The 57,671-nt window shown below is 46.3% G+C and carries 53 protein-coding genes (2 of these 53 cut by a window edge); 16 read left to right on the forward strand and 37 right to left on the reverse strand.

What is annotated here, in order from left to right:
* The 5 genes in view from AC3D28_RS09790 to pilM are tightly spaced (at most 25 nt apart) and all read right to left on the reverse strand, a layout consistent with a single transcriptional unit that may run on beyond the window.
* Positions 1-407: the beginning of a type IV pilus secretin PilQ gene (locus tag AC3D28_RS09790; RefSeq protein ID WP_488534644.1), read on the reverse strand. The gene continues 1,330 nt to the left of window position 1, outside the view; the window shows 407 of its 1,737 coding nt (coding positions 1-407); it begins with the start codon at positions 405-407; its stop codon lies beyond the left edge, outside the window.
* Between the two features lie 25 nt (positions 408-432).
* Positions 433-948 (reverse strand): pilus assembly protein PilP, encoded by a 516-nt coding sequence (locus tag AC3D28_RS09795; RefSeq protein WP_488534645.1) that lies wholly within the window; start codon positions 946-948, stop codon positions 433-435.
* The gene (locus tag AC3D28_RS09800; protein ID WP_098414650.1) at positions 938-1,531 is read right to left on the reverse strand and encodes a type IV pilus inner membrane component PilO; all 594 of its coding nucleotides are present in this window, start codon (positions 1,529-1,531) and stop codon (positions 938-940) included. Before AC3D28_RS09800 ends, AC3D28_RS09795 begins: the two co-directional genes overlap by 11 nt.
* The gene (locus tag AC3D28_RS09805) at positions 1,524-2,099 is read right to left on the reverse strand and encodes a PilN domain-containing protein (protein ID WP_488534646.1); all 576 of its coding nucleotides are present in this window, start codon (positions 2,097-2,099) and stop codon (positions 1,524-1,526) included. The genes AC3D28_RS09800 and AC3D28_RS09805 overlap by 8 nt, the downstream gene beginning before the upstream one ends.
* Complete coding sequence (pilM, locus tag AC3D28_RS09810) at positions 2,083-3,099, reverse strand: type IV pilus biogenesis protein PilM (RefSeq protein WP_488534647.1); 1,017 nt, start codon at positions 3,097-3,099, stop codon at positions 2,083-2,085. Before pilM ends, AC3D28_RS09805 begins: the two co-directional genes overlap by 17 nt.
* A gap of 140 nt (positions 3,100-3,239) precedes the next feature.
* Here pilM and AC3D28_RS09815 point away from each other — a divergent pair, with 140 nt between their 5' ends.
* The gene (locus AC3D28_RS09815; RefSeq protein ID WP_488534648.1) at positions 3,240-5,804 is read left to right on the forward strand and encodes a penicillin-binding protein 1A; all 2,565 of its coding nucleotides are present in this window, start codon (positions 3,240-3,242) and stop codon (positions 5,802-5,804) included.
* 58 nt (positions 5,805-5,862) lie between these two features.
* Here the strand turns inward: AC3D28_RS09815 and oxyR are convergent, their stop codons facing one another.
* Entirely contained in the window at positions 5,863-6,771 is a 909-nt protein-coding gene (gene oxyR / locus AC3D28_RS09820) for a DNA-binding transcriptional regulator OxyR (RefSeq protein ID WP_488534649.1), read from the reverse strand.
* A 170-nt stretch (positions 6,772-6,941) separates the two neighbouring features.
* Here oxyR and AC3D28_RS09825 point away from each other — a divergent pair, with 170 nt between their 5' ends.
* The 3 genes from AC3D28_RS09825 (at position 6,942) to AC3D28_RS09835 (ending at position 9,965) form a co-directional block, all read left to right on the forward strand.
* Complete coding sequence (locus AC3D28_RS09825; protein WP_488534650.1) at positions 6,942-7,670, forward strand: redoxin family protein; 729 nt, start codon at positions 6,942-6,944, stop codon at positions 7,668-7,670.
* Positions 7,671-7,863: 193 nt separating this feature from the next.
* Positions 7,864-9,336: a dihydrolipoyl dehydrogenase gene (locus AC3D28_RS09830; RefSeq protein WP_488534651.1), complete on the forward strand. Its 1,473-nt coding sequence runs from the start codon at positions 7,864-7,866 to the stop codon at positions 9,334-9,336.
* 344 nt (positions 9,337-9,680) lie between these two features.
* Positions 9,681-9,965, forward strand: a complete 285-nt coding sequence (locus tag AC3D28_RS09835; RefSeq protein WP_488534652.1) for a DUF3624 domain-containing protein — start codon at positions 9,681-9,683, stop codon at positions 9,963-9,965.
* Between the two features lie 206 nt (positions 9,966-10,171).
* Here AC3D28_RS09835 and argH read toward each other — a convergent pair whose 3' ends face one another.
* The 4 genes from argH to argC all read right to left on the reverse strand — a co-directional run bounded on the left by argH (position 10,172) and on the right by argC (position 15,415).
* The gene (gene argH, locus AC3D28_RS09840; RefSeq protein WP_488534653.1) at positions 10,172-12,046 is read right to left on the reverse strand and encodes an argininosuccinate lyase; all 1,875 of its coding nucleotides are present in this window, start codon (positions 12,044-12,046) and stop codon (positions 10,172-10,174) included.
* Between the two features lie 252 nt (positions 12,047-12,298).
* Entirely contained in the window at positions 12,299-13,513 is a 1,215-nt protein-coding gene (locus tag AC3D28_RS09845; protein WP_488534654.1) for an argininosuccinate synthase, read from the reverse strand.
* An 84-nt stretch (positions 13,514-13,597) separates the two neighbouring features.
* Positions 13,598-14,389: an acetylglutamate kinase gene (gene argB, locus AC3D28_RS09850; protein ID WP_488534655.1), complete on the reverse strand. Its 792-nt coding sequence runs from the start codon at positions 14,387-14,389 to the stop codon at positions 13,598-13,600.
* Between the two features lie 21 nt (positions 14,390-14,410).
* Positions 14,411-15,415 carry an N-acetyl-gamma-glutamyl-phosphate reductase gene (gene argC, locus AC3D28_RS09855; RefSeq protein ID WP_488534656.1) on the reverse strand — a complete coding sequence of 335 codons (1,005 nt, stop codon included), beginning with the start codon at positions 15,413-15,415 and terminating at the stop codon, positions 14,411-14,413.
* A gap of 144 nt (positions 15,416-15,559) precedes the next feature.
* Between argC and argE the strand changes: the two genes are divergently transcribed.
* From argE to AC3D28_RS09870, 3 genes are all read left to right on the forward strand, one after another.
* Positions 15,560-16,696, forward strand: a complete 1,137-nt coding sequence (gene argE, locus AC3D28_RS09860; RefSeq protein WP_098414640.1) for an acetylornithine deacetylase — start codon at positions 15,560-15,562, stop codon at positions 16,694-16,696.
* Between the two features lie 273 nt (positions 16,697-16,969).
* On the forward strand, positions 16,970-19,603 hold the full coding sequence (gene ppc / locus AC3D28_RS09865) for a phosphoenolpyruvate carboxylase (protein WP_488534657.1): 2,634 nt from the start codon (positions 16,970-16,972) through the stop codon (positions 19,601-19,603).
* A gap of 424 nt (positions 19,604-20,027) precedes the next feature.
* Positions 20,028-20,567, forward strand: coding sequence for a PadR family transcriptional regulator (locus tag AC3D28_RS09870; protein ID WP_098414638.1), 540 nt, complete (start codon positions 20,028-20,030; stop codon positions 20,565-20,567).
* 85 nt (positions 20,568-20,652) lie between these two features.
* On the opposite strand, the gene metF is transcribed toward AC3D28_RS09870, so the two are convergent.
* From metF to AC3D28_RS09885, 3 genes are all read right to left on the reverse strand, one after another.
* A complete protein-coding gene (metF, locus tag AC3D28_RS09875) occupies positions 20,653-21,537 on the reverse strand; it encodes a methylenetetrahydrofolate reductase (RefSeq protein ID WP_098414637.1) in 885 nt (294 codons plus the stop codon).
* 333 nt (positions 21,538-21,870) lie between these two features.
* On the reverse strand, positions 21,871-24,279 hold the full coding sequence (locus tag AC3D28_RS09880; RefSeq protein ID WP_488534658.1) for a bifunctional aspartate kinase/homoserine dehydrogenase II: 2,409 nt from the start codon (positions 24,277-24,279) through the stop codon (positions 21,871-21,873).
* 15 nt (positions 24,280-24,294) lie between these two features.
* Positions 24,295-25,455: an O-succinylhomoserine (thiol)-lyase gene (locus AC3D28_RS09885; RefSeq protein ID WP_488534659.1), complete on the reverse strand. Its 1,161-nt coding sequence runs from the start codon at positions 25,453-25,455 to the stop codon at positions 24,295-24,297.
* Positions 25,456-25,680: 225 nt separating this feature from the next.
* Between AC3D28_RS09885 and metJ the strand changes: the two genes are divergently transcribed.
* Positions 25,681-26,001 (forward strand): met regulon transcriptional regulator MetJ, encoded by a 321-nt coding sequence (metJ, locus tag AC3D28_RS09890; RefSeq protein WP_098414634.1) that lies wholly within the window; start codon positions 25,681-25,683, stop codon positions 25,999-26,001.
* A gap of 99 nt (positions 26,002-26,100) precedes the next feature.
* Here the strand turns inward: metJ and AC3D28_RS09895 are convergent, their stop codons facing one another.
* The 12 genes from AC3D28_RS09895 to fkpA form a co-directional block, all read right to left on the reverse strand.
* Entirely contained in the window at positions 26,101-27,378 is a 1,278-nt protein-coding gene (locus AC3D28_RS09895) for a malic enzyme-like NAD(P)-binding protein (protein ID WP_488534660.1), read from the reverse strand.
* Between the two features lie 193 nt (positions 27,379-27,571).
* Positions 27,572-28,048 carry a bacterioferritin gene (gene bfr, locus AC3D28_RS09900; protein WP_098414632.1) on the reverse strand — a complete coding sequence of 159 codons (477 nt, stop codon included), beginning with the start codon at positions 28,046-28,048 and terminating at the stop codon, positions 27,572-27,574.
* Positions 28,049-28,148: 100 nt separating this feature from the next.
* Positions 28,149-28,349, reverse strand: coding sequence for a (2Fe-2S)-binding protein (locus AC3D28_RS09905; RefSeq protein WP_098414631.1), 201 nt, complete (start codon positions 28,347-28,349; stop codon positions 28,149-28,151).
* 331 nt (positions 28,350-28,680) lie between these two features.
* Positions 28,681-29,865 (reverse strand): elongation factor Tu, encoded by a 1,185-nt coding sequence (gene tuf, locus AC3D28_RS09910; RefSeq protein WP_098413512.1) that lies wholly within the window; start codon positions 29,863-29,865, stop codon positions 28,681-28,683.
* A 153-nt stretch (positions 29,866-30,018) separates the two neighbouring features.
* Complete coding sequence (fusA, locus tag AC3D28_RS09915; protein WP_098414630.1) at positions 30,019-32,118, reverse strand: elongation factor G; 2,100 nt, start codon at positions 32,116-32,118, stop codon at positions 30,019-30,021.
* Between the two features lie 75 nt (positions 32,119-32,193).
* Positions 32,194-32,664, reverse strand: coding sequence for a 30S ribosomal protein S7 (gene rpsG, locus AC3D28_RS09920; protein WP_045957025.1), 471 nt, complete (start codon positions 32,662-32,664; stop codon positions 32,194-32,196).
* Positions 32,665-32,764: 100 nt separating this feature from the next.
* Positions 32,765-33,139: a 30S ribosomal protein S12 gene (gene rpsL, locus AC3D28_RS09925; protein WP_004399892.1), complete on the reverse strand. Its 375-nt coding sequence runs from the start codon at positions 33,137-33,139 to the stop codon at positions 32,765-32,767.
* 178 nt (positions 33,140-33,317) lie between these two features.
* Positions 33,318-33,593, reverse strand: coding sequence for a sulfurtransferase complex subunit TusB (gene tusB / locus AC3D28_RS09930; RefSeq protein ID WP_098414629.1), 276 nt, complete (start codon positions 33,591-33,593; stop codon positions 33,318-33,320).
* Between the two features lie 7 nt (positions 33,594-33,600).
* Positions 33,601-33,957, reverse strand: a complete 357-nt coding sequence (gene tusC / locus AC3D28_RS09935) for a sulfurtransferase complex subunit TusC (RefSeq protein ID WP_488534661.1) — start codon at positions 33,955-33,957, stop codon at positions 33,601-33,603.
* Positions 33,954-34,349: a sulfurtransferase complex subunit TusD gene (gene tusD, locus AC3D28_RS09940; RefSeq protein WP_098414627.1), complete on the reverse strand. Its 396-nt coding sequence runs from the start codon at positions 34,347-34,349 to the stop codon at positions 33,954-33,956. The genes tusC and tusD overlap by 4 nt, the downstream gene beginning before the upstream one ends.
* Positions 34,346-35,068: a helix-turn-helix transcriptional regulator gene (locus AC3D28_RS09945; protein ID WP_098414626.1), complete on the reverse strand. Its 723-nt coding sequence runs from the start codon at positions 35,066-35,068 to the stop codon at positions 34,346-34,348. Before AC3D28_RS09945 ends, tusD begins: the two co-directional genes overlap by 4 nt.
* Positions 35,069-35,208: 140 nt before the next feature.
* A complete protein-coding gene (gene fkpA, locus AC3D28_RS09950; protein ID WP_098414625.1) occupies positions 35,209-35,985 on the reverse strand; it encodes an FKBP-type peptidyl-prolyl cis-trans isomerase in 777 nt (258 codons plus the stop codon).
* A gap of 128 nt (positions 35,986-36,113) precedes the next feature.
* Between fkpA and AC3D28_RS09955 the strand changes: the two genes are divergently transcribed.
* Together AC3D28_RS09955 and AC3D28_RS09960 are read left to right on the forward strand one after the other, a co-directional pair.
* Complete coding sequence (locus AC3D28_RS09955; RefSeq protein ID WP_488536079.1) at positions 36,114-37,100, forward strand: WD40 repeat domain-containing protein; 987 nt, start codon at positions 36,114-36,116, stop codon at positions 37,098-37,100.
* Complete coding sequence (locus AC3D28_RS09960; protein ID WP_098414624.1) at positions 37,097-37,324, forward strand: SlyX family protein; 228 nt, start codon at positions 37,097-37,099, stop codon at positions 37,322-37,324. Before AC3D28_RS09955 ends, AC3D28_RS09960 begins: the two co-directional genes overlap by 4 nt.
* A 75-nt stretch (positions 37,325-37,399) precedes the next feature.
* On the opposite strand, the gene AC3D28_RS09965 is transcribed toward AC3D28_RS09960, so the two are convergent.
* The 5 genes from AC3D28_RS09965 to kefG form a co-directional block, all read right to left on the reverse strand.
* Positions 37,400-38,341 carry an isoaspartyl peptidase/L-asparaginase family protein gene (locus tag AC3D28_RS09965; RefSeq protein ID WP_488534662.1) on the reverse strand — a complete coding sequence of 314 codons (942 nt, stop codon included), beginning with the start codon at positions 38,339-38,341 and terminating at the stop codon, positions 37,400-37,402.
* Positions 38,342-38,472: 131 nt separating this feature from the next.
* Positions 38,473-39,018 (reverse strand): peptidylprolyl isomerase, encoded by a 546-nt coding sequence (gene slyD / locus AC3D28_RS09970; RefSeq protein ID WP_488534663.1) that lies wholly within the window; start codon positions 39,016-39,018, stop codon positions 38,473-38,475.
* Positions 39,019-39,110: 92 nt separating this feature from the next.
* The gene (locus tag AC3D28_RS09975) at positions 39,111-39,311 is read right to left on the reverse strand and encodes a YheV family putative zinc ribbon protein (RefSeq protein WP_098414621.1); all 201 of its coding nucleotides are present in this window, start codon (positions 39,309-39,311) and stop codon (positions 39,111-39,113) included.
* 33 nt (positions 39,312-39,344) lie between these two features.
* Entirely contained in the window at positions 39,345-41,141 is a 1,797-nt protein-coding gene (gene kefB / locus AC3D28_RS09980; RefSeq protein WP_488534664.1) for a glutathione-regulated potassium-efflux system protein KefB, read from the reverse strand.
* Positions 41,125-41,718 carry a glutathione-regulated potassium-efflux system ancillary protein KefG gene (gene kefG / locus AC3D28_RS09985; RefSeq protein ID WP_098414619.1) on the reverse strand — a complete coding sequence of 198 codons (594 nt, stop codon included), beginning with the start codon at positions 41,716-41,718 and terminating at the stop codon, positions 41,125-41,127. Before kefG ends, kefB begins: the two co-directional genes overlap by 17 nt.
* Before the next feature lie 210 nt (positions 41,719-41,928).
* On the opposite strand from kefG, the gene AC3D28_RS09990 reads away from it, so the two are divergent.
* From AC3D28_RS09990 to crp, 6 genes are all read left to right on the forward strand, one after another.
* On the forward strand, positions 41,929-43,848 hold the full coding sequence (locus AC3D28_RS09990; RefSeq protein ID WP_488534665.1) for an ABC transporter ATP-binding protein: 1,920 nt from the start codon (positions 41,929-41,931) through the stop codon (positions 43,846-43,848).
* Positions 43,845-44,333, forward strand: coding sequence for a TIGR02444 family protein (locus AC3D28_RS09995; RefSeq protein WP_098414617.1), 489 nt, complete (start codon positions 43,845-43,847; stop codon positions 44,331-44,333). The genes AC3D28_RS09990 and AC3D28_RS09995 overlap by 4 nt, the downstream gene beginning before the upstream one ends.
* An 87-nt stretch (positions 44,334-44,420) precedes the next feature.
* On the forward strand, positions 44,421-45,452 hold the full coding sequence (locus AC3D28_RS10000) for a hydrolase (RefSeq protein ID WP_488534666.1): 1,032 nt from the start codon (positions 44,421-44,423) through the stop codon (positions 45,450-45,452).
* A 34-nt stretch (positions 45,453-45,486) separates the two neighbouring features.
* Complete coding sequence (locus AC3D28_RS10005) at positions 45,487-45,699, forward strand: YheU family protein (protein ID WP_098414615.1); 213 nt, start codon at positions 45,487-45,489, stop codon at positions 45,697-45,699.
* A gap of 124 nt (positions 45,700-45,823) precedes the next feature.
* Positions 45,824-46,693, forward strand: coding sequence for a phosphoribulokinase (locus AC3D28_RS10010; RefSeq protein ID WP_098414614.1), 870 nt, complete (start codon positions 45,824-45,826; stop codon positions 46,691-46,693).
* Between the two features lie 239 nt (positions 46,694-46,932).
* Positions 46,933-47,565, forward strand: a complete 633-nt coding sequence (gene crp, locus AC3D28_RS10015) for a cAMP-activated global transcriptional regulator CRP (RefSeq protein WP_005381432.1) — start codon at positions 46,933-46,935, stop codon at positions 47,563-47,565.
* Between the two features lie 145 nt (positions 47,566-47,710).
* Here crp and AC3D28_RS10020 read toward each other — a convergent pair whose 3' ends face one another.
* The 7 genes from AC3D28_RS10020 to AC3D28_RS10050 form a co-directional block, all read right to left on the reverse strand.
* Positions 47,711-48,502, reverse strand: coding sequence for a 2-oxoadipate dioxygenase/decarboxylase family protein (locus AC3D28_RS10020; RefSeq protein WP_488534667.1), 792 nt, complete (start codon positions 48,500-48,502; stop codon positions 47,711-47,713).
* A gap of 249 nt (positions 48,503-48,751) precedes the next feature.
* Positions 48,752-50,209: a succinylglutamate-semialdehyde dehydrogenase gene (gene astD, locus AC3D28_RS10025; protein ID WP_488534668.1), complete on the reverse strand. Its 1,458-nt coding sequence runs from the start codon at positions 50,207-50,209 to the stop codon at positions 48,752-48,754.
* 28 nt (positions 50,210-50,237) lie between these two features.
* Positions 50,238-51,257 (reverse strand): arginine N-succinyltransferase, encoded by a 1,020-nt coding sequence (gene astA, locus AC3D28_RS10030; RefSeq protein ID WP_488534669.1) that lies wholly within the window; start codon positions 51,255-51,257, stop codon positions 50,238-50,240.
* 101 nt (positions 51,258-51,358) lie between these two features.
* Positions 51,359-52,576: an aspartate aminotransferase family protein gene (locus AC3D28_RS10035; protein ID WP_488534670.1), complete on the reverse strand. Its 1,218-nt coding sequence runs from the start codon at positions 52,574-52,576 to the stop codon at positions 51,359-51,361.
* A gap of 357 nt (positions 52,577-52,933) precedes the next feature.
* Positions 52,934-53,521: an aminodeoxychorismate/anthranilate synthase component II gene (locus AC3D28_RS10040; RefSeq protein WP_098414609.1), complete on the reverse strand. Its 588-nt coding sequence runs from the start codon at positions 53,519-53,521 to the stop codon at positions 52,934-52,936.
* Between the two features lie 197 nt (positions 53,522-53,718).
* Positions 53,719-56,895, reverse strand: coding sequence for an ExeM/NucH family extracellular endonuclease (locus AC3D28_RS10045; protein ID WP_488534671.1), 3,177 nt, complete (start codon positions 56,893-56,895; stop codon positions 53,719-53,721).
* Positions 56,896-56,917: 22 nt separating this feature from the next.
* Positions 56,918-57,671, reverse strand: the 3' portion of a protein-coding gene (locus AC3D28_RS10050) for a porin (protein WP_488534672.1). The gene runs 323 nt beyond the window's last position; 754 of the gene's 1,077 nt are visible here — the last part of the coding sequence; its start codon lies beyond the right edge, outside the window; the stop codon is at positions 56,918-56,920.

The following is a 57,671-nucleotide window of genomic DNA, read 5'->3' on the forward strand; positions in this document are numbered from 1 at the left end:
ATTTCCAGAAAACGGCCAGTTAGGCGATAATTGTGAGTATAATCATCATCGATATAAGCAACTAAGCGTGTTGTGGAAGTCTCACGAAATACTTCCACACTTTCAACAACGGTAGAGAAATCCTCCACGTCAAGGAGATAAAGTTGCTCGTCTTTCACTGAAGTATTAAGTAAGTCGATACTCAACCCCTCTTGCACACGCTTTATATCGACGATTGCCGTAGGTGAAGCGAGCTCGACTACGATAACCGCATCTTTGTCTTTATTGGTGCGAAAGTCGATACTCTTTAAAGCATTAGACGGTATATCTTCTGCTATAGCGACAGGGGCTAGAAGTAAAAATAACCATAAGGAGAATAGCCCGGTTAGTATCCTTGGTGTACGTGTTAATCCTTGTCTCATTTTCATTACTCAATATCAAAAATAAATGGGGCTATCTCAAAGCCAACTTAACTTTACGTTTTTGCCAACAACCTAAGCCATCGGGCAGCGTTTCATTAATCAATAAATAGGAGTGGCTAACATGGGTAACCTTGCCATTGTTGCGTCCGAGATATTGGCCCGGCTTGACTTTATACACCGTGCCATTCGGAGCTTGGACCAGCCCAGAAACCGTATTGCCCATTCCCATGACGCCTTTCAAACGTAATTGACTTAAAGGGAATTTTTCTAATTTACCGCTGCGTCGTCTGGATGGTGGCTGCCAGCAGTCTTTTCTTACCACGGGTTGAGTGGCAATTGTTGCTTCCTTAGGTAACTCAAATGGCGCACGTTGGACTTCGGGAGCGTACGCGACTGCAATGTATTTATCCGCCGGCTTGAGCTTTTCCACATCTCGTCGAGCTTGTGCTTCTATCCCTCGAATAAAATCGGTTAGTGACTCATCATTCGCCTGACAACCCATCAATAGCGCACCCACCAGTGCCACCAGCAAAGATCTACTTGTCATCTTTCTTTTCCTCTGGCTTAAACTGATAGGTATTCGCTCGTACACGGAAGTGCAGCGTTTCGCTTTCTTGACTGACTCGCTGCCAAGTCACATCTTTAAAAGTGATAATACGTGGTAGCGTTGCTATGGCCTGAGAGAACCGCCCGATATCATGAAAACCGCCCGTCAATTCAATATTTAGCGGAAGCCGGTAAAGGAAATGCTCCGATTGTTTCTCGCCCCAATCAATACGAGTAAAGGTTAATTTATTATCGATACCCAGTTCGTTAACGGAAGCCAGCATCGTCGCTAACTCTTTTTGCGCTGGCAGTTGTCGCAAGAGTAATTCGTAACGCGTCGTCAATTCATCTAATTGAGACTGCAATTGAGGCAACGCCGCAACTTTGTTCGCTTTGATCCTCAACGTAACTTTGAGTGTTTGCTCTTGCTGGATCAAACCGTTCAGCTGCTCCTCTTCTGGTTTGAGGTAAAACCAATAACCAAAACCTTGGATAAGAAGGATCAACAACGTGATGATCAACAACTGAGGTAATAACGGCCACTCAGCAATCTCATCCATCTCGAGATCTTGCCAATCAACCATGTTGCGCCTCCTCTTTCTTTTCTGCTCCTTTGAACATGAAAGATACTTTGAACGTCTGGAACTCTTTACCAAAACGCGCTTTACCATGAACAATAGAGTGCATTTCGACATCAATCAGCTTAGCGGAACGCTCCATGTTATCGAGCATGGTGGCAAGGCGAGAGGTGCTATCAGAAATCCCGGAGATCTCAATTTCTAGATCGTTCATTTTGATCTTATCTACATACACACCTTGTGGAATCGCTGAAGGCATCAAGTTCATCAACTCGGTGGTTTTATTCCGACCACCTTGTAGCCCTTCAACGACTTTTAGTCGCTCTAATATTTTGCTGTGTTCTTGTTCTGCGATTTTCATCGCTTCAATACGCTGATCGAGCTCGGTAATATAGTGAGTAAGATAATCGAGCCGCTCTTGCTGTTGGTTCTGTTGGTATGCAAAGTACTTCCCGATACCCCATTGAATGCCAACGGCGACAAATAGGCCTAAGACGATCAATCCCATGAAACGGCGTCGGTGCTCTTCTCTTTGGTTTTCCCGCCATGGAAGTAAGTTAATTCGATAGAGCACGATCGCCTCCTAGCCAGTGAATCCCGCGGATTGCGAGCCCTGCCGCTGTAGAAAAGTGTTGCCAATCTGCTGCTCGGCGCTTGCGTTTGGAGACCTTCATCTCAAACAGCCCTAATGGATTGAGCAATTCACAATCTAACGCCAGTTGCTGAGATAACTCTTCCGCCAACATAGGCGTCGAAGCCCCTTCTCCCGATAACCAGATTCCCTTGATGTTTTGCGAACCATTGATTGAAGTATAAAGTTGTATCTGACGCTTCACTCGATCCACGACTTGACGATTAAACTGCTCCGTTTTCGCCTGTGCGTCATCCGAGAGCAAATCGTCTTGAGAAGGACCAATGGCAATATGAGTCCCACAAGCAAACTCTTTATGAAATAGCTCACCTTGCTCGGTAAACATGGTAAAAGAACTCGCTAAGCTGCCAATGTCTAATAAGCCGTACTGGCTCTTATCCGGAAAACGCTCCGCTGTCAGCTTACAAATATGACCAAGACTGTGTGAGTGAACATCAACCAAAACTGGCTTTAACCCTGATTTCTGCAATGCATCGACTCGGCTTTCCACTACGTTTTTCTTGGTTGCAAACACTTGATAACTGTCTGTGCCACGTAAGCCACCTTCAGAATCCAAACGCACAAAGTCCAAGCTCAGCTCTTCAACAGGAAAAGGAGATTGATGAGAAAAAGCTTGTACCACAGCAAACTCGATTTCATTTTCAGCAAGATTTGGCTCTATTTGCAGCTTTTTGCTGATCACTGCATTGTCAGGAACGGAAATTGCGACTCTTGTCGCCCCAAAAGGTAACTCTTTTTTCACCTGTTTGAGGGTCTTGACAATTTCTTGATGATTTATGGTGTTATTTTCAGCGACAATACCTTCCTTAAGTAATATTTCTTTGTAACCCAACAGCGCATAATTGTTGCCTGTGGGTTTAAGTACTACGGCTTTGAGGCTGTTATGGCCTATATCGATGCCGGTAACGATTAGCTTATCCATCTCTACTCTCGCTCCGAAATTTCTTCGTGCAAAGGTTGTTATTAGTTCCCAAATGAGGGTTAATATCTATGTGCTAAATTTTTGATATAAGAGTACAAGGATTTGCCGTTACACAGCCTCAACCAATCAGGGATTCTCCGGTGAAGTTCATAAAGCGTTTACTATTTTTAACATTGATTTGCATAATTCTTGGAGTCACCACAATTTTTGGCTTCTATCAGTATGTGAAGCCTGAATTGCCCGATGTTGCAACTCTAAAAGACGTTGAATTACAAACACCTATGCAAGTGTTTAGTCAGGACGGGAAGCTGATCGCACAGTTTGGTGAAAAGCGTCGTATTCCTGTGACTTATGATGAAATTCCTCAAGACTTAATCCACGCGCTGATCGCTACCGAAGATAGCCGTTTCTACGAGCACCCTGGTATCGACCCAATCGGTATCACTCGTGCTGCCGTTGTTGTGGCACTTTCAGGTTCTGCCAAACAAGGGGCGAGTACGATCACGCAGCAGCTAGCGCGTAACTTCTTCTTATCTAACGAGAAGAAGATCATGCGTAAGATTAAAGAAATTTTCATTGCTCTCCACATCGAGCAGCTTTTAAGTAAGCAAGAAATCATGGAACTTTATGTGAATAAAATCTTCCTTGGTTACCGCTCATATGGCTTTGGTGCAGCCGCTCAAGTTTACTTTGGCAAAAGCCTTGGTGAGCTCACACTAAGCGAGCTTGCAACGCTTGCAGGTATGCCAAAAGCGCCTTCTACTATGAACCCGATTTACTCTCTCGAACGCGCGACAAAACGTCGTAATGTGGTTCTAATGCGTATGCTTGATGAGAAGTACATCACCCAAAAGCAATATGAAGAAACGCGCAACGAACCTATTGTCGCGAGTTATCACCGTGCCGAAATCGAATTATCAGCCCCTTACGTGGCGGAACTGGCTCGTTCATGGGCCGTAAAAGAGTACGGTGAGGAAAAAGCCTACACGTCTGGGTTGAGTATCTACATGACGGTTGATGCTAAACTGCAAGATGCCGCCAATACTGCCGTGGTAAATAATCTCTTGGCATACGATGAGCGTCATGGCTATCGCGGAGCAGAAAAAGTATTGTGGAAAGAAGAGGGGCCTGCTTGGAACTTCGAGGAAATTGAGAATCATTTGAAGCGACAACCCACCTATGGCGATCTTTATCCTGCTGTTGTGACCAAGGTTGAAGGCAAGACGGCAAAAGTTTGGGTGAAGAATAATGAAGAGCAAACCATTGCTTGGACAGGGATGAATTGGGCACGTAAGTACCTGACGGAAAACCGCCAAGGCTCAATACCAACCTCTGCGCAGGAAATTTTAGCTTCAGGCCAACAAATCTGGGTTCGTCAACTCAACGATATCGATGAAGACGGCAATACCCTCGATCGTTGGAAACTGAGCCAAGTGCCAACAGCCAACACAGCATTCGTCGCAATGAACCCAGAAAATGGTGCGATATTATCGTTAGTGGGTGGTTTTAACTTTGTTCACAGTAAGTTTAACCGTGCAACCATGTCGGTTCGTCAGGTCGGTTCTAGTATCAAGCCTTTCATTTATTCAGCAGCCATTGATAAAGGCCTCACACTAGCCACACTTATCAACGATGCTCCGATTAACAAATGGGATTCTGGCTCCGGTTCTGCATGGCGACCTAAAAACTCACCACCAACCTATGGCGGCCCTACTCGTCTCCGCCTAGGTTTAGCTCAATCGAAAAACGTCATGGCAGTACGTACGCTACGCGAAGTTGGCCTTGATGAAACACGTCAATATCTCACCCGTTTCGGTTTTGATATCAACCAAGTACCACGCTCAGAGACCATCGCTCTTGGCGCTGGCAGCCTAACACCAATGAAAGTGGCACAAGGATACTCGGTATTTGCCAATGGCGGTTATTATGTGGAGCCGTTCTACATTAAACGCATTGAAGATGCCTTTGGTAAGTTACTGTTTAAAGCGAACCCAAAAAGTGTCTGCGATAAAAATTGCCCACAAATCAACGAACAACCAGAAGATCGTTTTGTTGATGAGTTTGGTGAGCAGGATGTCATGATCGATAGTCTTGTGACGGATAACGCCTTGGAAAACGATACACCTCAATACGCCCCGCAAGTTATCTCGGAACAAAATGCATTCTTACTGCGTGAGATGATGAACAGCAATATCTGGGGGGGAGGTGACTGGCGTGAAGGCACCGGTTGGAACGGCACCGGTTGGCGAGCACAAAAACTGGGACGTCGTGATATTGGCGGTAAAACTGGCACCACCAATGACTCAAAAGATGCTTGGTACAACGGTTACGGCCCGGGTGTGGTAGCCATTTCTTGGGTAGGCTTTGATGATCACTCACGCGCTCTTGGCCGCACAACCGTCAACCCAAACTTAGGTAAGGGTCAAATTTCTGGTGCCGAATCGGGTGCGAAAACCGCTGAACCCGCTTGGATTGACTTTATGCGCGTCGCGCTGGATGACATACCTGAACAAGGAAAAAATATTCCAGATAACATCATACGTGTTCGAATTGATCGAAGCAGCGGTATGCTAACTCGTAAAGTGGATGGTACATCGATGTTCGAATACTTCGTGAAAGGCACAGAGCCAACGGAATATGTGAGTGACCGACTGGAAGAGAGTATCTACTCAACGGGGTCTGGTGGCACTGAAGAACTGTTCTAAATCTCAAGGTTGATAAAAGAGAAAAAGGGAGAGCAATGTGGCGCTTCCCTTTTTTGTCTTATGCTGCTGTCAGTGATGGATAAGAAGCCAAAATCTCTTTAATCTTCGTTGCTAATGCTTCAAACCGAGCACGCAACGGCGAACCAGGCCGATATACGAGTACGATGTTACGAGATGGTGTTGGGTTGGTCGCAGGAATATAACAAACACCATCTTTTTGCCTCTCATGCGGGACAGATAACTGAGGCAATAACGTAATTCCGGCACCAGCCGCGACCATATTACGCAATGTTTCGAGACTGGTCGCCTTAAAACGCTCATCGTCTTTTGCCCCAGCAGCAAAACAGAATCCCAGAGCTTGATCACGTAAACAATGTCCATCTCCCAGCGCTAAAACGGTTTTACCATTCAGCTCCAACATATCAATATGGTCGAGAGAGGCCCACTCATGATCACATGGCACCGCGACGCTTAACGGCTCGTTATACACTTCGATTTCTTTAAAAGGTGCCGTTTCATCAACCGAAGCCAAGACCAAGCAGTCCAATTTACCTTCTTCTAATTGACGCACCAACTGATGTGTTTGAGCTTCGTGCAGGAACAGCTCCAGTTCAGGAAATGCTTCTTTTATCTGCGGCAGTATTTTAGGTAACAAATACGGCCCAACCGTGGGAATGAAGCCAATGTGCATCGGCCCTGTCATCGTACCACTTTGGCCAGTTGCCATATCTTTAAAGGTTTTCACCTCGCTTAAGATACGTTTCGCCTGCTCCACCAGTTGCAACCCCGAGTCCGTAAATAATACCCGCCGACTGCTTCGCTCTAGAAGGGTCGTTCCGAGTTCATCTTCCAGTTTACGAATTTGTCCACTCAATGTTGGCTGGCTAACAAAACATGCTTCTGCCGCTTTGCGAAAGTGCTTATGTTCCGCAAGTGCAACTAAGTACTCAAAATCTCGAATATTCATAACTCACAATTCGCTTCTTTTAATAATAGCTAATACCTATCAAAACCATAACACCAAACGATTAGAGCTATCAAAAGATTTTTACAATAATGGGCTCAACAGAACGAAACAGAGCAAAGAAAAACGCTAAGCTCTATACGCATAATTTAAAATAGTTAAAGGAAATCATTATGTTTGTATCTAAAGAAGGTCAACAAGTCCCTCACGTTACTTTCCCAATTCGCCAAGGTGACTCTTGGATAAATGTAACGACTGATGAGCTATTTAAAGGTAAGACCGTTATCGTATTTAGCTTGCCTGGTGCGTTTACACCGACTTGTTCATCCAGCCACCTACCTCGTTACAACGAGCTGTTCCCAGTATTTAAAGAGCACGGTGTCGATGAGATTCTTTGTGTATCGGTCAACGATACGTTTGTGATGAATGCTTGGAAGCAAGACCAGGAAGCCGAAAACATCACCTTCATTCCTGACGGTAATGGTGAATTCACCGATGGTATGGGCATGTTAGTGGATAAAAACGACATCGGCTTTGGTAAACGCTCATGGCGTTACAGCATGCTAGTAAAAGATGGCGTAGTAGAAAAAATGTTCATTGAGCCAAATGAACCAGGCGACCCATTCAAGGTGTCAGATGCAGACACCATGCTGAACTACATTGCGCCTGACTATAAAACGCAAGAGTCCATCACGGTATTCACCAAGCCAGGTTGTCCTTTCTGTATGAAAGCGAAACAAAACCTGATTGACCACGGCCTTCAATATGAAGAAGTGATTCTGGGTAAAGACGCGACCACGGTTAGTCTGCGTGCTATTTCTGGCCGCACGACTGTTCCGCAAGTCTTTATCGGCGGTAAGCACATCGGCGGTAGCGAAGAGCTAGAAACGTATCTAGGCTAAGCTGTCCATAGCCTACCCCCCTCGGCCTCCGGTGCCTTTGGCTCGGAGGCCAACCTTAACTCACTTCTTCTACTAGTCTAGATAAGTAGTCGTCTACCTATAAGGTGACTCCTTATCCAGATTCAACGATCCAATTCACTCTCCAAGCTCAATGTAGCTAGCTTGGCTTAAAAACAAAAAGCGAGAGTTCACGATGAAACAAGTTAATGTCGACGTAGCGATTATTGGTGGTGGTACTGCGGGTCTTGGCGCTTATCGCGCCGCCAAAGCTCATACTAACAGCGTAGTCATGATTGAAGGCGGGCCTTACGGAACAACCTGTGCTCGCGTCGGTTGCATGCCCTCTAAGCTGTTGATTGCGGCCGCAGAAAGTGCCCACCAAATCGAAAAAGCGCCTGGATTTGGGATCCATCCGCAAGGTGAAATACGCATTAACGGACAAGAAGTCATGGATCGTGTAAAACGCGAACGTGATCGTTTTGTTGGCTTTGTGCTTGAAAGCGTCGATGATATTCCCGCAGAAGACAAGTTATCAGGTTACGCGAAGTTTGCCGATGATCATACACTTATCATAGATGACCATACGCAGGTCAACGCAAAACGGATTGTGATCGCGACAGGCTCTCGTCCTGCTTATCCAGCAGCTTGGAATGAGTTGGGTGACCGTCTCGTAATTAATGATGATGTCTTTGATTGGGATAATTTGCCTGAGTCGGTTGCGGTATTTGGCCCAGGAGTGATCGGTCTTGAACTCGGTCAAGCGTTGCACCGCCTAGGGGTGAAAGTGAAGCTCTTTGGTCTTGGTGGTCAAGTTGGCCCACTGACAGATCCAGAGGTGATGGCTTATGCAGATAAAACTTTTAAACAAGAGTTCTATCTTGATGCCGATGTTAAAGTAGAAAGCATGAAGCGCATACCGTCATCGAATGCAGCAGGCGCAGACAACGTTGAGATCCAATTCATTAACCACGACGGTGAATTAGAAACCTTTATTGTTGATTACGTTTTAGCTGCCACTGGACGACGTCCAAACGTAGATAAGCTGGCGATCGAGAACACCAATATTGTCCTCGATGAACGCGGCGTACCAACCGCAGATCACTACACATTGCAAACCTCAGTAGAGAGTATTTTTATTGCGGGTGATGCAAGTAACCAAGTTCCACTGCTGCACGAAGCCGCTGACCAAGGTCGCATTGCTGGTGATAATGCTGGTCGCTTCCCGGATATTCGTGCCGGTCTACGTCGTTCGCCAATTTCAGCCGTGTTCTCTGATCCGCAAATTGCCATGGTCGGTGAAACTTTCAAACAACTGGAAACTCGCTTAGGAAGCTGTGGTTGTTTTATCACTGGCAGAGTCTCATTTGAGAATCAAGGTCGTTCTCGCGTCATATTAAAAAACAGAGGGCTTTTGCATGTCTATGGCGAACAAGGTACTGGGCGTTTTTTAGGTGCAGAGATGATGGGTCCGAACGCGGAACACCTCGCGCATCTTTTGGCTTGGGCACATCAAAATAGAATGACGGTTTCTGAAATGCTCAATATGCCATTCTACCACCCTGTCATTGAGGAAGGCGTGCGTACTGCATTGCGTGACCTAAATGCGAAACTGCATCTTGGTCCGGAAATGGTAAAACATTGCTTAGATTGCGGCCCTGGCTGTTAACGCTTATCAATCCAAACACACGGTTTAGGGCGCAAAAAAAGCCTCGTATCAACGAGGCTTTGACAATGAAGCAAATGACTTACATCATCGCATGACGACTCACCACAATGATCGCGGTTAATCCGATAGTGAAGAAGCCACCAGCCACTCCCAATGCAAGCTTAAGTTCTGTCGACATCATTACTTTCCTATTGTTTAAGCAGAAAAGCACCATACAGCAATTACCAGCCATAATCTGCCATCCCAGCTAACTTTACAGTTTGATTTCATGCCAGTGTATCTGCACATATAGCAAGACCTATTCCTCTTCTGCTAATCTTAGACGGCGAGGAAGGGGAGATACTATGGCTTGTCGTCGCTGCCAAAAACATTGGTTTTGGAAAAAGATCGGACACTGCCAACGATGTATGGATCAACTGACGGTACTTTCCGTATTGTGTTGGATTGTTTGGTGGCTTGCATTCAAAAACGATCCACAAGGCATCGAATCGATCGCTTTGATCTTTGTCGGTTTTGCTTTCAATATTTTATTGTTTTTGCACTTATGGATGCGTTTTGTCATCTTGCCATGGCAACGTCGACGAGGACAAAAAGAGACGGGTAAAAAAGAGACGGGTAAAAAAGAGTAAAGTGACAGATAGAAAAAAGCCCCAAAACCAATATCTGTTCTGGGGCTCTCTTAGATTCTTCTAAGAAAAAGCAGTGGTACTTTAATAGACCAAGCTTTCTCTTAAAGGTTCCAAATTTTTTTGATTTTTTAGCGAATACTTATGTACGCTTATCGAAAAATCACTATGCCTTTGAATGTTAATAACATCATTTTTCTATTTCAACGCTATGCCACATGCGTCTTTTGGATCACTTGTTCCATCAAATTGATCTCAAGCGCAACTTCATCACACGCATGTTGACGTGGACACTGGTCGCAATCTTTCAGTACTTTCTCCGGCAACAGCGATTTCGATGTTGGTAAGAAGTTCTGCTTCATAAAGAACTCAGGCGTTCGCGTTAGGACAAAGACCTTTTTGATCGCCATTTGACGTGCTTTCTCAACTAAGTGATTTACGATTGCACTGCCCTGCCCTTGACTTTGCCAGCCCGCTTCGATACCAAGAGAACGTATTTCAGCGAGTCCTGAGTCATACACATACAGAGAGGCGCAACCCGTCACTTCACCATGATGCTCAGCCACCGCGAAGGAGCCAATGTCTCTCACGAGCTCATTGCGAGAACGGGGTAGATTCTCACCAAGGTTCGCCCAATAAGCCACCATCCCTTCTAACGTTTCAATGTCTGTCAAACGTGCAGGACGCACTTTCACTGCCGAGCTGTCACGCTGACTCAGACGTTTATCCGCTTGATCCACCGCATAAGCGACCTGATGAGGCGAAACCCCACCCAGCGCACAACGTTTTTCTAAACAAGACTCTATCGTCAGAATTTCATACACATCATCTTCAATCACCTCCGAGAAGGCTTTTAGCTCTTGCAGGGACAGCTCCTCCAGCGCGCAGCCTTTATCAATGGCCCCCACCACCGCAACGCCCACAATGTGGTGCGCTTCACGGAATGGGATGCCCTTCGCAACAAGATAATCGGCAAGTTCAGTCGCGTTCGCATACCCTTGCTTCGCGGCTTCAAGCGTACGCTCAGCGTTAACTTTAATGCCATCAAAACACAGCGCGGCCATTTCCATGCAGTCGTTCCATGTATCTAACGCATCAAACAACCCTTCTTTATCTTCCTGCATGTCTTTGTTGTAAGCCAATGGCAGGGCTTTCACTGTCATCATCATGCTCGATAAAGCGCCGTACACACGGCCTGTCTTACCACGAATGAGCTCAAGCGCATCCGGGTTTTTCTTCTGTGGCATTAATGACGAACCAGACGTCACCGTATCCGCCAGCTCAATGAAGTTAGACTCCCCTGAGTTGTAGAAAATCATATCTTCCGCAAGACGAGAAAGGTGCAGCATCGAAATCGAGGCCACCGACATCAGCTCCATCACATGGTCACGATCCGAAACCGAATCCAGTGAGTTACGTGTTGCGCGGTGGAAACCAAGATTATGCGCAAGCTGTTCACGATCGATAGGATAAGCCGTACCAGCCAGCGCCCCTGAGCCTAATGGACAAGTATCGAGACGTTGCAGTGCATCACTCACACGTGAATAGTCACGCTCGAACATTTCGACATAAGCCAAACACCAGTGCGCAAATGTTACAGGTTGAGCACGTTGAAGGTGGGTATAACCTGGTAGCACGGTGTCTTTGTGCTGCTTGGCAACGTACACCATTTGCGATTGTAGACGGTCTAACGCTATCAGCAGCTGCTGGCCTTGCTGACGGCACCACAGCTTTAAGTCGGTCGCCACTTGGTCGTTACGAGAACGGCCTGTGTGGAGTTTTTTACCTAAATCCCCCACTTTGCTGATCAATTGTTGCTCAACCCAAGAGTGGATATCTTCTGCTTCAGAACGAAGAATTTGATGTGGATCTTCCATCACTTCTAATTTGAGTTCGTTTAAAGCAAGCTCGAGTTTTTTCTGCTCTTCTGCCGATAATACGTCAACAGAAAGCAGTGCTTTAGACCATGCAATTGAACCTACGATGTCTTGCTCAGCCAATCGGTAGTCGAAACGCAACGAATCGTTGAACTCTTTAAACCTGGTATCTGCCGCTTGGGTAAATCTGCCGCCCCATAATGCCATTGCGTCTCTCCTGATGACTATTACTTACTCTAACGTTTTCGAATGAGTAGCAACCAATTTGATGGTCATTTGCTCACTTTTCTTATGGGTCAACGTTACGGCAATTTCGATAAAAAATAAAGTATAAATTCAATATTACTACATATATATTCAATAAGGATGCATTTGCATCTTTGTGCTTATAGACGTAAACCAACAAAAAAGACCTACTATCCAATAGCAGGTCTTTACTCAATCCGAAATGTGAAGAGATTATTTCTTCTGGCTGTTCAATGCACGGATACGACTTGATAGCGAGTAAAGACGGATGAACCCCCCCGCGTGGCTTTGGTCGTAAACCTCATCTTCTCCAAAAGTCGCGAACTCTTCTGAGTACAAGCTGTTATCAGAACGTTTTTGCGTTACCGTGGCTTGGCCTTTGTAAAGCTTAACAACCACTTCGCCATTCACGTCTTGCGCTAGCTCTTCTGAAGCGGCAAGGATCGACTTACATAGCGGCGTAAACCAACGGCCATCGTACACAAGGTGAGACGCTTTTAGACCCAGCTCTTCACGGAATTCGAATGATGACTTGTCTAGCACGAGCTGTTCAACGGCACGCAGCGCTTCCATCATGATGGTGCCCCCCGGAGTTTCGTAGCAGCCACGAGATTTCATTCCGACTAGACGATTTTCAACGATATCGATACGACCGACACCGTGCTTCGACCCTTTTTCATTTAGGTAAACCAGCGCGTTGTATGGCGTCATTGCTTCGCCATCGACTTCGACCACTTCACCTTTATCAACTTTTAGCGTGACGTATTCCGCTTCGTTTGGTGCTTGCTCTGGGTCTACAGTCCATACCCAGCAATCTTCGTTTGGTGCGTTCCACGTATCTTCTAGGACGCCACCTTCAGTAGAAATGTGCCATGCGTTTGCATCACGTGAGTAGATCTTAGTAAGAGACGCTGAACAATGAATATTACGCTCTGCTAAGTAATCCAAACACTCTTCACGGCTCACTAGGTCCCATTCACGCCAAGGTGCAATCACTTGTAGATCTGGTGCTAGTGCTGCGAATGCGCCTTCGAAACGAACTTGGTCATTACCTTTACCTGTACAGCCGTGACACAGTGCGTCCGCGCCCACTTGACGTGCGACTTCAACCTGTGCTTTAGCAATAATTGGACGCGCCATTGATGTACCCAGCAGGTACTTACCTTCGTAGTACGCGCCGGTTTTTAGCGTTGGGTAAATGTAATCCGCCACCATCTCTTCTTTCAGGTCAGCGATGTAACACTCAGAAGCACCTGAAGCTTTTGCTTTCGCTTCAATGCCTTCTAGCTCTTCTGCGCCTTGACCAACATCGGCAACGAAAGCCACTACTTCACAGTCGTAGTTCTCTTTTAGCCACGGGATGATTACTGAGGTATCTAGACCGCCTGAGTATGCGACTACCACTTTATTTACGTTCACTTTGCTCATCTTTCTTCTCCAAACTTAACTGGCGCTGCGCTCGGCGGTCAGTGCCAACTACGACTTCCTAATATTGAATTCTTTTGCTGATGCTTATTGAGGCAAAAATTGCGTGCCAATACTTTCACCAGCGAATAGCTGTACTAATTTTTCTGGGTAACGCCAGGTGGCGACTTCGATAGGACGCCCAAGATCATTGGCCGCCTCCAAAGCAGCTTTAACTTTGACGATCATACCGTCGGTGATCACATGTCCATCGATCAACATATTCGCTTGTTGTTCCGACAGGGTTTTGATCAAATGGCCTTTACCATCCAGTACACCACTCACATCTGACAACAGCACCAATTCGGCATCGAGAGCACCTGCCACCGCGACTGCGGCTTGGTCTGCATTCACATTCATCATCTGGCCATCAGTGGTTAAACCAATAGAGCTGATAATTGGCAATGCGCCTGTGTTTAGTACCGCTTGTAATAGTGTTGAATCACCCGGTGATGCTTTACCTACCGCGCCCAACTCTGGGTCAAGCTCTTCAACGAGACACAAGCCACCGTCAGCGAGACTAAGACCCACAGCATTGAGTCCATCTGCGATGGCTTGGCCTTGCAGTAACTTATTCGCTGTGCCTGCAAGCGCGCCTGCAATCACCAGAATTTGATCGTAAGGCGTTACGCGTAAACCGTTTTTCTTTACGGTTTCAAGTTGAAGCTTTGCCATCAACTCATCAACTAGATAGCCACCGCCATGAACGATGGCGATTTGTCGCTGTGCCGATTTTTGGTAAGCCGCAATGGCACCAAAAAGTTGACTTAAGGTTTGAGTGCAAGATAGAGCTGCACCGCCTAGCTTAATGACTAAAGGAGTTTGATTGGTTTGCGTCATCGCATTTCCCTCTTTCAACGACTACAGCAACGCTGTCAGTTCTGGGTAACCATAATGAATATTGAGACATTGCATCGCTTGACTTGATGCACCTTTGAGTAGGTTGTCGATGGCTGAAATCACAATGATGTGTTCGCCTTGTACCTTCCAGCCGATATCGCAAAAAGGGGTGTTTTCGACATCCTGAATACGTGGAATGCCATCGCCTTTTAAACGCACGGCAGGCTTTCCTAGATAAGCTTGTTCAAATGCTTGAACGACTTGTTGCTCTGTAACGCCTGATGCTAGCTTCATGGTGATCGTGGCAAGAATGCCGCGTTTAAAGTTGCCTAGGTGCGGAGTAAAAATTACATCGCAACCTAAGTGCTGAGCAATTTCTGGTTGGTGACGATGAGTAAATACACCATAAGGTTGCAAGCTCACTTCACAGAAACTGTTCACCATAGAGGCTTTACGCCCAGCTCCTGACGCGCCGCTGGTCGCATTAATCACGGGCCATTGATGGGTATCCACTAATGCATTTTCGAGTAGAGGTTTGATGGCTAACTGCGAAGCAGTCGGGTAGCAACCTGCTACAGCAACTAAGGGAGCCGTTGTAATTGATTCTTGGTTCCACTCTGCTAAGCCGTATGCAGCTTTATCTAACCAGTTATTATGTTGATGCTCGAAGCCATAAAAGGTGTGGTAAAAACCTTCACTTTGAACGCGGAATGCCCCCGATAAATCGAATACCTGACAGCCTGCCTCCAAGAAAGTTGGGGCGAGATCGTGGCTAACCTCGTGAGCCGTTGCTAAAAACACCACATCCGATTCTTGAGCGATTTGCAGTGGATCCGTCAGTGGCGAGACTGGCATATCAATGATGCCCGCTAACTTGCCGTGCAGCTGCGCAATATTCTTTCCGGCATCAACACTGTTGGCGGAAACGTATAAACCTGATAGCGTGAGTTGTGGGTGTTTATTAACCATTAACGCTAACTCTGCGCCGGTGTAACCGCTGGCTCCAATAATCGTGGTTTTTAGCATTGTGTGACATCCATATACTTAAAGGCTCAAATGACTATCCATATTTAATTTTCGCTTTATTTTGATTTTTTATTCATTAAATATGATTTAATATGTGTTTTACATTTTTGTGGTCTGTCTGTCAACAGGAGATTTGAACAATCCATGCAATTACCAACTTTTCTAGAGGTCTATGAAGGACTCATCAGCACCTCTTCTATCAGCTCCACGGATCCGAGCTGGGATCAGGGCAATGCAAAAGTCATCGAAAAACTCGCATCTTGGTTTAAAGATCTGGGTTTTAGCGTTGAAGTGGTCGAAGTCGAGCCAGGCAAGCACAATATGATCGCACGTATGGGAGAGGGTGAAGGCGGCCTTTTACTTGCTGGCCATAGTGATACCGTGCCATTCGATCAAGGACAGTGGAATTTTGATCCGCATAAACTGACGGAAAAAGACAACCGCTTTTACGGTTTAGGCACGGCAGACATGAAAGGCTTTTTTGCCTTTATTTATGAAGCCGTCAAAAAAGTCGACTGGAGCAAGCAGACCAAGCCGCTATATGTATTAGCCACTTGTGACGAAGAAACCACCATGTTGGGCGCACGACATTTCACCGTAAACGCCCCCTTTAAACCGGATTACTGTATTATTGGTGAGCCTACCAGCCTTGTACCAATTCGAGGTCATAAAGGGCATGTAGCAAATGCAATTCGGGTCACCGGTAAATCCGGCCATTCATCCGATCCTGCACTTGGCGTGAACGCGATTGAGATCATGCATGAAGTGATGTTTGCCATGATGCAACTGCGCGATAAATTGGTGAAAGAATACCACCATCCGGGTTTTGCCATTCCAAGCCCTACCCTAAACCTTGGCCATATTCATGGTGGTGACAGCGCTAACCGTATTTGTGGTTGCTGTGAACTGCATTACGACGTGCGTCCACTACCTGGAATTAGCCTTGATGGACTAGAAAACATGTTGCGCGGCGCATTAAAAGAAGTCGAAGCCAAATGGCGAGGGCGTATCGAAGTTGTGCCGTTACATGAACCAATTCCGGGTTACGAATGCCAACACGACCATCCATTTATCGGTGGTGTTGAGGAGATCTGCCAAACCAGTTCAGAAACCGTGAATTACTGTACCGAGGCGCCCTTCTTACAACAGCTCTGTCCAACCTTGGTTCTCGGCCCGGGTTCAATTGACCAAGCCCACCAACCGAATGAGTTTCTCTCATTTGACTTTATCGACCCGACGATTGATGTGCTTTCAAAGGCGATGGTCAAGTATTGCTGTTAATGCGTGATTCAACCTAAAACTCTGTGCAGCTCCATTTGAGCTGCATCTTTTTATCTTCACTATTTAGCGTTAGTCTTAACACTTGTTTAACTTGTTATTTTGTAATTAATTTTCACTTCTAGCTCTACCTTTGCCGTAAATTTGCTCTAAATCAGGAGATAGCGGAATAATTGCAAACTTAGTCTGCTTTATTTGACTATAACTGGTGCTTTTCGCTAGATTGGAGTCTTAACAAGGACAATGGATGTAGTTTTTTTACGAGGCAGGACGACAATGAACGAGAAATACGCCGCACTCAAAAGTAATGTGCGCATGTTAGGCCACTTATTGGGTAACACCATTCGCGATGCCCATGGCGAAGAAATCTTCGAGAAAGTGGAAACCATTCGTAAATTATCCAAATCAGCTCAAGCAGGAAATCAAGCAGACAGGGACAGCTTGATCGAAGAAATCAAACATTTACCTGATGAGCAGCTAACGCCCGTTACCCGTGCGTTTAACCAATTTCTAAATCTCACCAATATTGCTGAGCAATACCACACGATTTCACGCCATTGTGAAGAACACATTTGTGAACCAGACGCGATTAACTCGCTGTTTTCGAAACTGGTACAAAACGATGTGAGCAAACTGGACACTGCGCAAGCCGTTCGTGATCTGAATATTGAATTGGTATTGACGGCTCACCCAACGGAAATCACGCGTCGCACGATGATCAATAAATTGGTCAAGATCAACGAGTGCTTATCAAAGTTGGAACTGAGTGATCTTTCTTCTAAAGAACGCAAGAAAACCGAGCGCCGTCTAGAGCAACTGATCGCGCAAAGCTGGCATTCAGACGTAATTCGACAACAACGACCTACTCCGCTGGATGAAGCAAAATGGGGGTTTGCGGTCGTTGAAAACTCACTATGGGAAGCGGTACCAGACTTCTTGCGTGAAATGCACGATCGCTTGAAACCATACTTGGGTGAAGGTTTACCAATTGATGCTCGCCCAGTGCACTTCTCTTCTTGGATGGGGGGTGACCGCGACGGTAACCCGTTCGTCACTCATAGCGTGACGCGTGAAGTATTGCTTCTGTCTCGTTGGAAAGCCGCGGATCTTTATCTCAATGACATCAACGAGTTGATCAGTGAACTGTCTATGACGGTTTCAAACGATCAAGTTCGTGAGCTTGCTGGCGAAGATCAACACGAACCATACCGTGCGATCCTGAAACAACTTCGCTCACTATTGAACGAAACCAAAGATATTCTCGATGCTAAGATCCATGGTCAAAAACTGGCCATCAAAGCGCCACTGCAAAAAGTCGAACAACTGTGGGAGCCCCTGTATGCCTGTTACCAGTCGCTAAATGAATGTGGTATGGGCGTGATTGCCAACGGCTCACTACTGGATACATTACGCCGCGTAAAAGCGTTTGGTATTCATCTTGTTCGCCTTGATATCCGCCAAGAGAGCACGCGTCATTCAGACGTATTGTCTGAACTGACCCGCTACTTAGGCATTGGTGATTACGAGCAATGGAGCGAGCAAGATAAGATTGCTTTTCTAACCAATGAGCTCGCGTCTAAACGTCCGCTTCTGCCTCGTGATTGGGAACCATCAGAACCTGTCAAAGAGGTTTTGGACACCTGCAAGATTATTGCAGCACAACCGCGTGAAGCGTTCGGTGCCTACGTTATTTCTATGGCACGCACTGCATCAGATGTGCTAGCGGTCCACCTACTTCTGCAAGAAGCAGGTTGCCCATATCGTATGGATGTTTGCCCGTTATTCGAGACGCTAGACGACTTGAACAATGCGGAATCGGTCATCAAACAGCTAATGAGTATCGACCTATACCGTGGCTTTATCCAAAACCACCAAATGGTCATGATTGGTTACTCTGACTCAGCGAAAGATGCGGGTGTCATGTCAGCTGGTTGGGCTCAGTACCATGCGATGGAATCGTTAGTTAAAGTGGCGGAAGAAGAAGGCGTAGAACTGACTTTATTCCACGGTCGTGGCGGTACGGTAGGTCGTGGTGGCGCGCCAGCGCATGCTGCGCTTCTGTCTCAACCACCAAAAAGCTTGAAAGGCGGCTTACGTGTCACAGAGCAAGGCGAGATGATCCGCTTTAAACTGGGCCTCCCAGACGTCGCCGTAAACAGCTTTAACCTTTACGCGAGCGCGATTCTGGAAGCCAACCTATTGCCACCACCCGAGCCAAAACAAGAATGGCGCGATTTAATGGAAGTGCTATCAGAAGTGAGCTGCGAGTCTTATCGCAACGTGGTTCGTGGTGAGCCAGATTTTGTGCCTTATTTCCGTCAAGCGACACCAGAGCTCGAGCTCGGTAAGTTGCCACTTGGATCTCGTCCTGCAAAGCGTAATCCTAAGGGCGGGGTAGAAAGCTTACGTGCAATCCCGTGGATCTTCTCGTGGAGCCAAAACCGCTTGGTACTTCCTGCATGGCTAGGAGCGGGGGAAGCGATTCAATACTCGATCGATAAAGGCCACCAAGCGCTACTCGAAGAAATGTGTCGCGAATGGCCGTTCTTCTCGACTCGCCTTGGCATGCTAGAAATGGTGTACTCGAAATGCAATATCAATATCGCTCGCTATTATGATGAACGCTTGGTGGATGAATCACTAAGACCTCTGGGTGAAAAACTACGAGAACAACTACAAGAAGACATTAAAGCGGTGTTGAACGTAGAGAACAACGACAACCTGATGCAACATGACCCTTGGGGACTCGAATCCATTCGCCTGCGCAATATTTACGTTGAGCCATTGAACATGCTACAAGCCGAACTGCTCTATCGTACGCGTCAAACAGAAGAGGCTTCCGCCAATCTTGAAGAAGCCTTAATGGTGACGATTGCCGGTATCGCTGCCGGTATGCGTAACACTGGTTGATCACTTCATCTGTCATAAAAAGCTGAGCAGTTGCTCAGCTTTTTTTATATCTATAAATATTGCCCCATAACTAGGCAATCTTATATTCTACAAATGCACCATAAAATACCAACAAAAAAGAACAAAACACCACAAATCCACACTATTTATTATTATATTAGTTTTTAAGGGTAATTTTGTCCTACTATTCCACTTCATGCTTATTATTTATATACTACCTGCCTGCTGAGAGCGCATAAATCCAATCATACCAGCTCCAGCCTTGATGGGACTCCCCATCTCTCTAGGTGATAAACGGCTTTAAGGTGACAGGACCAACATTGTTGGTGCTACTTATTAGATTAAAAAATCAAGTGCCATTAAGAGCGCAACTGAAAGTATAAGTAGCTTGTTTACAAGTTTATTGACCATTTGGATTGAAGACATGTCATTACCACACGTAATCTTAACTGTTCTTAGCACTCGCGATGCAACCGGTTATGATATCACTAAAGAGTTCTCTGCTAGCATCGGTTACTTCTGGAAAGCAAGCCACCAGCAAGTATACCGTGAGCTTAATAAAATGGCCGAGAACGCGCTGGTTACTTGCGTACTAGAACCCCAAGAAGGCAAACCAGACCGCAAGGTTTACTCCATTACAGATGCTGGCCGTAGCGCTCTGGGAGAATGGTTTGATCAACCCACAGCACATCCAACCGTCCGCGACGAATTTTCAGCTAAGCTGATCGCTTGTGCCGTGCAACCTGCCGCGCCTTTCCGTGATCAGCTTGCCGAACTCGTTGAAGAATCACGTAAGCTGGTTTCTCACTACAAAGAGATTGAAGCCGCTTACTACGCAACACCTTCAACGCTTGATAAACAGGCACGTCTAGAGCGTCTAACACTGCGTCGTAACCTATTGCTACGTGAAGCGTGGATTACTTGGGCAGAAGAAGTGCTGACAGAACTTGAAGTGATCGGTTAATTCCTGTCACTGACAGTTAAATAAAAAGGCTTGCCAATCGGCAAGCCTTTTTATTTCTTGCTTTAGGTGACGCACTAACCGCGACTTACGGGCGCACACCTAACGTGTGACACAATGCGTAAGTCATCTCAGCACGGTTTAGCGTATAAAAGTGGAAGTCTTTCACGCCCTCACGACTTAACACACGCACCATATCAATCGCCTGGCTGGCACCAACCAGTTGTCGAGTCACCGGGTCATCATCTAAACCTTCAAATTGTTTACTCATCCAACCTGGCACTTTGACGTTATTCTGAGCCGCAAAACGAGAGGCTTGTTTAAAGTTGGAAACTGGCAGAATGCCGGGCACAATCTCCACATCAATACCAGCGGCCACACAGCGATCGCGGAAGCGAAGATAAGATTCTACGTCGAAAAAGAATTGAGTAATGGCACGGTTAGCACCCGCGTCAACCTTACGTTTTAGATTCAATAAATCAGACTGAGCACTTTTGGCTTCAGGGTGCACTTCAGGAAAAGCCGCAACTGAAATATCAAAATCATGCCGCGACTTCAACAATGCCACGAGGTCTGAGGCATACATCTCAGGCGCACCGCCGCCAAGAGGAATATCACCACGCAATGCGACGATATTTTCAATGCCGTTATTCCAGTAATCATCGGCAATATCAATCAGCTCGTCACGCGTTGCATCAATACATGTTAAGTGTGGGGCCGCCACAAGGCCTGTGGTTGCTTTGATTTCTTTAATGATGGAATGTGTTCTATCACGCTCACCGGAGTTCGCCCCGTACGTAACAGAAACAAATTTAGGTTGAAGTGTTTGGAGACGAAGCACTGAGTTCCATAGCGTCTCTTCCATCTTGGCGCTGCTTGGTGGAAAAAACTCAAAGGATACATTGATGTTATCTGATAACTCAGCGATATTTTGATTCAAGGCATCGATATGGCCTGCGTGCGTGTATCCCATCTTATTCTCTCTCCCTGTGGCACTTCGCCACGAAAACAATTCCTTAAATCGACGTTTAGACGTCCATATGTCTACAGAGTGTCTTGAATACGATTTAATGTCAACCTTGTGAATATGAATTTTTCTCACGTTAATAATGAGGATAGTTCAAGTGGATACTGAATCATTCTTTCTCCATCGATTCTCAATAGCTTCATAGTGTGATAACCATTAACCATGGCTGTTTTATGGCCACCTTGAAGTATTTGAGAGTCCGTTTTAATCGAGTCTCCTTTAGATAATAAAAAACCCCAGAATCGAACCGAGGTTTTCAAATGAGAATTTCACAGAAGTTTAGAGTAAGCCAGCCAATCGATTAAGGTCTGACTGAATGGCCCCCGCCGTCACAGCTCGTCCAGCTCCTGGGCCACGAATAACCAGAGGGTTGTCTTTGTACCACTTACTCTCGATAGCGAAAATGTTATCGCAAGGCAGTAAGTTCGCGAGAGCGTGCTCGCGAGGAAGCGCTTCCACTCCCACCGTTGCTTTACCATTCTTTTCTAAGCGTGCCACATAACGCAAAACCTGATCATTTTTCTGAGCCTTGACCAGACGTTCTTGGAGTATTTCACTCAATAAGACGCCACTATCAAAGAACTCATCTAAGCTAAGCGGTCGTAACGCTTCTGGTACCAAAGATTCCACTTTCACACTGCCTGGCTCAATCGTCAGGCCTGATTCTCGTGCTAAAATCACGAGCTTGCGCATCACATCGGAACCATCTAAATCAGAACGGGGATCCGGCTCAGTTAGTCCCTGCTGCCAGGCAAGATCCACCAGCTCATGAAACGGTACAGAGCCGTCAAACTGTTGAAATAGCCACGATAAGGTTCCAGAAAAAATCCCCGATAGCGCCACGATTTCATCTCCGCTTTCACGCAGGTCACGAACGGTATGATTAATTGGTAACCCAGCGCCAACGGTAGCATTGTAAAGCCAGTAGCGTCCTATCTTAGCGAATGCATCTTGAACCTGATGGTAATAATGGCTATCAGCTGAGCCGGCCACCTTGTTAGCCGATATTAAATGAACGCCTTGCTGCGCAATTTCAACGTAACGTAGAGCCAACTCTTGACTTGCGGTCACATCCAGCACAACGGCTTCATCGTAGTTTTGTAGCGCGCCAAGGCGAGTCAACCAGGAACCATCATTGGCGATACTCTCATCTTTAAATCGTGCAGAGACATTCCTTGCGTCAATCCCCTGCTCATCAAACCAATACATTTGGCTATCGACAACTGCGACCAAATCAAAACTCATACCGTGACGTTTAGTCAGCTCATTTTTTTGACTCGCAAATAAGTTCATCCAGCTCGAACCAATATTGCCTTTACCACACAAGGCAACAGCTACACGCTTATGCGCTTGAAATAGTTGACTGTGAATGGTTTGAACCAGAGCCTCAGTATCAGTGCGGCGCAATACCGCGACTAAACTCAAACCCGATTCAGACTCAGAGATAAATTCTATTGGCGCGTGTTTTAGCTTCTGATAAAAACCAAAACAGTGGTTAGCATTTTTCGTCACACCTGCGCCTACGGCAGCTAACAATGAGTAGCCTTCTTTCAGTTTAATTTCCGCTTCCACGGCAAGCTCTTGCAGGTACTTCAGCACCCCTCCGGCAATTTCAGAAGTGTACGCCAAGCGCAAGGTATGCTGATCGGCCTGAACTTCAAAAGCCAATGGCTCTAATTGAGCACGCTGCAATACTTGCCGTACATCGCTTTGCGTTTTTTCAAAATCGTGACCATGAAAGAAAGACAGCTGTATCAATAAAACGTCATCAAGCGACGTAATGATTTTGGCACCACGCCCAGAGGCTAATACGCGCTCAATACGCGTGGAGCCAGCCTCTGATTGATAACTACATTTTAGATTAAGATCCATCGTGCTTTGCGCTACAGGTTGAAGCGTACGGCTGTGTAATACAGGGGCGGCTAGACGAGCAAGCTCGCTGGCCTCATCCAATCTTAGCAAAGGCAATAAGCAAGCATCAGCAACCAGTCGAGGGTCTGCGCTGTACACGCCAGCAACGTCACTCCAAATAGTCACAGTGCTGACATCAGCAAGCGCACCAATAACCGTCGCAGAATAGTCTGATCCATTACGACCCAGCAGAACGGTTTCTCCAGCGTCATTCTGCGCCATAAAACCCGTGATCACGACGCGTTTATGATTGTGTTGTGCTAACGCTTGCTTGATCAAGGGGGATGAACGAACACGATCGACTTCTGGCTGAGTCGCCGCTTCGGCACGCAAAAACGTTCTCGCGTCTTGCACAACGGCTGGCAACGAATGCTGCGACAATAGTACGGCTAAAAGACGTGCGGACCATACCTCTCCATGTCCTAATACCGCTGCTTTTTGTGCTTCAGTCAAAGGCGCGACTAACTCAGACAAAGTACTGAATTCATCTTGTAAAGAAGCCAGTAACTGCTCTTTTGCTTCACCTTCTAACAAGGCGGCTATCAGTCCTGTTTGGAATTCCCTTAAACTTTGAAGTGCCTCATGAGCAAGTCGACCATCTCTGTCCAAGCCTTCGAGAAACTCAATCAGCCGATTGGTGGTTTGCCCAGCAGCAGACACCACCACGAGATCATTTTCTATCGAATGCTCTTTAAGAATATCCACGACACGTAAGTAACATTGAGGGTTGGCTAAGCTGCTGCCACCAAATTTATGCAGCTGACGCTGTACAGTCATGATTATCGTCTCCTATTACTGGGCAGCTTTAGTGAAGGCCTGTTCTAAATCGTCGATCAAATCTTGCACATCTTCTAAGCCAACAGATAGGCGCAACAACTGGTGTGAAATCCCCGCTTCGGCCAGAGCTTTCTCTCCCATGGCCCGATGGGTCATCGAGGCAGGATGGCAAATCAAACTTTCCACTCCACCTAATGATTCTGCAAGTGAAAATAATTGCAGCTCTTTCACAAAGACTTTCAATTGTTGAAACGATCCTGAAAATTCAAAGCTCAGCATAGAGCCAAAACCAGACTGCTGCTTTTTAGCGATAGCATGACCCGCGTGATCTGGGAGACTTGGGTGATAAATGGCTTTGACCAATCTCTGCGACTGCAGATAAGCAAGTACCTGTTGTGAGCTCTCTTCATGCACTCGCATACGAGCACCAAGCGTACGAATGCCTCGCAGCGTCATATAACTATCAAAAGGCGTTCCCGTTGCACCAATGCAATTGCCCCACCATGCAAGCTCTTCCGCATGTGCTTCTGTTTTGGTAATGATCACGCCACCAATCACATCCGAATGACCATTGATGTATTTTGTGGTTGAGTGAATCACGAAGTCTGCCCCCAGCTCCAACGGTTTTTGATATATCGGAGTCAAGAAAGTGTTGTCGACAGCGACAAGTGCGCCAACTTGCTTGGCTTTTTCACATACTTCAGCAATATCGACCACGCGAACAAGCGGATTTGATGGCGTTTCTAATAGGATCAGCTTTGGTTTGAGCTGCAACGCGGCATCCAGTGCCTGTTTATCGGATTGGTCAATAAACTGCACTTTAAAATCACCTTTTTTTGCTCGGGTATTGAATAGACGATAAGACCCACCGTAGCAATCATGCGGAGCAATGAGCAGATCATCGGGCCCAAGAAAGGCAGAAACCCATAAATTTAACGCAGAGGTACCACAGTTCGTCACGACCGCACCTTGGCCAGACTCTAATTCAGATAGCGCACTTTCTAATAACCCACGATTAGGGTTACCAGATCGGGTGTAATCATATTTAGGGACCTCACCAAAAGCGGGAAAACCGTAATTAGTGGAAAGATAAATAGGTGGAACGACAGCGTGATATTGGCTGTCTGATTCAATACCAGTGCGGACTGCAATGGTCGCAGGTTTGCGAGTGCTCATGGGTGTATCCTTTCACGGGTGATGACTTCTAAACAGGAATGCGCTATATCTGACTCGTGGATTCCAAATGATTCACACGCTTCCTCTACTGTTCTATTCACTTTACTCGTCAAAAAATAAGACGTCAACACTTCTAGACGTCCATATGTCTTTGCTTATGGCGGTAAATGCAGCTAAAATCAGCACCTAGATTATTTTAACCGATTACATAGATGAAGGTGCGCAATGGCTGACTGGAATGGCGAATACATTAGCCCATATGCCGAGCACGGTAAAAAAAGTGAACAAGTAAAAAAAATTACCGTCTCTATCCCGCTAAAAGTTTTAAAAGTACTAACTGATGAGCGTACTCGCCGTCAAATCAATAACTTACGCCATGCAACCAATAGCGAATTACTATGCGAAGCATTTTTACACGCGTACACTGGCCAGCCACTTCCAACAGATGAGGATCTTCGTAAAGATCGCCCTGATGATATTCCGGCTGAAGTAAAAGCGCTGATGACGGAGATGGGTATCGAGTTTGAGTCGTTTACCGAAGAGTAATCGTAAGTGGATTGATGTTGTCTTTAAGAGAACTCTTTCTCTGAGTATAGAAAAATGGGACGCTACGCGTCCCATTTTTTATGTATTAACCCGCGAAGATTATTCCGCCATGTAATTTTCTGGCATATCAATACGAGCAACGCCAGATTCTACCGCTGCTTGAGCTACCGCTTTTGCTACTCGTGGGAGCAAGCGAGAGTCCATAGGCTTAGGAATGATGTAGTCTGAGCCAAACTCAAGCTTTTCAACCCCTGCCGCTTTAAGTACTGCTTCTGGTACCGGTTCTTTCGCCAGATGACGAATCGCTTCAACAGCGGCAAGTTTCATTTCATCATTAATTTCGCTTGCTCGAATATCAAGAGCACCACGGAATATGAATGGGAAACACAGCACGTTATTTACTTGGTTCGGATAATCACTACGTCCAGTTCCCATAATTAAATCATCACGAACCTCATGCGCAAGCTCAGGCTTAATTTCAGGCTCAGGGTTAGAACATGCAAATACAATCGGCTTGTCAGCCATTAATTTCAATGCTTCAGGTGAAAGTAGGTTCGGACCGGATACCCCAAGGAAAAGATCAGCCCCTTCTATGACATCTTCCAACGTACGCTTATCAGTGTTATTCGCGAACAACTGCTTGTATTCGTTTATGTCATCACGACGAGTATGAATCACGCCTTTACGATCTAGCATATAAATCTTTTCACGCATTGCACCACATTTGATCAGCAGTTCCATACATGCAACGGCCGCAGCCCCAGCGCCAAGACAAACGATCGTAGCGTCTTCTAGCTTTTTGCCTTGAAGCTCAATAGCATTCAGCATACCTGCCGCGGTTACAATTGCAGTACCGTGTTGGTCATCATGGAATACTGGCACATCACAACGCTCAATCAGGCGCTTTTCAATTTCAAAACAGTCTGGAGCCTTAATGTCCTCAAGATTGATACCACCAAATGTGTCTGCAATGTTTGCAACGGTATCCACGAATTCGTCAATGGTACGGTGCTTCACTTCAATATCAATCGAATCAAGGCCAGCAAATCGCTTAAATAATAGCGCCTTACCTTCCATCACAGGCTTAGATGCCAGTGGGCCAAGGTTACCTAAACCAAGGATAGCGGTGCCGTTAGAAATCACTGCAACCATATTGCCTTTGCCAGTGTATTTGTACGCATTGTCAGGATTTTGCGCAATTTCACGCACTGGTTCAGCAACACCAGGACTGTAAGCAAGCGCAAGATCGCCTGCTGTTTCAGCCGGTTTTGTCAGTTCGACAGCAATTTTTCCTGGGATTGGATAAGCATGGTAATCAAGGGCTTTTTGGCGGTGTTCTTCTTCTGGAGTGACTGCTTGGCGATTGTCTTCAGACATGGACGTTTCTCTTTGTTATTTTTAGGTAAGGGGGCATAAATTCTATCGAATAGAGCTTAATCTTCATAGGCAAGATCACGGGGAATATCCTTAAAGATCCGATAATAAAAGAGATTAGACCAAGTAATTACATTAAGCACCTGATTTTCTAGTCAGGCGCTCTTTCTCACACTAGAAAGTTGTACAACACAGATTACTCTTCATCTACGTACTGGGCTTGTAAGTAATTTTCAATGCCTGACATTTCAATCAAGCCAAGTTGAGTCTCTAACCAATCCACATGTTCTTCTTCGTCTTCGAGAATATCTTGGAATAGATCACGAGAGACATAGTCTCGAATGTCTTCAGCATAGGCAATCGCATCTTTCAAATCTGGGATCGCGGCCATCTCAAGCTTCAGGTCACACTCAATCATTTCTTTGGCGTCTTCACCGACCATTAACTTACCGAGATCTTGCAAATTTGGTAAGCCTTCTAGAAACAAAATCCGTTCAATCAGATGATCTGCGTGCTTCATTTCATCTATCGATTCGTGATATTCCTTATCGGCTAAGTGTTTCAACCCCCAGTCTTTATACATACGAGCATGAAGAAAGTACTGATTGATAGCGACTAGCTCGTTCCCGAGCACTTTGTTGAGATGCTGAATGATGATTGGATCGCCTTTCATGACAAAACCTCCTTTTGGCTTCATTTAAATGTAGAAGTAAATGAGAAGGTGTCAAAAGGCTCAGCGAATTATCACTGTTGTATAGCCACAGTCATTATCATTAGCTTGCTTGCTGTAATTTAAGTCCCGTATAACGAGTTTCAGTTTCCGCTAAAATGTCTTTAGCTTGTCTGATGCATTTACCACACTGGCTACCCAGTGCCGTACACTGCTTAATTCCTCGAATATCCGTTACGCCCTCATCTATCGCCAACTTCTTGATTTTCTTGTCAGAGACCCCATGGCAAAGACAAACGTACATAATTAAACCTGTAAAATGAACTGATGACAGTCAATATAAACAAGAATAATTATTATTACCAGTCGCATTTTGTTAATTTTAAGAACAGTTCGTTATATTGATTTGCAAATAACGGTAAAAGATCAAACCGTTAGAAATAGAGACAGGAAAATAGATATGGAATAGAAATTAAGATTTTGTTTTATTTACAATAAATATAAAAATTTTTGTAATAATTCTTATAACTGAATGAAATTTTAGATATTAAAAAGGGAAGCCTAAGCTTCCCTTCTCTGATGCGCTTTCTTCAAAAAAGAAGAATAGTGCAAGATTTTGTTTAATTCGTTAAGAATTAGTCAAAGATCTTAGCAACAACACCAGCACCTACTGTACGGCCACCTTCACGGATCGCGAAACGTAGACCTTCGTCCATTGCGATTGGTGCGATTAGCTCAACAGTCATTTGTACGTTGTCACCAGGCATTACCATTTCTACGCCTTCTGGTAGCTGGATGTCACCAGTTACGTCAGTTGTACGGAAGTAGAACTGTGGACGGTAGCCTTTGAAGAATGGAGTGTGACGACCACCTTCATCTTTAGACAGTACGTATACTTCTGATTCGAACTTAGTGTGTGGGGTGATTGAACCAGGCTTAGCCAGTACTTGACCACGCTCTACGTCGTCACGCTTAGTACCACGTAGAAGTGCACCAACGTTTTCACCAGCACGGCCTTCGTCTAGAAGCTTACGGAACATCTCTACACCAGTACATGTTGTAGTCGTTGTTTCCTTGATACCTACGATAGCAACTTCGTCACCAACTCTTAGGATACCACGCTCAATACGACCTGTTACTACTGTACCACGACCTTGAATTGAGAATACGTCTTCGATAGGCATTAGGAATGGCTGATCTACTGCACGCTCTGGCTCTGGGATGTAAGAGTCTAGTGCTTCAGCTAGTTCAACGATTTTCGCTTCCCACTGCTCTTCGCCGTTTAGTGCGCCTAGTGCAGAACCTTGGATAACTGGTAAGTCATCACCTGGGAAATCGTACTCAGATAGAAGTTCACGAACTTCCATTTCTACTAGCTCTAGTAGCTCTTCATCATCAACCATGTCACATTTGTTCATGAATACGATGATGTATGGGATACCAACCTGACGGCCTAGTAGGATGTGCTCACGAGTTTGTGGCATTGGGCCATCTGTCGCAGCAACAACTAGGATACCACCGTCCATCTGTGCAGCACCGGTGATCATGTTTTTAACGTAGTCAGCGTGTCCTGGACAGTCAACGTGTGCGTAGTGACGAGTTGGAGTGTCGTACTCAACGTGAGACGTTGCGATAGTGATACCGCGCTCACGCTCTTCTGGAGCGTTATCGATAGAAGCAAAGTCTTTTGCAACACCGCCGTACACTTTAGCTAGAGTAGTACAGATTGCAGCAGTTAGAGTTGTTTTACCGTGGTCAACGTGGCCGATAGTACCAACGTTAACGTGCGGTTTCGTACGTTCAAATTTTTCTTTAGACACGATCGTGTTCCTTCCTAGTTATGATTCGCCGTGATCATTATTGATCGACGACGCGCCAGAAATTGTTATTTTATGCGCCAACGTCGGTTAGCGCAATATTTGGACTGCCTGATCTCACAAAAAGTCGTAAACTTTTTGTAGTTCAATCGTCAATTAGTAACCACGCTCAGCAATGAGTGCTTCCGCAAAGTTCTTAGGCACTTCAGCGTACTCATGGAATTCCATTGAGTACGACGCTCGCCCTTGAGTTGCAGAACGTAGGTCAGTTGCGTAACCAAACATCTGAGATAGCGGTACTTGAGCACGGATGATCTTAAGACCAGCCACACCTTCGTCCATTCCTTCGATGATACCACGACGACGGTTTAGGTCACCAACAACATCACCCATCCAATCTTCCGGAGTGGTTACTTCGACATTCATCATCGGCTCTAGAATCACAGGTTGTGCTTCTAGCGCACCTTTCTTAAATGCCATCGAGCCAGCGATCTTAAACGCTATCTCGCTTGAGTCTACATCGTGGTAAGAACCATCAAATAGTGTAGCTTTAATATCTAGCACAGGATAACCCGCTAGCACACCACTATTCATTTGCTCTTCGATACCTTTCGCTACCGAACTGATGAATTCCTTAGGAACAGCACCACCCACGATTTCGTCTACGAATACGAAACCTTCGCCAGGTTCTGAAGGCTCAAGTTTGATCCACACATGACCGTATTGACCACGACCACCTGATTGACGAACAAATTTACCTTCCACTTCCGCTTTACCACGAATGGTTTCACGGTAAGCCACCTGAGGTTTACCAACGTTACAATCAACGCTGAATTCACGCTTCATACGATCAACGATAATGTCTAGGTGAAGTTCACCCATACCAGAGATCAGAGTTTGACCTGATTCGTCGTCCGTTTCCACGCGAAATGATGGATCTTCCGCAGCCAGCTTACCTAGCGCGATAGCCATTTTTTCTTGGTCAGCCTTAGAACGAGGCTCTACAGCGATCTGAATAACCGGCTCAGGAAACTCCATGCGCTCTAGAATCACTTTGTGGTTCTGATCGCACAGTGTGTCGCCTGTTGTCACGTCTTTCAGACCGATAGCAGCAGCGATATCACCAGCGCAAACTTCTTTTACTTCTTCACGCTTATTCGCATGCATCTGAACGATACGACCAAAACGCTCTTTCTTGCCTTTTACCGAGTTGTAGACAGCATCACCTGAGTTTACAACACCTGAGTAAACACGCATGAAAGTCAGCGTCCCCACAAATGGGTCTGTCGCGATCTTAAACGCTAGCGCAGAGAAAGGTTCATTGTCGTCCGCATGACGTTCAACTTCATTCTCTCTATCATCGACACCTTTAATGGCAGGCACTTCGATTGGCGATGGCAAGAATTCAATCACAGCGTCTAGTACCGCTTGAACACCTTTATTCTTAAACGCACTACCACAAGTAGCCAGTACGATTTCGTTGTTTAGTGTACGAGTACGTAGAGCTTGCTTGATCTCAGCTTCAGTTAGCTCACCTTCTTCAAGGTACTTGTCCATCAGCTCTTCGCTAGCTTCAGCAGCGGATTCAACCATATGGCTGCGCCACTCTTCAGCAAGCTCGATCATGTCAGCTGGGATGTCTTCGTAAGTAAACGAAGTGCCTTGATCGGCTTCATTCCAGTTGAGCATTTTCATCTTGATAAGGTCGATGACACCTCTGAACTCATCTTCTGCACCAACGTTCAGTTGGATTGGAACAGGGTTCGCACCAAGACGATTTTTAATTTGGTCCACAACGCGTAGGAAGTCTGCCCCCGCACGGTCCATCTTGTTTACAAATACCAAACGTGGAACGTGGTATTTGTCTGCTTGACGCCATACAGTTTCAGACTGAGGTTCAACACCAGATGAGCCACAGAACACAACCACAGCACCGTCAAGTACACGAAGAGAACGCTCTACTTCGATAGTAAAGTCAACGTGTCCAGGGGTATCAATGATGTTTACTCGATGCTCAGGGAACTGTGCTTCCATACCACGCCAGAATGTAGTAGTCGCAGCGGATGTGATAGTAATACCACGTTCCTGCTCCTGCTCCATCCAGTCCATGGTTGCTGCACCATCGTGAACTTCGCCGATTTTGTGAGAAAGGCCAGTGTAGAACAGAATACGCTCAGTTGTGGTTGTTTTTCCTGCATCTACGTGAGCACAGATACCGATGTTACGGTAGCGCTCAATAGGAGTTTTACGAGCCACAATTGTATCCTCTTACTAAGGTGTACCTTAGAGTATAGAAAAGTGCTGCGAGAGAACCTCGCAGCACAGAAGGTATTACCAGCGGTAATGAGCGAATGCTTTGTTCGCATCTGCCATACGGTGAACGTCTTCACGTTTCTTAACAGCAGTACCTTTATTCTCAGACGCATCTAGCATTTCAGCAGCTAGGCGTTGAGCCATAGATTTTTCACCACGCTTGCGCGCAGCTTCAACCAACCAACGCATAGCAAGTGCGTTACGGCGAACCGGACGTACTTCTACAGGAACTTGGTAAGTCGAACCACCAACACGGCGAGATTTAACCTCTACCGCAGGGCGTACGTTTTCAAGAGCTTCTTCAAATACAGCTAAGTGGTCTTTACCAGACTTTTCAGCCATAGTATCTAGCGCAGTATAAACAATTTTCTCTGCAGTAGATTTTTTACCGTCAACCATTAGGATGTTAACGAATTTTGCCAGCAATTCAGATTTGAATTTTGGATCTGGAAGGATCTTACGCTGACCAATGACGCGACGACGTGGCATGGATTTTCTCCGTTGTCTTCTTCAGGTTTTATCCAAAACTTTTCAGTTTTTTCAAAAAATTAAAAATAATTTAGTGTTTGGCCTTACTTAACGGAATCCATTAAGACTTAGGACGCTTCACACCGTACTTAGAACGACCTTGTTTACGGTCATTTACGCCTGCACAGTCAAGTGCACCGCGAACAGTGTGGTAACGCACACCTGGAAGGTCTTTAACACGACCACCACGGATTAGAACAACTGAGTGCTCTTGAAGGTTGTGACCTTCACCGCCGATGTACGAAGTTACTTCGAAACCGTTTGTTAAACGAACACGACAAACTTTACGAAGTGCTGAGTTAGGTTTTTTAGGTGTAGTAGTGTAAACACGAGTACATACACCACGTTTTTGTGGGCACGCTTCTAGTGCAGGCACGTTGCTTTTAACAACTTGCTTTGCACGAGGCTTACGTACCAACTGGTTAATAGTTGCCATTAACTAGCTCCTGAATTTACTTGAAAGTAAGCTTTGTGAAAAATCTATCCCCAACTGCCATTGCAGTTAGGGACGCAAAATTCTATGCAGCAGTGAGAGGTGTGTCAAGGAATATACGAATCTTTTTTGTTCAATTAGGACAATTCATCCGTAAAGCTTTGTCGACAGGAATTATCTTTCAATCCCAAGTTGAGGATTTATCTTGCTTTGCTGTCAATTCAACAAAACCTAGGTAGTTCACTACTGAGATGGAAGGGCTGATACGATTGGCCATACCTCGAGCGTGTATATCGCTCTCTAAAGCAAATACACTCGAACTTTTCAATTGACTAAATGCTCGATGTTGCGAATTGGCTGCGTATACGGCGTCTTCGATCAGTAAGATATCGTCATGAACGCTGCATACCAGTATAGCATCTTCTAAGCCTGAAACGGTTTTAATAATGTGTAACATGGCTTCCTCAAAATAACAGTAGCTTGCCAGCTTGTTGTAATTTTTCTTTGATTTGCTGAATGCTAAGTGGTTGCGCATCAATCACAAGATCGGCTTGAGCTAAACCTCGTTCGACAAGCGAGTCGGCACAAACAAAGACTTGCTCGATGTCATAAAGGTCAAATAACTTTAGCATTGGTGCATAATCTTTACTTAATATCATACTGGGGTCTTGACCTAACAAGAGTTGGTACACCCCATCACCAAAGAAAATAACACTGATGTCTTCACTGTACGCTGACGCAGCAAGTAATGCATCGACACCTTCGCGTCCAGACGTTCGCCCATGAGGTGCACTACGAAATAAATAAGTTAACTGACTCAAAACTGCACCACTCTGTCTTGGGTGAGCATCGCTTCGGCTAAACTTCCCAAACCGGCTTGTTCAAAACCTTCAGCAAGGTTGTTTTGCACTAAACCATGTTGGTTCGCTTCTTCTTCACTCACAATGCCACGACGCAACGCGGCCGCCACGCAAGTCTCTAACCGCACTTGATTTGCTTTGGCGAGTGTTTGCCACGCTTTATTGAGATCAAATTCATCATTAGCTGGCACACTCAAAGCGGTACCATTAGTCACACCGTCTTGATAAAAGAACACGCTGACCAGTGTGTGGCCTTGCTCAATCAATGCTTGCGCGAACTGGTAGGCACTTCGCGCAGCTTGACTGCCATATACTGGGCCATTCACCACTAACGTGTAAGTTAGCCCACTCACTTTTCGTCATCCTCGGTTTTTCGCTGACGGATATATAAGTAAACGGTATGCTTAGAGATATTCAGACGATCGGCAACACGGTTAATCGCGTCTTTAATATCAAAGATACCTTTATCGTACAGTTCCATAACAATTTGACGGTTCTTCGTGTTGTTCGACACAGATTTGTCAGCATTGATTTCTTCAATCGTGCGCTCAACGGTTTGATCCACCAGCTCTTCTACATCACTTGCAAAGTTCACTGACGAAGCGGCTTCTTTGGCTTCTTGTGTCGGCATGAAAGATTGAAGCACTTGGGAGAAGGATGCATCAAGGTTGACGTTGATACACAATAAGCCAATCACTCGGTTTTCACCATTACGAATAGCAACGGTGATCGATTTCATAAATACGCCACCTTTCGCACGTGTAAAGTACGAGCGAGAGAAATTACGCTCAGAGCCTTCTATGTCTTTGAGCATTTTGAGCGCTAAATCAGTGATTGGAGAACCAACCTGACGACCGGTATTTTCCCCGTTAGCTATCTTGATTGCAGAAGTGTTTAAGTCTTCTAGGGAGTGGAGAACGATCTCACAAAACGGACCTATCAGGCTCGCAATACCATCTACGACCGCCTCATACGATCTTAAAATGATGTTGTCGTGCTCAGTAAACGGCATCACGTTAACGGATTCCATTTCGAGCAACATCTCCGCGTTTATTGTTTCTGTAGTTGTCATAAGCCTTCGTGCGAAAAATCAACAAATTTATGTAAGTTTATCAGAAAATTTGAAACGCAACCTAGCAAACTCACCAACTAGTGACCTAAAACAAAAAAGGCCCGTTAAACGGACCTTTTTCAATGACTTAACGCTATTTCTTACTGTTCAGCTTTGTCGTTGTCTACTTTTAGCAGTTCAACTTCAAATACCAGTGTTGAGTTAGCTGGGATACTTGGCGTGTCTTGATCACCGTATGCTAGCTCGGGTGGAATAACAAATTTGAACTTAGAGCCGACTGGCATTAACTGAACACCTTCGGTCCAGCCCGGGATTACACGATTTAGTGGGAACGTTGCTGGCTCTCCACGATCGTAAGAACTATCGAACTGAGTTCCGTCGATGAGCGTACCTTGGTAATGCACTTGCACCGTATCAGTGTCTTTTGGTTTCTCACCTTCAGCCGGCGTAATGACGTGGTAAAGGAGACCTGAATCAGTCTTCACGACACCGTCTTGCTTCTCGAATTCAGCGCGGAAATCATCGCCTGCTTGCTTCGCTTCTGCTGCTTTCTCCGCCACTTGAGCTTGCATCTTCTCTGCAACACGCTTATCTAGCGATTCTAGTGCCGCTCGTGTTTCTTCTTCGTTTAGCTCTGCATTGCCTTGGAATACATCTTCAATGCCTTTAAGAACAAGATCTTTATTGAGATCGATACCAATTTCGCTCGGTTTTTCGATGCTCGTGCTTAAGTAGTTCGCGAATGAAACGCCGATTGCGTATGCCGCTTTATCGTCGTCGGTTTTAAAGTGAACCGCTTTGCCGGTTTCTGCTTGAACTTGCTCTGCTTGAGGTGCGGCTTCTGTTTCTTCTTTCTGACAACCTACCGCTAGCATGACTGTTGCAGCAAGTAGCGACACTTTTAAAACTGATTTCATTAAATTCTCCCAATAATGGCTTCGCCATTGGTTGTTGTGCACAAATCTTCTATGAGACTAGTGAAGACAATCGTTATACCAATATACTAGCTATATGTCTCAAGACACAAACCGGATTATTAGACGTGATACAAAGAATCTCTCATTTATTCCTATATTTAGTTGTCATCACCACGTTAAATGGTTGCTTTTTTACCGAGCGTGAAGTGCAACGCTGGCCTATTGAGCCACAAGGCGCGACCAGCTTTGCACTCAGTCGAGATGGACGATTCGCCTTGCTCTACTCTCAACAACACCACTTGGTGTTGTGGGATCTTGAGCACAATAAGCAATTAGCCAAACTGGGTGAGTTAGATGCCGACGCCAATGTGGTGTCCCATGTCCGTATTTCAGACAACGGCCGCTATGCGGTAACCGCGAGTCAAATGAACTTCGCGGTATGGGATCTAGGCTGGACACAAGCCAAAGGTCTTTGGTCCATTTCCGATGCTTTAATCCGCGACGTTGCTATCACCAGTAGTGGTGAACAAGTGCTGCTCGGGCTATCAAACGGTAAAGCCATTTACGTCAACTTAGTCAGCGGGCGACGCTTGGAGTTCCTTGCGCACCGTGAAAAAGTCAACTCCGTTGCGATATCGCCCAATGGTCGTTTTGCCCTCACTGGTGGCAATGACTACAAGGCATACCTTTGGGATACCGAGTCCGGGCAAATATTGCGAACCTTTGAACATGAACAAAGAGTGGTTCGCGTTGCCCTTCAGCGTGATGGTCAACTTGCTATGACGTCTGATGGGGGTAACCAAGCGGTAGTGTGGAACTTGGAAAGCGGAGAAGCCGTCACTCAACTAAATAGTTGGTCGCGTCAACTGATTTTCTCAACCGCGCGGTTTTCGGACGACGGCTCTCAGCTTGTTACTGGAGCGCCATCCGGCCGGGTGTCAGTGTGGGATACCCAAACAGGAGAACGGCTCAACAGATTTGAAGTTGAGCCTAAAAAAGATACTCGCCCTCCTCGCGCCGTCGTGTATGATGCAGCCTTTGATTCAAAACAACGTGTAATTACTGCTACTTCAGCAGGCATTGCCCAAGCTTGGCAGTTAGAGAACGGATCATGACAGAAAAACTTATTCAGCAATTGGAAGCGCGCATCAATGACTTAGAGTGTCAAGCCGCGTTCCAAGAACAAACGATTGAAGATCTGAACGAAGCACTCTCTCAACAGCAACTGTTGATTGCCAAGATGCAGGATCAGATGAAGTACATGGTGGGTAAAGTGAAAAATATGGATTCGTCGGACATGGCCGATCCAACAACAGAGCCGCCACCACCACATTACTAATCGATGTACGAAACATAAATAAAACCCAGAACGCGTTCTGGGTTTTATTGTATTGAATCCGTCGAAAGGGCTGGACTACTCATCTGCGAAAATTTGTACGCTCAACTCGCCTTGAGCGTTGATACCCGCTCGATACATGCCTGAACTATTCATCGCAAAGTGCAGTTCACCTTGCGCGTCAATTGCGATTAAACCACCTTCGCCGCCCATTTCTTTTAACTCCCCTTGAATGACATGCTCACAAGCGGTGCGGACGTCTTCTTTCAAGTAACGCATGCGCGCGGCGACGTCTTCTGCGACACGTTTACGGATAAAAAACTCACCGACCCCTGTGGTCGAAACCGCGACGACGCCATTTTCGGCCACCGTGCCGCAACCTATCAATGCAGAATCGCCCACTCGCCCATATTTCTTATTCGTTACGCCACCTGTGCTGGTTGCGGCGGCTAAGTTACCTTGTTGATCCAGCGCTACCGCTCCGACGGTGCCATGTTTCCGGTTATCTGGATAGTGAGATTCCGATAGTGCAAACCGTCCTTTCTCTCGCATCGAAAGCAGTTGCTCATAACGTCGGTCAGTAAAAAAGTAATCCTGCTCGGTATACTCATGCCCTTGTTCAAAGGCAAACTTCTCTGCGCCCTCACCCACCAACAATACGTGATTGCTGTTTCGCATCACGTCACGAGCAAGTTCAATTGGATTCTTGATATGACGAACGCCAGCAATCGCACCTGCGGCTTGGTTTCTACCATCCATCACAGAGGCGTCCATTTCTACCATCTCGTTATGTGTCAGCACAGAGCCTTTACCCGCATTAAAGTTAGGCGAGTCTTCCAACATTTTTACCGCCGCGACAACGGCATCAAGCGCTTCCCCCCCTTGTTTGAGGATTTGGTGACCAGCACGTACTGCTGACTCTAAGTCGGTCAAAATTGAGTGCTGTAATGACTCACTCACCTGCTCACGCAAGATCGTTCCAGCGCCACCATGAATGGCGATAGAGAAAGGTTTATTCATAAAACTTGGCCCAATGACTGTCTCTTCCCCTAATCACACCTCAGATAAACAAAAAGCGCAAGTTGATAACCAACTTGCGCTTTTCAATTCAGTAACTAGATAATGTTATCTAGCGAATCACTGCGAACGAATTAGTGAGAACCACAGCTACCGCCGCCACAGCAGCCTTCGTCATCATGCTTGTGATCATGGTCGTGCCCACAAGACTCTTCACCTTGATGGATATGACCGTGCTCGATCTCTTCTGCTGTTGCTTCACGCGTTGACATCACTTCGACTTCGAACGTCAAAGTTTGGCCAGCTAGCATATGGTTACCGTCAACAACCACTTCGCTGCCGTCGACTTCAGTCACTTCTACAGGGATCGGACCTTGGTCAGTATCGGCTAAGAAACGCATACCAACTTCGATTTCGTCAACGCCTTGGAATACGTCTGCAGGAACGCGCTGTACTAGAGCCTCACTGTGTTCACCATAAGCTTCTTCAGGAGCTACCGTTACTGAGAACTTGTCGCCAGCCACTTTACCTTCAAGTTCTTTTTCAAGACCCGTGATTAAGTTGTTGTTACCGTGAAGGTAATCTAAAGGCGCATCAGCTGTTGATTGATCGACAACAACACCGTCTTCCAACATTACTTTGTATGCAAGGCTTGCAACAACGTTCTTTTCAATTTTCATACTAACTCCAGGGAGATTAATTGACTTAACCTGAGTGGGGTTAAGTACTAAGACAACAGGGTGTATTATGGGGATGAATTATCGAAGTTCAATTATTCCGGCTTAAAAATTCCGATCATTTCCTGTTTTGAGTGTTTATTTTTCTCTACAGATTGTGGCTTACGTTGCTCTGTAAATTCACACTCCACACATTCGACTAACTCAATGCTGTTCTCGATCCACCAGCGTAATGTATCTTGCTGACTGCACTTTGGGCAGCTCGCGCCGGCAATAAAACGTTTCTTGATTTTCACGCTATTTCCTTAGCTTGAGTCTGGGCTCAAGTTTTACTTCCAATGATTAGGTGACTGTTGGTCGCTCTCCATCTCACGACCAAAAATTTCTTCTAACTCTTTACGAGCCTCTTTTGCTCTTTGGGCTAACTTCTGATCTTCATTGTGTTGAGGCAATAAATCTTTAAGCATAGCATTATCAAGCTTACGAAAATGTGCTTCTGCCCGCTTAGCTTGATAGGGGTGCATACCAAGCTCGACAAGCGCTTGGCGACCAAGGTCTAATGCGCCTAAGAACGTCTCACGCGAGTAGTTCTCCACATCATGACTCATCAATTGATACGCTTCCACCCGACTTCTCGCACGGGCGAGCAGTTTAAGATTCGGGAAATACGAGCGGCAAATATCAACGATCGCCATGACTTCATCAGGTGAGTCAGTACAAATCACCAAGGCTTCGGCTTTATCTGCGCCCGCAGCACGCAACAAGTCAATTTGAGTGGCATCGCCATAAAACACCTTGTAGCCATATTTGCGCAATAAATGAATTTGGCTGGCATCGCTTTCCAAGATCGTCACCTTGATTTTGTTGGCGTACATCAAGCGGCCAACGATCTGACCAAAGCGGCCGAAACCAGCGATGATCACCCGTGGGCTGCGATCAACAACATGCCGAGTGGTGTTCTCTTCCTCCAGATTCAGCGTACGAGCGAACCACTTCTTTTGCCCCATGAGCAATAGCGGCGTGGTCACCATCGACAAGCTCACCACCACCAACAGAAACGCGACCTGCTCTTTAGCGAGAATGCCTTCTTGACTGGCGGCGGTGAAAATGACAAACGCAAACTCACCACCTTGGCTTAAAATCGCAGCCATACGGCTACGCGCTTTTTCCTGAACGCGGGCAGCTCGCGCCAGCGCATAGAGAACCAATCCTTTAACCACCACCAAAGCCACTACAGCGCCCAAGATTTCTAAAGGGTGTAATGCCAACAAACCCAGATTTACCGCCATGCCAACCGCGATGAAGAACAACCCCAACAACAAGCCCTTAAACGGCTCGATGGCAATTTCCAATTCATGTCGATATTCACTCTCAGCCAGTAGAACGCCGGCTAAGAAAGTCCCTAGAGCCATTGAAAGCCCAAGCTTTTGCATCACGACTGAAATCCCAAGCACGACCAACAGTGCTGCGACGGTAAAGAGCTCACGAACGCCGCTCATCACAACAAAACGAAATAGTGGGCGCAATAAGAAGTGGCCGCCGATCAACAGTGCCACCACACTGCCTAATACCGTAAAGACATCAAACCAATTCCCCCCACTTTGTCCGCCTGCAAGCAGCGGTAGCATCGCTAGCATGGGGATCACGGCGACGTCTTGGAAAAGCAACACGGCAAACCCCGACTGACCCGTTTCGGTGCCGTTCAAACCTTGCTCTTCAATTACTTTGAGCGCAATCGCGGTCGACGACAGCGCCAGCCCCATGCCGATCACTAAGCTCACCTGCGTACTCCCCCCAAACAAACTTACAACACTGCCAATCACCGCAGTCGTGACCACGACCTGCGCTCCTCCTAAGCCTAAAATGGGGCCTCGCATCTGCCAGAGTTTTTTTGGGTTTAACTCTAAACCTATTAAAAACAGCAATAACACAACCCCGAGCTCAGCAAAGTGCAAAATTGCATCGACGTCGCTGATTAATCCTAAGCCCCAAGGTCCAATCAAAACGCCAGCCAGTAGGTAGCCCAACACCGAGCCCAGCCCAAGTCGCTGGGCAATAGGCACCGCAATTACGGCTGCCGCGAGGAAGACGACACTGCTTTGGAGAAATTCACTGGTTATCGCCATACTGACCTCCTTGGTCTGTTGCTTCCCAGTCTTTAAAAGGATTATTTAGCCATTGACGGTATTGCTCGGCATGCTCATAACGCTCTATATCAGATATATTTCTCGACCAGTACAGCACCAACGGTTCTATCCAGTACATTTGACACAAGGCTGCGGTCAGCTCAAACGGTTGCAGAATTTGCTCTAACGGGTATTTGTTGTACCCCTTCGCGCTAAAGGCCTCTTCTTTCCCTCCCGTTGTAATCACACTGCGCCAGTATTTTCCCTCTAGTGCCGAACCTCCGCCAAAAGCAAAACCTTTGCCCAGCACTCGGTCCAACCACTCTTTTAACAGGGCTGGGCATGAATACATATAAAGCGGGTGATGGAACACAATCACATCATGCGTTAACAACAGTGCATGTTCGTGGTTCACATCAATAAAGAAATCGGGATAAGCACCGTAAAGATCATGCACGGTGACATGATCAAGCGACTGAGCTTTTTTAATCATCACTTGATTAGCAATCGAGTTATGCGGCTCTGGATGAGCATAAATGACCAGAACTCTTGGGAGAATAGACGGTACAACAGCCAAATGGTCGTCCTTGTGGTTATTTTTATCCGTTATCAAATTGTTATACTTTTTTGTACAGCATAATGCAATTAAAGCGAATCAATCGACTTTTCCGGCCAATACCCCTACTATTCACCGCTAGATATATACCCAAGTGGCTTTTCAAAACGATTGAAACCACTTCGCTATGTAACCAAGCAACGCGCACTGCGCAAAGTGAATGAAAACTTTATGATTACCTTCTCTGACATCCAGTTACTGCGTGGCGGTAAACCCCTTTTAGATCAAGCTTCTGCCACCATCCATCCCGGCGACAAAGTCGGCCTTGTGGGCAAAAACGGCTGTGGTAAATCGACCCTTTTTGCGTTGCTAAAAGACGAACTGTCGATTGATGCAGGTTCATTTAGCCAACCACAACATTGGGAACTGGCATGGGTCGCGCAAGAAACGCCAGCCCTAGAGCGCAGCGCATTGGAATACGTCATTGATGGTGACCGCGAATATCGCGGTCTTGAAAAGCAGCTCGCCGATGCGGAAACACAAGACAACGGTACACTGGTCGCCGAGATTCACGGCAAGATTGAAACCATCGGTGGCTACAGCATTCGCGCTCGCGCAGCAGAATTGTTAGATGGTTTGGGCTTCAGCCAAGAGCAAATGAGCTGGAGCTTGACTCAGTTCTCCGGTGGTTGGCGTATGCGCCTTAACTTAGCTCAAGCACTATTATGTCGTTCTGACTTATTGCTACTCGACGAACCAACCAACCACTTGGATTTAGATGCGGTAATGTGGCTAGAACGCTGGCTGCAAAACTACCCGGGAACCCTACTCCTGATCTCGCACGACCGCGACTTCCTTGATCCCATCGTGGGACGCATCATCCATATCGAAAACCAACAGTTGAACGAATATACGGGCAACTACTCATCTTTTGAAAACCAGCGCGCGCAAAAAATGATGCTGCAACAAGCGATGTATGAGAAGCAACAGAAACAAATGTCGCACATGCAAAGTTACATCGATCGTTTCCGCTACAAAGCATCAAAAGCTCGTCAAGCGCAAAGTCGTATTAAAGCGTTGGAGCGTATGGAAAAAGCATTACCGGCACAATTTGATAATCCATTTAGCTTCCAGTTCCGTACCCCAGCGGCATTACCCAATCCAATCATGATGATGGATGAAGTATCGGCAGGTTACGATGACAACCTGATCTTAGAGAAGATCCGCTTGAACTTGGTGCCAGGCAGCCGTATTGGCTTGCTTGGTCGTAACGGCGCGGGTAAATCGACCCTGATCAAACTGCTTTCTGGCGAACTCAGAGCCCAAGGCGGGGATCTCACCTACTCTCAAGGTGTGAAGATTGGTTACTTTGCTCAGCATCAGCTAGAGACGCTGCACCCAGAAGAAACCCCATTGCAACACATGATGCAGATCGCTTCTGATCAAACCGAACAACAACTGCGGGACTACTTGGGTAGCTTTGGCTTTCAAGGAGAAAAAGCCCTAGAAAAAGTGGCGCCGTTCTCTGGTGGTGAAAAAGCCCGTTTGGTATTAGCGTTGATTGTTTGGCAAAAACCAAACCTATTACTGCTCGATGAACCGACCAACCACTTGGATTTGGACATGCGTCAGGCACTGACCTTAGCACTGCAAACCTTCGAAGGGGCAATGGTCATTGTATCGCACGATCGTTACCTGCTGCGTGCAACCACGGATGATTTATACTTGGTGCATGATCGTCAAGTCGCCCCATTTGATGGGGATTTGGCCGACTACTATAAGTGGCTGACTGAGCAACAAAAAGCGGAGCGCAAAGAAGCACAAGCCGCACAGCCCGCCAAAGATAGCGCCAACAGCGCGGCAGCGAAAAAAGAGCAAAAACGTCGCGATGCAGAATTTCGTACACAGACCGCGCCAATTCGCAAAAGGCTGACACAATTAGAAAAGAAAATGGATAAGTTAGGTGCTGCACTGGCCGAAGCTGAACAACAATTGGCGGATAACTCACTGTATGAAGCCGAAAATAAAGCTAAACTTAACCAAGTGCTGGCTCTTCAAGCTTCTAGTAAGGCAGAGCTCGAAGAAATTGAAATGGAATGGATGTCGGCTCAAGAAGAGTTAGAGCAGATGGAGTTAGAGTTTAATCAATGAGTAATCAACACGCTGAATACACACTCACCCTAGAACACCTTTGGCAGTTCAGTCTGCAATTTTATGGGGTGCGAGAAGTGAAAGAAGCGTGTTTATCATTACAGAACAATTATCACGGCAACGTGAACCTACTCCTGCTGCTCAGATGGCTCGATGAGCAGCAACTGATTTTCCAAGAAAAAGACTGGCCTCTAGTACAAAGCTGTCTGGGTCGAAGCGAAACTTTACTGCACTCTTTTCGCGACTTACGCCGCCATCTTAAGTCGCAAGTCAATGATGCTTTATATCGTGAAACCTTGCAGTTTGAACTGCAACTAGAAAAGCAGCAACAAGCGGATTTGGTGGACTGCATTAACTCACTTGCACTACTCAAAAATGATGGCGACCCACTCACGCTGAGATACTGTCGTCAACTTGGTGGTGAGCATTTGCAGCCAGCCTTTGCTATGCCGGTGCCAAACATTCACCCACCAAAACGCCCATAAATCTGTAGAATACCTATAATCTTTATAAAGGATTATATTAATAAGTTCTTCAACTGACACCGAAGGACCGCATAAGAGCAGTTAGGTATGACACAATTTTTCGCCGCCGCCGGGATCAAAAACCCGCATCTTCAAACGCTTTTACCACGTTTTATTCGCAAAAAAGCGTTATTTACGCCGATTTGGCAAACCCTCGATACAGCCGATGGCGACTTTCTCGATCTAGCATGGAGCGAGGACCCAAGCCAAGAACCTGCGCAAAAACAGCCGATTTTTGTGTTGTTTCATGGACTAGAAGGCTGCTTCTATAGCCCTTACGCCAATGGTCTAATGAATGCGTTTGCTCAATCTGGTTGGCTGTCGGTGATGATGCATTTTCGTGGTTGTAGCGGCAAGCCAAACAAGAAAGCTCGCGCCTATCATTCCGGTGAAGTGACTGACGCCCGCTACTTCTTAGAGCATCTTGAGCAACGATTTCCTGATAACCCCAAAATCGCGGTTGGTATTTCCCTCGGCGGGAACATGTTAGTAAATTACCTTGCGCAATATCGAGACGACCCGATTGTCACAGCCGCCACAATCGTCTCTGCACCGCTGGATTTGGCGGCATGTGCTAATCGCATCGAACAAGGTTTTTCGAAGGTCTATCGTCGTTATTTATTATCCTCGCTCAAGCGCAATGCGTTGCAAAAACACGCTTTGCTACATGGTGAATTGGCTTTGTCCTACAACTCAATAAAACGTGTCACACGATTGTATGAATTCGATGATTTGATCACGGCACCATTGCACGGTTTTAAAGACGCACAAGATTATTACGACCAATGTTCAGGCTTGAGCAAGTTACAACAGATCACGCTGCCAACCTTAATCATTCACGCCAAAGACGACCCGTTCATGACGGATGAGGTTATCCCTAAATTTATTCTGCCTGACAATATCGATTATCGCTTATTTGACCATGGTGGCCACGTCGGCTTTCTGTCTGGCTCCGTTTTAAAACCTAAATTTTGGCTAGAAGAAGCACTGCCGGCATACTACGAAAGTATTGCTACAGACTTTATGGCTCACACTATAAAAAAGAACGTTTCTACTGCGACACAACAGAGCGCGGTATAGAATAGAACTAAATCATAAAAAGTATGAGGTATTGATGATCATCCCTTGGCAAGACATCGCGCCTGAGACATTGGAAAATATCATTCGTGAGTTCGTTCTGCGCGAAGGGACGGACTACGGGACCGTCGAGGTTTCTTTACAAGACAAACTCGAACAAGTAAAACATCAACTGGCACAAGGTGAAGCCGTCATTGTCTTCTCTGAACTGCATGAAACTGTAGATATTCAGCTCAAAGCAAAATCATAGCCCCTTCACATTTTACCGTCCCCCACTCAATGACAAGCCGTTGTGACGTGTTATAGTGGGTTATCGACCGTGCAGTAACGCCCTACTGCACTTTACAGGTAAGTAATTTTCGACAAGGTTTGTCATGTCAGCAAAACACCCAATCATAGCGGTTACTGGTTCGTCCGGTGCCGGCACGACCACTACATCTGAAGCCTTCCGTAAGATGTTCAATATGATGAACGTCAAACCCGCATGGGTTGAAGGTGACAGCTTCCACCGCTTTACTCGCCCCGAAATGGATATCGAGATCCGCAAAGCGCGCGAGCAAGGTCGACACATCAGCTATTTTGGCCCTCAAGCCAATGACTTTCCAGGTTTGGAGGCGTTCTTTCGTAAATACGGCAATGCGGGCACAGGAAGCGTACGCCGCTACCTACACACATTTGATGAAGCCGTCCCGTATAACCAGATGCCGGGGACATTTACCCCCTGGCAAGATCTGCCGGAAAACAGCGATGTGCTGTTTTACGAAGGCCTGCATGGTGGCGTGGTGGATGGTGAGGTAAACGTATCGCAACACGTTGATTTTTTGATTGGCATGGTGCCGATCGTGAACTTGGAATGGATCCAAAAATTTGTCCGCGATACTCGAGAGCGCGGTCACTCACGAGAAGCGGTTACGGACTCCATCGTGCGTTCGATGGACGATTATCTCAACTACATTACGCCACAGTTTTCACGTACCCATATCAACTTTCAGCGAGTGCCAACGGTCGATACCTCTAACCCACTTAACGCCAAAGGCATTCCAAGTTTAGATGAAAGTTTTGTCGTGATTCGCTTACGCGGGATTAAGAAAGTCGACTTCCCGTATCTGCTGGCTATGATTGATGGCTCATTTATGTCACGCCATAACACTATCGTGGTTCCAGGCGGTAAAATGAGCTTTGCTATGGAGCTCATCGTAAGACCGATTCTCCAACAGCTAATAGAAACAGGAAAAATTGGTTAAAAACGTAGCAGGCTAGACTTTACTTTTCACACCGTGATCATGTGCACACTTTTGCTTACAAAATCTCAATCATGACACGATTAAAATCAAGAAATCGTTTTCGAAAAAGGATACTATTTCTTACCGAAACACAAGATAGCTTGCAGCATATAAAAAGTGCTCTTATTCTAGTAAACCTAATTCAGGCTTAGCTAAAATATGGATAGCGCAAGCGTACCCTGCAGAGGAAGTGAGATATTATGGTTCTAGGTAAACCTCAAACCGACCCAACATTAGAGTGGTTTCTTTCACACTGTCATATTCATAAGTACCCATCAAAAAGCACGCTGATTCACGCGGGCGAAAAAGCAGAAACGTTGTACTACATCGTTAAAGGTTCTGTTGCGGTTCTTATCAAAGACGAAGAAGGTAAGGAAATGATTCTTTCCTACCTAAACCAAGGAGACTTTATTGGTGAACTTGGTCTATTCGAGGAAGACCAAGAGCGCACAGCTTGGGTTCGTGCTAAATCTCCTTGTGAAGTTGCTGAAATTTCTTTTAAGAAATTCCGTCAGCTTATCCAAGTAAACCCAGACATCCTAATGCGTCTTTCTGCGCAGATGGCTCGTCGTCTTCAAGTGACTAGCCAAAAAGTGGGTGACCTAGCGTTCCTAGACGTAACTGGTCGTATCGCTCAGACGCTTCTGAACCTTGCAAAACAACCAGACGCAATGACTCACCCAGACGGCATGCAAATCAAGATCACTCGTCAAGAAATCGGTCAAATCGTTGGCTGTTCTCGTGAGACAGTAGGTCGTATCTTGAAGATGCTAGAAGAGCAGAACCTAATCTCTGCGCACGGTAAAACTATCGTGGTTTACGGTACTCGTTAATCTCAAACCAGAGTGACGCGAACAAAATTATAAAAGCCACCAATGGCGACATTGGTGGCTTTTTATTTGTCTTGTAACCACATTAAGCTCAGAGCAACAAAAGACTAATGAGCAAGTTGGTTAGCCGAAAGGTTAACCCTAAAAGTTAGCCATTCGTACTTTCAAAGATTTTGTCCGCTGAAGCCGCCACAAAACCTGGGTACAGCTCACCGTTTTCCATCGGGTAGCGCTTAGCAAACTCGTAAAAGCCACCAGGGATAATTTCAGTGCCTTCGCTAAAGCGAACCGCCACTTTATCCGCCATGGTCGATGATTGTTCTAGCAGCACCTCAGGAGTGCCCTTCACTTCCCCGCCGTTTTCATTAATGGTAAATCCGGCCGTACGTAAGTGATCGTTTACTTGCTTCACTTCTTCGTATTCATTGAGCTGGTTAACGCTCACCGTGAAGTGGTTTGCGCCGTAACCATGCGCCGCCAACCAAGATGCGTACTCACTTTCTTTAGCCAACGTTTGGTAGTCAGCAAAGCTTAAATCCCACAAGCGTCCACCATGTAAGAATGCGCTATCGTTCAGCTTGTCTGCATCGACTTGTGCCACCAGCTTTTTCACTATCTCTTGCAGCTCAGCTGAACATTCTTCTACTTTCAGTTCACTAATAAACACTTTGGGTTGCTTAGGTTCTGGATGCTCGTAATGCTTTGCGACTAATTTTTTACTTTCAAAAACGTAGTCACCACATGCCTGGTAGCCAATGGCTACAAATGGTTTAGCTAAGGTTTCGATACCAAGAGGCGCAATATTGAAGGTACGTAAAGCTATATGATCATTAATCAGAGGCTCATCTTCTTGAAGCAGCTGATGTACTTTCGCAGCAGAAGGGCAAAGACGTTGAATGTAATCTTGCCATAGCGATTCAAATAACACATCGGGCGTCATAACGACTCCTTGTTACGAGATGTAGAGTTAAAAGGTAAGCGGAAGTTGACTGCTCGTTCACAACGAAAAGTTGTCCAGAATAATGAACGAACAGCCATCAACCTGTGACGGTAAATGCCAGTCAGTCAACACGCTTTTCCGAGTCTTTGCTCACTTTCCGTGTTCTGCCAACGATCACTACAACCCATACCTAAATGATTCGCCGGCAAGGTGAGCCGCAATACATGGTTGCGACTCTGTTATTAAAACTTATAGCGCCACACCTGGGCTTAATGTTGCAGGCAAGATAGTCTCTTGACCTTCCATTGATGCCATCGGGTACGCACAGTAGTCTGCTGCGTAATAAGCGCTTGGACGTAGGTTACCTGATGCACCAGGGCCACCAAATGGCGCATCACCACTTGCACCTGTGAGCTGGCGGTTACGGTTCACGATCCCTGCACGAATATGGTCAACGAAGTATTCCCATTCTTGGTCGTCAGTTGAAACTAAACCAGCAGAGAGACCAAAGCGCGTGTCGTTCGCCAGTGCTACGGCTTTTTCTAGCCCTTCGTAACGCACCACTTGCAGAAGTGGACCGAAGTACTCTTCATCTGGCAGGTCAGCAATGTTCGTTACATCAATAATGCCCGGAGAAACAAACGCCGCCTCTCCTGCTTTAGCTTCAATCAAGCTTTCACCACCAAGTGATTGTAGCTTCGCTTGTGCATCGAGAATGAACTTGGCTGCGGCAACGGAAATTTGCGGTCCCATAAATGGCGCAGGCTCTGCAAATGGCTGGTCTACGCAAATATTCTTCGTCGCTTCAACCAGTTTCGTGATGAGCGCATCACCTTTCTCACCCAGTGGCACGTACAAACGACGAGCACACGTACAACGTTGACCAGCACTGATAAACGCTGATTGGATGATGGTATAAACCGTGGCATCCAAATCACCGTATTTATCAGAGATCACCATCGGGTTATTACCACCCATTTCTAGTGCTAACATCTTGTCTGGTTGACCCGCAAATTGACGGTGCAATACATGCCCCGTGTTCGCGCTGCCCGTGAACAGTACGCCATCAATGCCTTTCGCATCAGCAAGCGCAATACCGGTTTCTTTCGCACCTTGGACAAGGTTGATCACGCCTTTCGGCAGACCTGCTTCTTCCCAAAGTTTCATAGCTAACTCGCCAGTCCAAGGCGTTTGCTCGGATGGCTTGAACACAACGGTGTTACCCGCTAGTAGCGCAGGCACAATGTGACCATTTGGTAGGTGACCAGGGAAGTTATATGGGCCAAATACTGCCATCACGCCCAGTGGGCGATGACGCAACACAATTTGGTTGCCCGCCGCTTCACGGCTCGCTTCACCGGTGCGGTCATGGTAAGCACGAATAGAGATGGCAATTTTACCTGCCATTGCCGCTGCTTCAGTGCGCGTTTCCCAAATTGGCTTACCAGTTTCTTTGGCAATGACTTCGGCGATTTTTTCGCTGTTCTCTTTTACTTTCTCAGCAAAAGCCAACACGATCGCCTCACGCTCTGCAAATGAACGTTTCTTCCAATCCATGAAGGCTTCGCGAGCCGCCGCCACGGCTTGGTTCACTTGCTCAGCCGTGGCGCTTTTTCCTTGCCAAATCACTGCTTGGTTGTACGGCGACAAAGAGGTAAATTTTTCACCCTGACCTTGTACCCATTCACCTGCAATCCAATGTGTCATTGTTTCTATCCTTACATTCTGTCGTCTGTTACTGCGGAAGAAGGCGTACAATATCCCCTTCCTCAACCAAAAGCGCCGCTGCGACTTCTGGCGCGATCATCACGTTTTGCGTTTCAGCGTCATACGCCGCTTTGGTGACTACCGCACGGAAGTTTTCGAACGATGAGTTACACATCAAAAAATCTTGCGTGCTGTTATGCGGCGTAATCTTCACTTGCGCGCGGAACGAATGACGAACCGACTCCACATTTCGCAAATCACATTCTACGGTTGGGCCAGCGTCAAAAATGTCGACATATCCACGGTTGGTAAAGCCTTCGCGCTCTAACAACGTCAACGCAGGACGCGTGTTATCGTGTACCTTACCAATCACCGCTTGTGCTTCAGGGCTCAATAGATTGATGTAGATAGGCAATTTTGGCATTAAGTCGGCGATAAAGCCTTTTTTACCAATACCGGTTAGATAATCGGCAAGCGTGAAATCGATCGAGAAGAAGTGCTCTTGCAGCCATTGCCAGAACGGCGAATTACCTTCGTCGTCTGAAACGCCACGCATTTCGGCAAAAATGGTTTCGGAGAAACGCTCTGGGTGCTCAGCCATCATTAAGAAACGGCACTTTGACATCAGTCGTCCGTTAAGACCTTGGCGGAATTTCTCACGCAAGAACAAGGTACAAATTTCGCTGTTACCCGTGTAGTTATTACCAAAAGTAAGCAGTTTGACGACATTATTGACGCCAAGTTTTGGCGACGAGTGCACTACTTTGCTGATGTGATAAGAATAAAAAGGCACATCCCAGCCGATCGATGCTTCGATTCCGGTGGTCCCCGCAACTTCCCCTGAGTCAAAATCAAAGCCGACCATCAGGTAGCCTTCATCCCCCGGTTCTGCCACATCTGGTTTACCAAAGCTGTACTCTGAGTGTTTGATTCGATTGGTTAACAATTCTTCGTTAACCGGTAAAGATGTAAACCCGTGACCAGACTCTACCGCACAGTTATGCAGCGAGTCATAATCCGACATCGCGATAGGGCGAACTACTAGCATCAATACTCCCTCCAGATGCAAGAAGATCCTAACTATATTGTAGGAACAATTCCCCCATCAGAGATCCTTGACGGGGGGATGCGTTGACGTTTAAAGGGTAATTACGACGACACTAATGTCGCGATCGCTTTATCCAGTTTCGCCAAGCCTTCTTCAATTTCTTGTTGTGTGATTACGAGTGATGGGGTGAAACGTATGACATCGGCCCCTGCGACCAATACCATCAGACCTTGTTGACCGGCAGCAACGAGCACATCACGCGCACGGCCTTGCCATTGTTCATTCAGCGCTGCCCCAAGCAATAGGCCTTTACCGCGTATTTCAGAAAAGATGTGATACTGCGCATTGATCTTCTCTAGACCTTCACGGAACATCGCTTCGCGTTCTAGAACACCTGCCAAGACTTCTGGCTTAGTGACTTCATTCACCACCGCCTCTGCAACTGCACAAGCCAATGGATTACCACCGTACGTCGAGCCGTGCGTGCCCACTTTCATATGATCAGCCAGTTTTGCCGTGGTCAGCATTGCACCGATAGGGAAACCACCACCGAGTGATTTGGCCGTACTTAAAATATCAGGCGTGATTCCCAGACCTTGATACGCATAGAAGTGACCCGTGCGCCCGTTCCCCGTTTGCACTTCATCGAAGATCAACAGTGCGTTGTGTTTGTCACACAGTTCACGAACTGTTTGAGCGAACTCTGGGGTTGGAGGCACAATTCCCCCCTCACCTTGTAGAGGCTCCATCATGACCGCACAAGTGCGATCCGACATGTGCGCTTGTAGTGCTTCGATATTGTTATAAGGCAGGTGTGTGACATCACCCGGTTTAGGACCAAAACCATCCGAGTAAGCTTCTTGACCACCGACAGTGACGGTAAAAAAGGTACGACCGTGGAAGCCTTGTTTAAATGCAATGATTTCAGATTTTTCTTGGCCATGAACGTCAACTGCGTAACGACGTGCTAGTTTCAGTGCCGCCTCATTCGCTTCCGCGCCAGAGTTGGCAAAGAACACGCGTTCCGCAAAGCTGATTTCGGTGAGCTTTTTCGCTAGTCGCAGCGCAGGCTCATTGGTCATGACGTTACTTAGATGCCACAACTTGTTACCTTGCTCAATCAGTGTCTTCACCATCACTGGGTGACAATGACCAAGACAGTTCACTGCAATACCACCAGCAAAGTCGATATATTCATTACCTTGCTGATCCCAGACGCGTGAACCTTCACCTTTAACAGGGATCATTTCCATCGGGTTATAGCAAGGCACCATCACCTCATCGAATAAACCGCGCTCTACTTTAATTTCCGTTGTCATTGCACATTCCTTCTAATACCGCATGCGTAGCAGATAAGCGAATTTAACCGGCTCTTTGCCAGAAAATAATGTTTTGCATATAAGCCATTGCGGTATTGTATTTACACTTCATTAACCATTTCAATAGTGATTTATTCTTTTTGTTCGCGAAAGCCACTTGCATTAATCACTACCCATGATTATTTATGCACTAAGAAAGAGAAATAGAGAAGTGATTTTTTATCATAATCATATAGCGCAATGAGTATAAGGAGGAAAAACACACGAACAGTGAAAACAACAATAATGAACCGCATAGTTTTGCAGTCCAAACACATCATCAAAGAATGAACAGTTTGTTAATAAAAGTGATCGTGATCAGATTGCTTTACGTGCAAGGAAGTTGGCTAACAGTTCATGACCTTGTTCGGTTTTGATCGACTCAGGATGGAATTGCACCGCATCAATCGGCAGAGTTTTATGCTGATAGCCCATGATTTCATCCATGCTACCATCGGGCAGTTCTGTCCATGCCGTCAACTCAAACATCTCTGGCAAAGTGCCATTTTTCACCACTAGCGAATGGTAACGAGTAACGGTAAGCGGATCATTGAGATTTTTAAACACGCTGCGACTGGTATGGCGGATAGGTGATGTTTTACCATGCATCACTTGTCGAGCGCGCACCACCTCCCCACCGAACACTTGTGCAATCGCCTGATGCCCAAGGCAAACGCCCAATATCGGTAGCTTATCAGCGAAGTGCTTTATCGCTTTGAGGGAGATACCCGCCTCGTTTGGCGTACACGGTCCAGGTGAGATCACTAAGTGGGTTGGGTTAAGCGCTTCAATCCCTTCAATATCGATCTCATCATTACGCACGACCTGTACGTCTACGCCAAGCTCGCAAAAGTATTGATAGAGGTTGTAAGTAAAAGAGTCGTAGTTATCGATGATTAATAACATAGCTCGTTGGCTGCTCCATTCCGTTTTCGTAATACCCAAATCTAATTGTCTATCTGACTGACAATTAAAGGCGATATTTTGCAGCAGCAAGGTAGAAAGGCAAGTTTTGATGCTATTTAAGTTAAGGTTACAGAGAATAAAAAGGCCAGCTTGCGCTGACCTTTGGTTTAAGACCGTTTGATTATGAACGTCAGTGCTTAATCACGACGACGGCGTAGGAAGCCAAAGCCAAGTGCCGCTAGCAGCGTGCCAAGGCCCAGTGAACCACCTGAACCGTCATACTCTGGATACACCGGTTTTGGTGTATTCGAATCACGCTTGGTGAAGTTGACCGTCATGACTTTGGTATCGATCACTTCATCTTGTGCAGCAGTATCGGCTGCAAAAGCGGCCGCAACAGGTCGCGTCAGCGTCATGGTCACTGTGTATTCACCTCGTGGTAACGCCGCAGCATCAAAGTTAACCGCTTGCGCACCCGATTTTCTCAACGTGATCTTCGGCAGTGCCGGCGCTTTTTCTGGCTGTGGTGACAGAGTAAGCGTGGCAATATCGCCTTTTTGCGCGCTTGCTGGTACTGGGTAGTGAAGATCCGCACGATCACTCTTAGTGAAAATCGTCACCGGAGACTCACCCGCTTCCCCATATTTGTAGCCAATAGAAGCGATCACAGGGTCATGGTCTGAAGAACGGAACGCATCCTGTTTGTAGTATGGGTTTTCACCATTTTGGATCTGTTCGTTCGTCAAGCCTTTACGACGGTTTTCATACGCATATAAGCCCATTTCTGGTGCGTTGATGTGCCAATCAGTCACGTCAATCACACGTTTTTCAAGGCCTTTCGACACCAACAAGTGGTCAAGCGAACCCACTTCATCGTTGTATGAATAACTCCACGCCGTTTCACCTGGCTGTAGCGTTTTTTCAATCGCATTCACGTAACCAAAGGTTTGAGTAACCACAGGATTCGCTGCGCTCTCATTGACTGGCTTTTTACCAATGTAGGTGTAAGCGGCCTCTTTGATCGCCTTACCCGTTGGGTTATTCGTCAGTACGAGCATCGCGTCTTCTTTGGCGTATGAGTTCATATCACCCAAAATCACTTTATCACCGATAAACTTCGCCATCTCCGTACCTAACTGCTTCGCAGCCGTTACGCGGAACGCTTCACACGAACCTTGGAAGTCTTCATCTTTGGCGTAGGTGCGTAGTTCACCATCTGCGCCAAGGTAGTCATCCCAACAAGTTGAGCCTTTCGATTTCAGGTGGTTGACCGCCACCGTGAGGCGTTTACCGGTGTTGTTCACTAAGAACGTCGCTGCCACCGTGTCGCGTTGATAGTTCTTACCACTTTCAACCAACTCCTCTTTATTATCAGTGACTGGTGCCCCATTCTCATCCACAATCATTGGTGCATCTTGGCGCGGCATCGGAATGACCTTACCTGCGACTAGGCTCACTTTGGATGGACGGTAGATAAGGCCCGTGGTGATCGCATCACCACCGACGTTGTCGTATTCATCTAAAACGGTATCGCCGTTTTTATCGAAGCCGACAAAGACATAGCGGTTATGGATAGAGTTTTTGTTATTACGTTTAGAGTAACGATCATCCGTATACTTCTCGTTGACCGCACGCACTAGTTCGTTTATCGCACCAAAGTCACCAAAGCCGTTGTTTTCGATTTCCATCAAGCCAATAATATCGGCATTCATGTTGTAAATCGCTTCGACAATTTTCGCTTGTTGACGCTCAAATTCCAACTCACTCTCGGCACCACGGTTGTCACCATTGCGGTTGTCTGAGCCACCATAAGGGGAGTTAAAGTAGTTAAGTACGTTTTGTGACGCTACCTTAATGCTGAACGAGTCAGTGTAGTGGTAATCATCGTTTGAGGTACGCAGGCTTGGAGAATAAGGGCGTTTGTCACCCTTAAACACCGCCTTAGTTACATCCTCAGTTGGGATAAGACGGAACTCATTGTAGGAGTAATGCAATACCCCTTGCATGCCAATCACCGAGTTATTGACACGAATATAATTATTCAGCGGATCGTTGGCAAAATCTGGGAAGTAAGGGATCTGCCCATCTTTGGCTCTTGCGTCTGATTCCACAAAGACACGATAATCACGGTTTTGTGCCGCTTGTGCTTTTGACTCTTCACTACCGGCAACAAAGTTTTGGTTTGGTTGCGGGTTAGGGCGTTTGTACGCAAGTACCATGTTGTTACGGTAACTGTCGTAATCAAAACCAAAGGTACGCGTTACGCGCATGTTTTGATTGCCATCTTCTACCGCGTCCATGTCTACGACCAACTTAACCAACATACCTTCATAACGTTCGAGCGTGGTGCGGAAGTCTTCACCGTCTTCCGGAGTGCGCACAAGATCAACGGGCGTGACAGGAACTGGATTCGAGTTCATCACCTCCCACTCGCCATTACTCGGCAGTAGCGTGGTTACCCCATAATCTTCTTTCACTTTGGCACGCACACACACTTTTTGACCAATCAGGCTATCTGATGCTGGCATACCTGTCTTCACGAATATCCCGTCAGACGTGCGAGCATTACCATCTGCATTATCATCTGTGATGTAAAGACCTTTGGTAATGCCACTGGTTACTGCGGTAACCGTACCCGTGACCAAAAACTCATCTGTTGAGGTATATGCGCCTTCAGGAATCAGTGGGGATTTGAAGCCGTCACCTTGCACCTGACCAATATATTGATCAAGCGGTGTTGTTGCTTCTGCACGTGCATCAGTACACGGCTGAGGCGGTGGTGGTGGTGTGACTAAATCATCACTGCCCAATCCATCAAAGGTATTTTTAGGATACAAACGCCAGTGATCCACATTGAATGTTGAACTTGGTGCTTCGTTACCCTCTAAACGGCGAAGGGTTACATCTTTGCCCCACTCGCTACCTGCGACACCAATGATGTCATGGATTGTTGTTGGATCGTTTTTAAGCGCAATAAAGACCGCATCATCACCATTAAATTGCATGGTGTTATAGTAACCACTGAGTGGCCCTAACGCTTCAACTTTTAGCCCTGTAACGGCAGCTTTCAACTCTGCAGAAGCAGCTGAACTTAAAATGGTTACGGTGCCCTTCGCGGGTACCATGACGCCATCTAATAGTGGACCTTTTTCTGGCGATTGAATTTCGTTAGTAAAACGGTCATCTTTGCGGTACAACGCATAGTCGCTACCAAAGGTAAAATCTGATGCACCTGTGTTGTAAATTTCAATCGCTTTATTTTCACCTGAGCCTTCCACGTACTCAGTGATGATGATGTTGCTGATATCCGCCAGCGCTGCGCCACTTAATACACTGCTGATCGCACCGGCCAATAAGGTAAGTTTTTTGTTCATTATTTAATCCTCGCAGGTCCAATTAGAAGTAAACACGGGCGTAGGCGTACGCATCTTGCGCCGCTTCACCGGCATTCATTTCAAGCGTGATGACGCTTGAGCGGGTAGGCTTATAATTCACGCCCAATGTGCCCCAAGTACGGGAGTTACCCCAGTTGTTTTCCTCGTTTTCATCCCATACGTCACTACTGCGATCCCACTTCTCATACTCTTCGTAATTGTAAGAGGCCGTGAACTCCCACTGCTTGGTGAAGATGTACTTTGCAGAAACCAGTGCGCCTTTGTTTTCTTGCTTTTGGTAATCGTTATACACTTTGATCACGTTTTCAGGGTCGGTGTTGTCAGTGGTGGTATCATCCAGTGCGATGTCCTCCTCTTCATAGAAGGCATTAACACCCAAGTGAATCGCATCATTTAGCGCGTAACGCATACCGAAACCGAAAAGGCGCTGTTCACCATATTTCGAGAGACCGTCTGAACCGCCGCGGCCCTCAAAACCGGCCACAGCGGAGAAGTTATCCCCAAAGTAACCAAGGTAGCCATTGACGATATCACCGAGCTCTGAACCAGATGATGACTCGCCACCATAGGTGTAGGACGCGCCCACTTTAATCACATCAAAATAATAACCTTCATACTTGATGGTCGTATCTTGGTCACCGGCTTCACCAGTTTCGACTGTGGTGTCGAAGGTGAAGTCCCCCCATTTGTCATAATCATCAAACGCAGTATCCGCGAGGCCCACCTCGAGATAATGGTTAGGTAAAATATCGTAA

The sequence above is a fragment of the Vibrio sp. TAP-3B genome, assembly GCF_057784735.1.

Coding starts and splice junctions, on each gene's coding strand:
- AC3D28_RS09795 (WP_488534645.1), bottom strand. CDS start 948: ATGACAAGTAGATCTTTGCTGGTGGCACTGGTGGGTGCGCTATTGATG.
- AC3D28_RS09800 (WP_098414650.1), bottom strand. CDS start 1,531: ATGGTTGATTGGCAAGATCTCGAGATGGATGAGATTGCTGAGTGGCCG.
- pilM (WP_488534647.1), bottom strand. CDS start 3,099: ATGGATAAGCTAATCGTTACCGGCATCGATATAGGCCATAACAGCCTC.
- oxyR (WP_488534649.1), bottom strand. CDS start 6,771: ATGAATATTCGAGATTTTGAGTACTTAGTTGCACTTGCGGAACATAAG.
- AC3D28_RS09825 (WP_488534650.1), top strand. CDS start 6,942: ATGTTTGTATCTAAAGAAGGTCAACAAGTCCCTCACGTTACTTTCCCA.
- AC3D28_RS09830 (WP_488534651.1), top strand. CDS start 7,864: ATGAAACAAGTTAATGTCGACGTAGCGATTATTGGTGGTGGTACTGCG.
- AC3D28_RS09835 (WP_488534652.1), top strand. CDS start 9,681: ATGGCTTGTCGTCGCTGCCAAAAACATTGGTTTTGGAAAAAGATCGGA.
- argH (WP_488534653.1), bottom strand. CDS start 12,046: ATGGCATTATGGGGCGGCAGATTTACCCAAGCGGCAGATACCAGGTTT.
- AC3D28_RS09845 (WP_488534654.1), bottom strand. CDS start 13,513: ATGAGCAAAGTGAACGTAAATAAAGTGGTAGTCGCATACTCAGGCGGT.
- argB (WP_488534655.1), bottom strand. CDS start 14,389: ATGACGCAAACCAATCAAACTCCTTTAGTCATTAAGCTAGGCGGTGCA.
- argC (WP_488534656.1), bottom strand. CDS start 15,415: ATGCTAAAAACCACGATTATTGGAGCCAGCGGTTACACCGGCGCAGAG.
- argE (WP_098414640.1), top strand. CDS start 15,560: ATGCAATTACCAACTTTTCTAGAGGTCTATGAAGGACTCATCAGCACC.
- ppc (WP_488534657.1), top strand. CDS start 16,970: ATGAACGAGAAATACGCCGCACTCAAAAGTAATGTGCGCATGTTAGGC.
- AC3D28_RS09870 (WP_098414638.1), top strand. CDS start 20,028: ATGTCATTACCACACGTAATCTTAACTGTTCTTAGCACTCGCGATGCA.
- metF (WP_098414637.1), bottom strand. CDS start 21,537: ATGGGATACACGCACGCAGGCCATATCGATGCCTTGAATCAAAATATC.
- AC3D28_RS09880 (WP_488534658.1), bottom strand. CDS start 24,279: ATGACTGTACAGCGTCAGCTGCATAAATTTGGTGGCAGCAGCTTAGCC.
- AC3D28_RS09885 (WP_488534659.1), bottom strand. CDS start 25,455: ATGAGCACTCGCAAACCTGCGACCATTGCAGTCCGCACTGGTATTGAA.
- metJ (WP_098414634.1), top strand. CDS start 25,681: ATGGCTGACTGGAATGGCGAATACATTAGCCCATATGCCGAGCACGGT.
- AC3D28_RS09895 (WP_488534660.1), bottom strand. CDS start 27,378: ATGTCTGAAGACAATCGCCAAGCAGTCACTCCAGAAGAAGAACACCGC.
- bfr (WP_098414632.1), bottom strand. CDS start 28,048: ATGAAAGGCGATCCAATCATCATTCAGCATCTCAACAAAGTGCTCGGG.
- AC3D28_RS09905 (WP_098414631.1), bottom strand. CDS start 28,349: ATGTACGTTTGTCTTTGCCATGGGGTCTCTGACAAGAAAATCAAGAAG.
- rpsG (WP_045957025.1), bottom strand. CDS start 32,664: ATGCCACGTCGTCGCGTCATTGGTCAGCGTAAGATCCTTCCAGATCCA.
- rpsL (WP_004399892.1), bottom strand. CDS start 33,139: ATGGCAACTATTAACCAGTTGGTACGTAAGCCTCGTGCAAAGCAAGTT.
- tusB (WP_098414629.1), bottom strand. CDS start 33,593: ATGTTACACATTATTAAAACCGTTTCAGGCTTAGAAGATGCTATACTG.
- AC3D28_RS09945 (WP_098414626.1), bottom strand. CDS start 35,068: ATGACAACTACAGAAACAATAAACGCGGAGATGTTGCTCGAAATGGAA.
- fkpA (WP_098414625.1), bottom strand. CDS start 35,985: ATGAAATCAGTTTTAAAAGTGTCGCTACTTGCTGCAACAGTCATGCTA.
- AC3D28_RS09960 (WP_098414624.1), top strand. CDS start 37,097: ATGACAGAAAAACTTATTCAGCAATTGGAAGCGCGCATCAATGACTTA.
- AC3D28_RS09965 (WP_488534662.1), bottom strand. CDS start 38,341: ATGAATAAACCTTTCTCTATCGCCATTCATGGTGGCGCTGGAACGATC.
- slyD (WP_488534663.1), bottom strand. CDS start 39,018: ATGAAAATTGAAAAGAACGTTGTTGCAAGCCTTGCATACAAAGTAATG.
- kefB (WP_488534664.1), bottom strand. CDS start 41,141: ATGGCGATAACCAGTGAATTTCTCCAAAGCAGTGTCGTCTTCCTCGCG.
- AC3D28_RS09990 (WP_488534665.1), top strand. CDS start 41,929: ATGATTACCTTCTCTGACATCCAGTTACTGCGTGGCGGTAAACCCCTT.
- AC3D28_RS09995 (WP_098414617.1), top strand. CDS start 43,845: ATGAGTAATCAACACGCTGAATACACACTCACCCTAGAACACCTTTGG.
- AC3D28_RS10000 (WP_488534666.1), top strand. CDS start 44,421: ATGACACAATTTTTCGCCGCCGCCGGGATCAAAAACCCGCATCTTCAA.
- AC3D28_RS10005 (WP_098414615.1), top strand. CDS start 45,487: ATGATCATCCCTTGGCAAGACATCGCGCCTGAGACATTGGAAAATATC.
- AC3D28_RS10010 (WP_098414614.1), top strand. CDS start 45,824: ATGTCAGCAAAACACCCAATCATAGCGGTTACTGGTTCGTCCGGTGCC.
- crp (WP_005381432.1), top strand. CDS start 46,933: ATGGTTCTAGGTAAACCTCAAACCGACCCAACATTAGAGTGGTTTCTT.
- AC3D28_RS10020 (WP_488534667.1), bottom strand. CDS start 48,502: ATGACGCCCGATGTGTTATTTGAATCGCTATGGCAAGATTACATTCAA.
- astD (WP_488534668.1), bottom strand. CDS start 50,209: ATGACACATTGGATTGCAGGTGAATGGGTACAAGGTCAGGGTGAAAAA.
- astA (WP_488534669.1), bottom strand. CDS start 51,257: ATGCTAGTAGTTCGCCCTATCGCGATGTCGGATTATGACTCGCTGCAT.
- AC3D28_RS10035 (WP_488534670.1), bottom strand. CDS start 52,576: ATGACAACGGAAATTAAAGTAGAGCGCGGTTTATTCGATGAGGTGATG.
- AC3D28_RS10040 (WP_098414609.1), bottom strand. CDS start 53,521: ATGTTATTAATCATCGATAACTACGACTCTTTTACTTACAACCTCTAT.
- AC3D28_RS10045 (WP_488534671.1), bottom strand. CDS start 56,895: ATGAACAAAAAACTTACCTTATTGGCCGGTGCGATCAGCAGTGTATTA.